Consider the following 55,994-nt stretch of genomic DNA (forward strand, 5'->3'; position numbering starts at 1 on the left):
AACCAAGCGACAGGGCCGCCTTCTTCCATGGCTTTGACAAAGCCAAACTGGTTTTCCGGAGCTGCTTCAGCGGCGCCAGCAAGAAGTTGAATAATCATTGCGAAAAGTCCTCTTTAAAAGTCCCCGAACCATGTCGATGCGTCGATCATGGCCGAATTATAAATCTTAGTTCAAACGGTAGGTAATCCGTGTCGAATAGCGGCCCGAAGTCGGATTGCCAGCAGCATCAAGTGCCGGATTGAAGCGCGCATAGCGCTCCATTCCGCGGCAGGCAGCCTGATCAAGCACGCTCGATCCGCTGGAAGCCGTTACAGAGCATCCGGTCGCCCGGCCCTTATCCGTAACAGTAACGCTCACACCAACAGTTCCCTCAACTTCCTCACGCAAAGCACGTGAAGGGTAGTTCTCCTGGATCCGCCGTGCCCAGCGTCCTTCGTTCCGGGTTGTAGCTCCGCGCGCCTGTGAGGGCGGCGGTGGCGGCGCTGGAGGCGCAACCGGTGCTGGCGGCGGAATTACACGCGCAGGCGGTGCTGGCGGCGGAATAGTCTGCTGCGTTTGAACGTCCGGCGGCGATGTTGCCACACTGATTGGTGGTGGCGGTGCTACCGGTGGAGGAGGCGCAACATCCTGAGGCTCAGGGGGTGGCGGCTCGTCTTCTGGTTCTGGGGGTGGTGGTTCCTCAATGTCGATTGTGGTCACACGCTCGACTACGTTCTTGACCGCCGAAATGGCCAAGCCCGTTACCAGCATGTAGCCGACAGCCACATGAATTATCGCCACGATGATCAGAGCAATAATCCTGTTATTGCTCATCTGTTGGTCAGCGTAGGCCATCCAGTTGCTTTCTCTCCGTCATTTCAACCGGCAAAAACCGGTCCGCTCCTCATGCGCAGTCTGCACTGCGAATGAAACTCGTTATCTCATGTCATCCCAAATTGGGAACAGGTTTTTTCACCTGACTGGCTGTCAATGTGAATTCTCCCGCACATTACAGTCATGACCAAAAGCGACTATGTCCCCATCCTCGCTTCGGGTAATCGCAGGCTTTAACGGTCATGCGTTGGGCAATCAAACCCTTTATCCATTCAGGGCCGATTCAGTGTCTCAAGGGTGGAACAGTTGAGCGCAAGTGGCTCGCGATTTAACGCGTTTTAGGTATACGGATTGAGCAAATGTTTAACCAATTTTTAACAAACAAAATCAGTGCTCTGGCGCTTTCCTTGGGTCTTTTAATAAACCCCCTTCCGGCGTTGGCGCAAGAAGCTGTCGCACCGCAAAGCGAAATTGCAACTTTTGCTGACCTAACCACGCTTGCAGACCGGTCTGACCTGGTCATTCGCGCAAAGATTCGCCGTCAAATCACTGTTGATAAGGAGCGCGCGCCTGATCTCGAGTCTGGATTCGCGCGCCTTTATATCGAGGCGGATACAATGGCTTTGCTGTCTGGCCGCACTTCGATCGGCGAATCGCTTAATTATCTGGTGGATGTACCGCTCACCGCGAAAGGTAAGCCGCCAAAACTAAAAAAGCGCGAGATGCTGCTGTTTGCTCGCGGAGTGCCCGGGCGGCCCGGCACGGTGCAATTGGTGGGTGAGGGTGCGCAGCTCGATTACACTCCTGCATTGGAGGCGCGCCTGCGCCCCATCCTCACGCAATTGGTGGCGGCCGATGCACCCGCAACCGTCACCGGCGTGCGCGATGCTTTGGCGGTGGCTGGCAATCTTGTGGGCGAATCGGAAACGCAGATATTCCTGGAGACCACTGATCGCTCGCCGGTCTCACTCACCGTTCTGCGCCGTCCGGGCCAGACTCCGGTCTGGGGTGTGTCCTGGGGTGAGATTATCGATTCGTCGGCGCGCGCGCCTCAGCCAAACACACTTCGCTGGTACCGGCTCGCCTGCGCTTTGCCGCGTGAACTGCCAAGCTCGGCCAATCTGTCGCGCGATCCCACCGCCCGGCGGCTGGCAGCGGCGGATTATGGTTTCGTCCTATCACAGCTCGGGCCGTGCAACCGGGAAATCACGACCAGCTAAAGTCTAGGCTGACACTGCCCAAGACAAACTGCTTTCAGCTTGCGTTTCGCGGCCGCTACGGCAATGCGCGACGCAAATGCTCACACGAAGGGTTCGGTGAGCGCGCGAATTTTGAAGGGAAGCGTTGAGCATGGCGCAGACACAGCAGCCATTACGCATTGCAATTGCCGGTTTGGGCACAGTGGGCGCGGGCGTGATTCGCTTGCTTGAAACCAATCGCGATCTGATCGCAGCGCGAGCGGGACGCGGTATTGAAGTGGCCAGCGTGAGCGCGAGGGACCGGCACAAGGACCGCGGCATTGATATGTCGCCCTACAGCTGGACCGATGACATGATGGCGATGAGCAGTGCCTCTGACGTCGACGTGGTGGTCGAATTGATCGGCGGTTCGGATGGTCCAGCCTTGGCGCTCGCCAAATCCGCTCTCGAAGGCGGCAAGCATTTTGTCACTGCGAACAAGGCTATGATCGCGCATCACGGCATGGCACTCGCCAATTTGGCCGATGGCAATGCGGCTGCGCTCAAGTTTGAAGCAGCGGTCGCGGGCGGCATCCCAGTGGTGAAGGGCCTGCGCGAAGGCGCGGCGGCCAATGCCATCACCCGGATTTACGGCATTCTTAACGGCACCTGCAATTACATCCTGTCGGAGATGGAGCAGACCGGCGCCGATTTTGGCGAGACCTTGGCCGAGGCGCAAAAGCTTGGTTATGCTGAGGCCGACCCGACCTTTGACATTGAAGGTGTCGACGCGGCGCACAAGCTTGCGATCCTGGCGGGCATTGGCTTTGGCGCAGAGGTTGATTTTGGCGCTGTGCGGACCACCGGCATCACTCAGGTGCGCAGCGCCGACATCGCTCAGGCCGATGCGCTTGGTTATGTCATCCGTTTGATCGCGCAGGCCGATGTGGATGGCGGCGAGGTGGATGCGCCGCATTTGCTCCAGCGGGTACGACCCTGTCTGGTGCCGAAGGATCACCCGCTCGCACCGGTCGATGGGCCGACCAATGCCGTGGTCGCGGAGGGTAATTTTTCGGGCCGGCTGCTGTTCCAGGGCGCAGGTGCGGGCGACGGCCCAACCGCGAGTGCGGTGGTGGCCGACCTTATCGATATTGCGCGCGGGGACACTGGCGCGCCGTTCTCTGTTCCTGCCGGTCAGCTCAAAAAGCTGGCGCCTGCGGAGCCGGGCCACCGGATGGAGCGGACCTATTTGCGCTTCAGCGTGGCCGACCGCCCCGGCGTGCTGGCAGAGATCACGGCGGCGATGCGCGACGGCGCTGTTTCAATTGAGAGCCTCATTCAAAAGGGACGTCCTTCACAGGGCGACGATGTGCTGGTCGCGATGGTCACGCATGAGGGGCAGGAGCGCTGCGTTCACAAAGCGCTCGATCTGCTCGAAGGGTCAGACAGCCTTACGGCCCCGCCATTGGTGATGCCGATCCTGAAGAGTTGATTTTGAGGTTTTGGGTTCCGCGCACCATCCGGTGCGCGATGTCCTCGCTCACGCGATCAGGATCGCATCGCTGCGGGCGGCCATGCGGCCTTGCGGTTGGCTAACGCCACCCGAGCTCTGCGGCTAATCCGCTGGCTGGGATTGGTTCGACGCCGGAGGCGTCGCAAGTGCGAATGCGCGCCCGAGCTTATGCGAGGAAAGCCAAGGCGGACGGATGTCCGCCGCCCGGCGTTTGAGGGTCAAAACAAAAACCCCTATTCAGGCTCATCCAGGCTGGAGCTGGGAACGCCCAGCGCCGCACGCCGGGCCTTCTCTTCTTCCTCGGTCAGTTCGCGGTCGCCCAGCGGTGGTAGGCCGCGCGCAATCCGGTCTGCATCCGATCCTTCGGGAGCCTCAGGCAGGGCCTCAACATCGATGAGTAGCGCGGCCTCTGGCGGGCATGGCGGGATCAGGCATAGTCCGCCGACCGTCGCTGGTCCGCGAAATATTCCCGCCCCCGCAACATCAGGCGGCGGCAGGGTGCCTGCGTTCTGCGTCTCTTGCGCATAGCGTCGCTGCGCATCCTCGCGGCTGCCGCTGTAATAGTTGGAATTGTCCTCGCCGATCTGGCGGCAGACGATGATATCGCCAGAAATGCTGGCAGCATCGGCCTCTTCCTCGCAGGCGCGCACATTGCTCTGATTCACTTCGCCGCGCGGCACGGTAACGGTGAGGTCGATCCGAAACGGCTCATCCTCGCCTTGCGGCTCCTCATCTGCCTGTTCGGTTTGAGAAACCTCCGGATCGGACACGGAGCTGTCATCTTGGGCATGCACGGGAGAACTGAAGAAAAACACAGCAGCAGCAGCAGGAGAAATTGCCAAGAGAGGCGGGCAATTGCGCACAACCTTTGCCGGTTCGCTCGACCTGCTGCTCGACAAGGCTTGCTCCTATTGTCTAAGCGCTTGACCCAAGGCCAAAGCGCTCCACCTGCTTGGCGGTCACACACCCTGTAAGGAATGAATTCGTCATGAACACCCCCGTTGAAACAGATATGCTCGTCAGCAAAGATGAGGGTCAGGAAAACGCACTCGACCGGGTGTTGGTGCTGGAAATGGTGCGCGTGACAGAGGCGGCGGCTGTGGCCGCTGCGCAATTGGTTGGCCGTGGCGATGAGAAAGCCGCCGATGCCGCCGCGGTGGAGGCCATGCGGCGCGCGTTCGACACGCTTTACATGGACGGCACCGTCGTGATCGGTGAGGGCGAGCGTGACGAAGCCCCGATGCTCTATATTGGCGAGAAGGTGGGCGGCGCGCCGGGTAAGGGGCCGAAGATCGACATCGCGCTCGATCCGCTGGAAGGCACCACCATCACCGCCAAGGCTGGTCCCAATGCGCTGGCTGTTTTGGCAGCTGCAGAAGAAGGCTGCCTGCTCAATGCGCCTGACACCTATATGGACAAGATCGCGGTTGGTCCGGGCTATCCCGAAGGCGTGATTGATCTGGCCAAATCACCGACCGAGAATGTGAAAGCGGTCGCGGCGGCCAAAGGGGTGGCTCCGGGCGACATCATTATCTGTGTGCTCGACCGGCCGCGCCATGCGGATATGATTGCAGAGCTGCGCGCGCTCGGATGCGGTGTCGTGCTGATCGGCGATGGCGACGTTGCTGGCGTGATCGCGGTGACGGATGAGGAAACCAATATCGACATGTATATGGGCCAAGGCGGCGCGCCAGAGGGCGTGCTTGCTGCTGCCGCATTGCGCTGTGTCGGCGGCCAATTCAACGGCCGTCTGGTGTTCCGCAATGAGGATGAAAGGGCCCGCGCCCGCAAATGGGGCATTACCGAGTTTGACCGCATTTATAAGCTGGAAGAATTAGCGAGCGGCGATTGTATCTTTGCCGCAACCGGCGTCACGCAAGGCTCGCTGCTCGACGGAGTAAAGCGCCGCCGCAAGCCAACCGGTGAGACGATTATGACCACTGACAGCGTCGTGATGCGCGCCTCATCAGGCACTGTGCGCTGGATCCGGGGCGAGCATAAGGTTTGATGGGGGGCTGAGAGATCAAGATGAGGGCACTCAAACTCTCTTTAGTCTTGAGTGTTTCAATTTGCCTCCTGATGGCGCTCTGGTCGAATGCGAACCCGATCGAGATCTATGTTGTCTCGCTGATCAAGCTTTTCGATGATCCGAGGATCGAGCTCTTATTGTTCAATCTCCTGCTGTGGTCGCCCTTGCTTTGTCTGATCGTGATGCTGCTTGTGAAACTTCGAGCAGACAGCGTCCCCAAGTGAGGTTGCCCTTATTCAAAACAAAAAAGGGCGCCCGATATGGACGCCCTTTCTGATTCGTGCAGCGTTGGCGATCACATCAGCTGAGGCCATGCCACCAGCGGGTTGATGTGCTGTCCATCGCGGATGGTCTCGATATGAACGTGCGGTCCTGTGCTCTTTCCGGTGTTGCCAACCGTCGCAATCTTCTCGCCTTTTACCACGGTCTGGCCGGGCGTGACCGTGAACCCGTCCAAATGTGCAAACAGGGTCAGCAGGCCATCCTGCGAGCGGTGCAGCACAACGATGCCATATGCCGGTTTGTCGTCATATAGATCTGTCGCCACGACGATTGTCCCGCTGGCAGGTGCATGGATCGGAGTGCCAATCGGCGCCCCGATATCAATGCCCTTGTGCTGGCGGGTCTGACCCTTGTTGAAGGGATCCGGTGCCGGACCAAACTTTGAAGTGATTTTCCCGGTAACTATGCTCGTCGAACTGGCCACGGACGCCGCCTGGCTGACCGCGACAGGGCTTGCGGCGCTGGTGCCTTCATCGGCCTCAGCGGTTGCCGCGACAGAGGCCCCTCCTATGCCGACAATGCCGATGGCCGCCGCGGATAGGAGCGCCCGTGGGAGCCCGTGCTTGAAACTTGCCGGGGTTCCGGCCATTATTTGGGTAATTCTCATCTTTTCGTTCCTTAGACGCTGGGTTGAGAAGGTGGGGGCCGGGTATTGCCGTACCCGGCCCGCCATTATGTGAAGCGCCTTGAGCAGCATGGCTGCATAGGCGCTCCGCATGTGTGGAGATCGTCCCGCCACCGCCGCCTGATCGCATTGAATCTCTGTGCAGAGACTCCACCGCGCGAACAGGAAATGCGAAAACGGACTGATCCAAGTCAGTGCAACAATCACGCGGAGCGCGAGGCCCAGCTGATCGTCATGGCGATTGAGGTGCTCTCGCTCGTGGCGGATCACCATTTCGAGGGCTTCATCAGATAGTGCCGCAAGGAAGCCTGCGGGGATCACAATCCGGCCTGGCCCAGCTCTGCCGATTGATGCCAGCGCGAATGGCGCGGCCGCCTCGTCTGATATCCAATATAGCGCGCCGGAAGGGCTGGTCCGCCGAACGGCCCGCCGCACTATGGATACCGCTCTGCAGCGTCCGACTGCCAGCCGCAGCAACAGCAATCCCGCTCCGCCAACATAAAGCGCCAGCCCGATCGCAGCGAATGGAAGCGCAGTCTCGCCGCCAATGCTTGGTAGAGTGACGGCCGAGGTCTCGGCGAGCAATGGGGCTGTGCCAGAGTACACCTGAAGCAGCTCCGGCGCGGCGGCGAGCGGGGCGAAATTATTGGACAGATCAGGCAGAAGCCAACCCAGCACTGGGACGGCAAGGCTCGTGGCCAGACAGGTCGCCCACAGGGAGGGCCAGTGCCGCAATCGCGAATCGCAAAGCCCCAAGATCAGCGCGAGCCCAGCCATCAGGCCGCCCGTCACCAGAAATGATGCCAGATAGACACCAGCACCGGTCATGCTCCGGCTCCATCATCGCCAGCGTTCTTGGTGCGATCCGCCTGCGTCTCGCCAAGCAATTGTTCGAGCTCGGCCAATTCACTGTCGTCGAGAATTGTGCTGTTCACCAGGCTGGAAACCGGCAAGGGACCATCGAGGCCCAAAACATCCGCTGCAAATGAGCGGATCATCGATGCCAAGGTCGGCACCTTCTTAGCCTTGGCCTTGTAGACATTAATGCCGTGCTGCTCGCTCATGGAAAGCAGGCCTTTGTCGACCATGCGCTCCACGGTTTTGCGCGTTGAAGACCGAGACCAATCGAGCTCGCCCGCCACCGCGCGGTGGATTTCGCCAACGCTTTGTGTGCCGAGCGACCACACATGCTTCAGGATCAAGAGTTCACTGGGGGAAGGTTTCATGTCGCCATATGGTGACAAATGTCACCGCCCGTCAATCATGATAAACTCGGCCTCTCTCCCGTCCGCCTCAACTCGGCTGATTTATTGGCGGATTGCCCAGACAACCCGCCCCTTGCAGCGATCAGCCCCCCAGGTCGGGCAGCTTTGCAAAGTCTGGAGCCTCCACGACAATCCGCGCCGACTTGGCCGCTTCGCCGCGCATGAAGGCGTGCATTGCCTCGCCAACTTGCGGTGAGGTCATGAACAGATTGTGGCCCGCGTTCTCGACCATGATCTGTTCGACATCGCTTAGGCCTGCGGTCGCCTCGGCGTGCCCTTCGGGATAGGTTCTGCCGTCCAAAGTTCCGGTCAGCATAAGCACCGGCGTATCGCCAAACGGGCCATCTCGGAAATTGGGACCCGCGTCGATCTCTGGCAGCTCGCCCAGGATCTGCGGCATGGGAAAGTTGAGATAGGCTCCGACGGGAGAGGCCGCGGCCTGCTGCTCAAATGCCTTTAGCCGGGCGGGCGTGATGCCTGATGCGCGGTCCATCGCCATCGACATGGCCGACAATGTAATCGGCTCATCCGGTGTCCAGAAACGTTGCAGCACAAAGGTGATCAGAGTCGGATCGCCCGCGTCGATCTGCCGATACATCATCAGCATCACAGCCGCGAATTGCGGATCAGAAATCAGGCCGCTCATAAATTGCTGCAAATGCCGCCTTTGCAGGAGCAGATCATAGGTCGTGCCATCACGCTTCGGCACGGTGACCGTCATCGGTTCGGCGTCGAGCTTGGCGTGAACGCGGCTGATCAGGCCCAATATATCGGGATAGAGCTGCGCTGCTTCAGGTTGCTGATCGACGGCGGCTTGCAAGCGCTCAAAATAGCCAAGCGTGCGTGCGGGCAGCTTCACCGTTTGATCAAGCCCTTCGGTTGCCGCCATGATCACGCGGTCCAGTTCGTCTGGAATTGCGGCAAGTGCCGCCAGCGCCAGATGGCTTCCATAGGAAATCGACCACAGCGAAATTTGATCCGCGCCAAGATGTTTGCGGAGGTCGGAAAGATCCTGCGCGCTCTCGGCGGTGCTGAAACCGCGTAGGTCAACGCTGGCTTCGCCCCAGCGCGCCGCGCATTCGCGCACCGCCAGCCGGTAACGCATGGCATGCTCCGCATCGCTGATCCGCTCCATTTCGCCGATCGTGACGCTTGAGGTGCAGCGCTCTGGCTGCTGAGATTGGCCGGTGCCGCGCTGGTCAAATGCAATCACATCGCCGTGCTGGCGCATCGCCATAAACAGCGGGAAACGCGGCCCTGTCGCGGTGCCAATTCCAGAGCCGCCGGGGCCACCGGACAGATAGACGATCGGGCTGCCGGGCGTGTCTGTTGTTGCTGGAAAGCGGACATAGGCGAGCTCTGTTGTGCCGCTGGCCAGATCGCTGCGGTTCATCGGCACGGTCAGCGTGCCTTGAAAGGCCTCCACGCTCTCGCCGTTGCGCGCCTCAAAAGTGATTGCTTCTTCATTGGGCGCGGCGAGCGCGGCGCTAGGTGCGAAAGTGAGGGCGGGGGCAGCCAGCACGAGGGCAAGGGCGCTGATTAGGTGCGGTTTTTTCATTGCGGCTCTTTCCGATTGTTGATCGTGGATTGAGCATGAAACTGATGGAAATTGGGGCTTTGAATAGGGGCTGATCTGTTAGCGGGGGTTCTGATCGGTGAACGGGGGGACTTCCCGCTCATCGGAAGCTATAGGAATTGCGGTGCTACGCTTTGCTGTCCTTTTGCTGTCATTTCTGACGTTTTCTGCCCCCGTGCAGGCACAGGTGCAGGCGCAGGATTATCAGAGCTTTATCGATCATCCCGCGCGCGTCTGTGATGCGGATCTGGCCTCTGATGCGGCTCCGGACTTTGCGGGTACGAATTGCCGATCCGTCCTGTTTTATCAGGCCGACCCGCAGGATCGGATGCTGTGGGCTGAGATCGTGTTTGAGGCAGAACCAGCCTTGCTCGAAGGTGGCAAACCGCTTGGCCTGTTCGTGAGCGCAAAGGCCTCTAGCGAGGCAAGCCTCAACGGAGTGCCGATTGGCACGAACGGCAGGCCGGGCGCATCGCAAAGCAGCGAGGAACCCGGCGATATGGATGCGGTTTTCTTCGTGCCGGAAGGAACGCTGAAGCCCGGCAAGAACCGCCTTGTGATGCGGCTGTCCTCTATGAACGGCGGCATCACGCTGAATTCGCCGATCCACAATATTGCCCTCGCGCCCTACCGTGATCCGCGCCAGCCTGGGCCTGCGACATGGTTTGCGCTGATCACCCTGGGGCTGTTTGTCGCAGGCTTTGTGTTTTTTGGCGTGCGATCCCTGCGCGGCGATGACCGTGAGGGGTCCGCGCTGATCGCGGCGTCCTCGCTGGCCGCTGCCTTGCAGCTCGCGGCTGAGGCGGCGCGCGATGTCATGCCTTACCCCTATCCCCTGCATGATTTGCGGTTGTCGCTGATCCTGACCTTTGCGATTGGTCTGGGTCTGAGCTTTGCTGCCTATGTGCTGCTGCGGCTGTTCAGAGCGTATCCCCGGCGGCGTCTGCTGGCCTTGGCTGCTGTGCTTGCCGTAATGCTGGCGATCAGCGCGCTTCAGCCCGGCTTTGACCTAAAAACCAGCTTTGTCCTGATCACCGCGTCGCTCGCGGCGGCATTGGCCGGAGGAATCGCATATTTTGGACAGGGCAACGCCCACGGCGCGTGGCTCGCACTGGCCAGCGCGGCATTGGCGGCGGCGATCTATTGGCTTGGCGGGTTCTTTCTCGACACTGTGCTTTATCTGGTGGTCGCGGCGGGCCTGCTGTGGCTGTTCTTCAAGCAAGCGCGCGGCGGCGATTTGGCCCATACCCCAGTGGCTGAGGACAGCGCGCCAAAACGGATAGAGCTGACCAGTAATGGCAAGGTCGAATTTGTCGATGCCAGCGACATCGTGCGCTTCAGCGGGGCGGGCGATTATGTCGAGGTGTTCCTACGCAGCGGACGCAGCGCTCTGTATAATGCGAGCCTGGCCGCACTGGAGCGAGAGCTGTCAGACGGCTTTATCCGTGTGCACCGCTCGCACATAGTCAACGCATCCTGCGTCAAATCGCTGACCCGCGAGAGCGCGGGCACAGGAAATCTGGAAATGTCCGACGGCAGCACGGTGCCCGTCAGCCGCCGCAATATGGCCAGCGTGCGGGACGCATTGACGCTGGCGTAAACAGAGAGCTCCAGGGCCCTGGCCCGTAACTTGGCCCGTAACTTGGCCTGTAACTTGGCAGGCACGAGACGCTCAGAATCTCCGCCTACCAAACCCAATTGCGGACAAATGGGCGGCGGCCTCTGTTGCGTCCCTATGAGTCTGGGCTAGGTGAACCGCCATCAACTGCACTCGGGGATTCGCATCCATGAAAATCATGTCCGGCAATTCAAACCTGCCGCTCGCCCGGGCGATCGCCGCCTATCTCGAAATCCCTTTGACCGATGCCAGCGTGCGCCGGTTTGCCGATGAAGAAATCTTCGTCGAGATCCACGAGAACGTGCGCGGCGAGGATGTGTTCGTTGTCCAGTCGACCGGCTTTCCAGCGAATGACAATCTGATGGAGCTGCTGATCTGTATCGACGCGCTGAAACGCGCCTCGGCCAAACGGATTACCGCAGTTGTGCCTTACTTCGGCTATGCCCGGCAGGACCGTAAACCCGGCCCGCGCACGCCGATCTCGGCCAAGCTGGTTGCGAACCTTATCACCGAGGCGGGCGCTGACCGCGTGCTGGCGGTGGATTTGCACGCCGGGCAGATTCAGGGCTTCTTCGATATCCCGACCGACAACCTGTATGCTGCCCCGGTCATGGCGGCCGATATTCAGGCGCGCTACGGCGATCAGGATTTGATGGTTGTTTCCCCCGATGTTGGCGGTGTGGTCCGCGCCCGCGCGCTGGCCAAGCGGCTCGACAATGCGCCACTGGCGATCGTCGATAAGCGCCGCGATCGTCCCGGAGAATCGGAAGTCATGAACATCATCGGTGATGTTCAGGGGCGCCATTGCATCATGATCGATGACATCGTCGATTCCGGCGGCACGCTGTGCAACGCGGCGGAGGCCTTGCTGGCGGGCGGGGCAAAGAGCGTCGCGGCCTATATCACTCACGGTGTTCTGTCGGGCGGCGCAGTGGCGCGGATTGACGGGTCGAAGCTGAAAGAGCTGGTGATCACTGATTCGATCCTGCCAACGGAGGCCTGCGCGGCCTCTGACCGGATCCGGGTGCTGACCATGGCCCCGCTGGTCGGCGAAGCGATCCGCCGGATTGCAGACGAGAGCAGCGTGAGCAGTTTGTTTGATTAGTGGATTTATCGGTTGCGAAGCGACCGCAAGGCCAAGCGGCGGCCCGCCTCACTCACCGCGCCAGGGTGGCTCCGCCCCCGGCTTCAACCGGTCGAGTTCGGCCAGGCGCCGGGCTTGGCGCGTTTCCACATTGATCCGCAAAAACAATCGAGGTTGAGAGCGGAATGCGGCCGGAGTTGTCCCGAAAAACGCCTTAAAATCGCGGATCAAATGCGACTGGTCGAAATAGCGCAGCAACAGCTCGCTTTCTTCCTCTTCATCCGCCACCCCGCACAGCTGCGCCGCTAGATCGAGCGCTTTCGCCCGCCGCAAAACCGTGCTCGCCGTCATCCCGAAATCGCGCCGCACCAGCCGCTCCAGCTTGCGCGAGGACATGCCGTGCTCCGCCGCAAAATCGCCCGGTGTAATCGTCGGATCGGCAAAGCTGGCATGCTCAAAGGCTGCGGCCAGCGGATCGGGCTTTTCCGGCTGGGTTCGGGCGATAAAGGCGCGCATCGCCTCCTCAACCGTTTGCAACCATTCCTCTGGTTCGGCATCAACTGGATAATCCTGCGCCGCGCCATTGGTGATCAGGCCAAAGGGGTCGTCCCTTTCAATCCGGTTGACCAGCGATGCGAGCTCACGCCCTAATAAACACGGGATCGCGCCTGGGCGAAAGCCAATTCCAATCGCGATCACATTGCCGCTGCACCCCACCGGCATATGGCGCGATTGCGGGCCAAACAGGATGGCCTCATCGCGGAATTCCATCGGCCCATCGGCCGTCTGCGCGTCCCACGTGCCGCCTATGACAATGCGAGCGAAGGCCAGATCATTGCAAATACCGCATGCGATATGAGAGTTGCCTTCCACCTCCAGCGTCGAGGCGACCAACCGGCCAATCCAAGGGTCCAAGTCTTTGGCAGGCGCGCGGCTGGCGGCGAGTGGCATGCCGCTGCGATTGACCCCAGAGCGGGATGCAAAATGTACCGGCGCATTCGCGCTTGCCTGTTCGCCCATATCCGACCCGTTCAAAAAGACTTGCGACTGTCAAAATGGGCCGCGGTTTGAACCTATTCAACCCGCACCGCTCCCACGGCATGTAACCCACCCTCTTGGCTATGCCTTTGCAGGACAGCCGTTTAACCTTAACCATAAGGCACCGCTCGAAGCTTGTGTCAATTGCAACATACTGGGTCAGCGGTTAGCTGCGCTGGCCAACACCCCCCTTGCATTGGCGCGCCTGTGATGAGACTGCGCGCGGATTATGACGAACAAAGACGCAGCAATCGCTCAGCGGCTGGCCGATGCGGCTGGCAATGCCATCCGCCCCCTGTTTCGCGGGGACTGGTCGCAGGAGCGCAAGGCGGATGCCTCGCCCGTGACAGAGGCCGACCGCGCGGCAGAGGCCGCGATGCGCGCGATTATCGAGGCCGAGTGTCCCGATGACGGCATCATTGGCGAGGAATATGGCACCCATAATGAGGGCGCGGGCCAGCAATGGGTGCTCGATCCGATTGATGGCACGATCAGCTTTATGGCGGGCCGCCCGATCTTTGGCACGCTGATCGCTTTGCTGCAGGATGGCTGGCCGGTGCTGGGTGTGATTGATCAGCCGATCGCGGCAGAACGCTGGGTCGGGCGAATTGGCGAGGGTACGACCTTCAACGGCCTGCCGGTGCGCACGCGGTCTTGCAAGGAACTGTCAGAGGCGACCATCGCCTCGTCCGGCCCGCAATATTTCACCGAGACCCAAGGCGGGGCGTTCATGTCGCTGGCCGCGCAAACATCGCAAATCGTGGTGTGGGGCGGGGATTGCTACAATTACGGCCTGCTGGCGAACGGCCATTTGGACGTCGTGTGCGAGGCCGGGCTGAAACTCTATGACTACGCCGCGCTGGTCCCAATTGTCGAAGGCGCCGGCGGAATGATGAGCGATTGGCAAGGCAACCCGCTGGACGTGAATTCCGATGGCACGGTGCTGGCGCTGGGCGAACCCGCACGGCTGGAAGAAGCGCTGGAGGCAATGGGGTAGGGGAAAGCGTTGGGCAGTTAGATCAAAAATCGAGGTCGAATTCGAACAACTCTGCATTCGTCGCTGCACCTAAAAACAAGGCTCCGAATAGGAAATCATATACGACTCTTCGAAACTCTGGCTCTTTGTCGAACAACAAATGCAGGGTTGTCACATCACCGTTCGGATCAGGATGAACGAACGAGTTTCTGACACCTAAGAATGCCGCGATTTCTTCAGCTGAGAGAATGTCTGTCGTCTCGCAGCCAAAAGACCTCATTCCCGCAATAAGAAGACTGGCTTGAATTTCGGTCTTCTTTGCCTCGTTCTTTTTCCTCGCTAAGGCGACCCTTCTTTGAAACTTCTCAAAGAAGGGATCTAGGATGGATCTCAGAAATATCAGGCGAGCAAATATGTCTCGATTCGAGATTTCTGCTCTGATCAGCAATCGATAGAAGACATTGGGCTCAAGGCCCCGCATGATTGTTTTGATTTTCGTTGAGGCTTCCGAGCTGACTTGGCCTAGTTCGTATTGCCGAATTTCTGATGACCATGAGGCACCGGCGTTAGGGAAGCTATCGGAGGAAAACGACCCGACTTCTTTATACGGTTTTTCGGCGAAATGCTGCAGCAGATGAAGTAAGATGCTGTGATTGGTATAGATGTCGTCGAGCTTATCAAACCACTGATGGTGGTTTTGGCGTTCCGAAATGCGTTCCGCCATCACTTTGCTAGTCACAAGCATTCGGTATCCAGGCGGGAACTTCTCTGCGATACGGACAAGTGGTCCCGATAGTCCCTTACTGAAGCTCTCTGGAAAGCTGGAATTCCGAAAAGGAGACAAAGAATGCGATCGTGCCAGCCTATCGAAACTAATATCATCTAACTGCGTAGCTGAAAAACGATCAAAGCTTAGATGGGTGAATTCCGTTGCGACGGGGTAGAGCGAATAATGATAGACTGAAATTTGATCAGATTCGCTATTCAAGAATGCCAAGAATTCTTTTAACTCGATCTCACTATCCAGTCCGAGCTGGAGTGGTAGAGATTTAGTACGGTCTCGAAAATTGGCAAAGTATGCTGCGCCATTGCTCTTGCAAATTGTGACATCAGGTCGATCATCTAGCCTTATCAAGAGCTCATGTTCAGGTATTGTAGGCATGTGAGCCCAACCTGAAATATCAGAATAGTCTTCGATCAATTTGATTATTTGTGCGTACGTTAGTTTCATAGACTGTTCCGCAGTAGCTGTTATTTGCCGAGACACTTGGTTGAATGACTGGTCACTTTCCCTTGCGCAGGGCATGCATGACCCATGCTACTCTATTTTCCTACTTAGCCTCCGCTCGCTATGAGTCAGCCATGCTTTTGTTCCCCGTTCTCCAACTTCTCATTGATCGACTAACTCGATCAATCGGTGCGTTTGTGATCGATTGGTTTTTGGGCCCTGTACTGTGTTCCAGCCGTTCCAAGCGTGCTCTAGCAGCGATGAGTGGAGCGGGGAGGGGAGAGGAGTTGTTTGTGGTTCCGCACGCTATCCAGCGTGCGATGTCCTCGCTCATGCGGCTTACAGCCGCATCGCTGCGGGCGGGCGTGCGCCCTTGCGAGGCCTGCGCCCTCGGACCATTCCAAGCCAACGATCTAGCACCAAGCGCCTTGGAGCTTTGCATCTGGCTTGGTCGCGGAGCACGGTCGGCGACTAGCCGACTGCAAGGCCCTTGCGGCCGCCCGCAGGCCCGGCAGGGCCGAGGACATCGCGCTCGCGGATGCGAGTGCGCAAGACAAGAACGCACATCGGATGGTGTGCGGAACACAAAGCCTCCCTCACATCCCGCAAAAACGCTTGCCTACACGCCCCTTGGCCCTTATGTGGCGCGACTTCAACGACACGAATCAAGCGATTGGCCTGGCTCATCAGGGCTGCCAGGGCCGATTAGAACGTGTCTCTGATCAAGGAGAACGAAATGCCCAAGCTGAAGACCAAAAGCGGTGTGAAGAAACGCTTCAAAATCACCGCAACTGGCAAGGTCAAGCACGGCGTCGCTGGTAAGCGTCACCGTCTGATGAGCCACAATGCGAAGTATATCCGCCAAAACCGTGGCACCTCGGTCGCTTCAGACCCGGATGCGCGGACGATCAAGAAATGGGCGCCTTACGGGCTCGATTGATTTGATGGGCTAGACCGCCCACTCCCTCCACCCTTCCGCCCGGAACCTACCGGGTGATCATCCGGGTGGAAGGGTGGAGGGAGCGGGCTGGCGCAGAACTCTACAAAGGATACTACATATGCCTCGCATTAAACGCGGCGTCACCACACGCCAAAAGCACAAGCGTCTACTCGAACAAGCCAAGGGCTATCGCGGTCGCCGCAAGAACACCATTCGCGTTGCGCGCCAGGCGGTCGAGAAGGCCGGTCAATACGCTTACCGCGACCGTAAGGCGAAGAAGCGCAGCTTCCGCGCGATCTGGATCCAGCGCATCAACGCGGCTGTCCGCGCTGAAGGCCTGACCTACTCTCAGTTCATGCACGGCGTGAAGCTGGCGGGTATTGAGCTTGACCGCAAAGTCATGGCGGACCTCGCCATGAACGAAGAAGCGGCATTCAAGTCGATCATCACTCAGGCGAAGGCGGCATTGCCAGCTTAAGCCTGCGCTATCAGCATGGCATGCGCAACCGCGCGGCACCATGTAGGAAACGCAAAACGGATAGGGCGCTCGCCGAAGAGGCTGGCGCCCTTTCGCTTGTAAAAACGCGACACATCGGCCAAACCGAGCGAATGGGTGGGCAGAGGACGAAACGCGTAGGCAATAAGGATGCGGACTTCACCGTTCGCAGCCAATTCTACTCGCCTTCGCCAGAGTTCGATGGCTGCTTCACGACCTTCTACCAATTGGTGTTGGAGGTTGAAGACGGCAAAACTGTCAAAGACCACTTGCAGCCGGAATGGGCCAATATCCGCTTCTTCAGCGGCAGCCGTCCGAATGCCAGCATTGGCACATCGCAGCTTTCTGGCTCTCGCTTCACGGCGACCGGGCCAAGCTCCTTGCCCTGCGAATTTGAGCTGGGCGAATCGCGGATGTGGGGCATTGGCCTCTTGCCGCTCGGATGGGCACGGTTCATCGATGTCGATGCACGGGAGCTTGCCAATGTCGGCTGTGATGGTGCGGCGCATCCCGCATTTGCGAAGTTTGCAGGGCTTGCTGACGCTTTGTGTGATGAAGGCGTGAGCGACGATCAGCAATTGGCTGCGATTGAAGACACCATGCGTGCACTGATGCGGCCCAACCGCGATGAGCCCAAGATTGCCCGCGTTCACAAGGCGCTGGTCGAACCGGCGCTCAACACGGTTGATGATCTGGCGCAGGCTAGCGGGATTAGTGTGCGGACACTTGAGCGCGTGTCGCCGGCGGTATTTCGGCTTTGCTCCAAAGCTCCTGATCCGGCGCCAGCGTTTCATGCGCAGCCTGTCGGACTGGATGCTGCATGACAAGCGGCTGTGGACCGAGGCGATGGACGATCACTATCACGACCAAGCCCAGTTCACCCGCGAATTCCGCGAGTTTATGACGATGAACCCGAGCGATTATGCGGCTCTTGAGCATCCCATTCTGGCCTCTTTCATGGAGGCCCGAGCACGGGTTTGGGGCAGCGCCGCGCAGACGCTGGACAAGCCTTTGCGATAGGTGCCCAGCCAGTAGCGCGCTGATCTTCGCGTCAAGGCGCAATTCGCGCTTTGCCAAGGCGGCGAAATCCCGCTAGCGGACCGGCTCAAACCTTTGGGCTAGACCATGACTGAACTGACATCACAAAAAAACGCCGCGCTGGCGGCAATCTCTGGAGCTGATACGCTCGATGCGCTGGAGGAACAGCGCGTGGGCGCGCTTGGGAAAAAGGGCTGGGTGAGCCTGGCGCTGAAGACGCTGGGTCAGATGAGCCTGGAAGAGCGCAGTGAAGCAGCGCCTGCGATCCAGGCGATCCGCGCCGAGGTGGCCGATGCGATTGCGGCGAAAAGGCAAGCGCTGGAGGCCGCCGAGCTCGAAGCGCAGTTGGCCAGCGAAACGCTTGACCTCACTCTGCCTGCGCCGGACATGCTGAGCGGTTCGGTTCACCCGGTGAGCCAGGTGATGGACGAACTGGCGGAGATATTTGCCGATCTCGGCTTCGCGGTCGCAACCGGCCCAGAGATCGAAGACGATTGGCACAACTTCACCGCGCTCAACATGGATGAGAGCCATCCTGCGCGCGCGATGCACGATACGTTCTACTTCCCTGATAAGGCGGCGGATGGTGGCCAATCGGCCTCAAGTAGCGAAGCGGTAGGCCAGAAAAGAATGCTGCTTAGGACGCACACCTCGCCGGTGCAGATCCGCAGCATGAAAGAGCAAGGCGCGCCGATCCGCCTGATCGCGCCGGGCCGTGTCTATCGCAGCGATAGTGATGCGACCCATACGCCTATGTTCCATCAGGTCGAAGGCCTGGTAATCGACAAGGACATTCACCTCGGCCATCTCAAATGGACGCTGGAAACCTTCTTCAAGGCGTTCTTTGAGCGTGAGGACATCACCTTGCGCCTGCGCCCATCCTATTTCCCCTTCACCGAGCCCAGCGTCGAGGTCGATGTTGGCTACTCAAACGAAGGCGACCGCCGCGTGGTCGGTGGGCACGGCGACGAGCCGGGCTATGACTGGATGGAGCTTGGCGGTAGCGGGATGGTGAACCGCCGCGTGCTCGAGTTTGCCGGGATCGATCCAGACGAATATCAAGGCTTTGCCTTTGGCCTCGGGATCGACCGTATCGCCATGCTCAAATACGGCATGAACGATCTGCGCGCCTTCTTCGATGGCGATCCGCGCTGGCTTGCGCATTATGGCTTCTCTCCTTTTGATCAACCGACCCTGTCCGCCGGTGTGGGAGCGCGCGCATGAAGTTCTCCGTCACATGGCTCAAAGACCATCTCGAAACCGATGCAACGCTTGGTGAGATCACCGACGCGCTGAACGCGATCGGGCTTGAGGTTGAAGGCGTTGAAGACCCGGCTGAAAGGCTTGCTGGCTTCAAGGTTGCCAAAGTTCTGACCGCTGAGAAGCACTCCGATGCAGACAAGCTGCAAGTGCTGAGCGTTGACACGGGCGAGGGCGATCCACTGCAGGTTGTCTGCGGTGCGCCCAATGCGCGTGCGGGAATGAAGGGCGTGCTGGGCCTGCCCGGTGCGGTGGTGCCAGCCAATGGCATGCAGCTCCGCAAGAGCGCGATCCGCGGCGTGGAGAGCAACGGCATGATGTGCTCCGTGCGCGAGCTGGAGCTGGGCGATGAGCACGACGGCATTATCGAATTGCCGGATGATGCGAGCGTGGGCCACGCCTTTGCCGACTATCAGGGGTCTTCACCCATCATTGATGTCGCGATCACCCCCAACCGCCCCGATTGCATGGGCGTTTACGGGATTGCGCGCGATCTCGCCGCGGCGGGTCTTGGCACGCTGAAGCCAATTGCCTTTCCGAAATTTGAGACCTCCGGCGCTTGTCCGGCGGAAATCCGCACGGATGATCCAGAAGGGTGCCCCGCATTCTATGGCCGGGTGATCAAAGGCGTGAAAAACGGCCCGTCGCCAGACTGGTTGCAACAGCGGCTGATCAGTGCGGGCCAGCGCCCGATCTCGCTGCTGGTTGATCTCACCAATTATCTGATGCTGGCCTTTGGCCGCCCGGCGCACGCCTATGATCTGGCGAAGCTCTCTGGCGCGGTTGTGGCGCGCCGCGCGAAGGCGGGTGAGCAAGTGTTGGCGCTCAACGAGAAAACCTACACGCTTGATGGAAGCATGGTCGTGATCGCCGATGACGCGCAGGTTCATGACATTGCCGGAATTATGGGCGGTGAGCATTCCGGCGTTTCGGATGGCACCACTGACTTGCTGCTCGAAATTGCCTATTTCGATCCGGCTAAGCATTGGTGTGACCGGACGCAAGCTGGGTCTGGCATCGGATGCGCGCACCCGCTTTGAGCGCGGCGTTGATCCGGAGTTTCTGGACGATGGTCTAGATTTGCTTACCGGCTTGATTGTTGAGCTGGCGGGCGGCGAAGCAAGCGAGAGCGTGCGTGCAGGTGCGGCGCCCAGCAAACCTCTGGTCGTTGCATTCGATACGGGTCTCACCTCCCGGCTTGGCGGCGTCGACGTGCCTGATGATGAGCAGCGCCGTATCCTCGAAAGCCTTGGGTTCGTTGTGGCAGAAGACTGGCAAGTTACCTGTCCCTTGCGCCGCAATGATATCGAAGGCGCAGCCGATCTTGTGGAAGAAGTCGTGCGTATCCACGGCCTCGACAAGGTGGAAAGTGTGGCCTTGCCGCGCATGGATGGTGTGGCAAGGCCAACTGCCACACCGGCGCAGCAGCTCGAGCGCAAATTGCGCCGTGCAGCAGCTGGTAACGGGTTTAATGAAGCGATCACATGGTCGTTTATCTCTGAGGCCGAGGCCAATCTGGTTGGCGGCGGGCATTGGTCGCTCGACAATCCGATCAGCGAAGACTTGAAAGTGATGCGCCCCTCGCTTTTGCCCGGCCTCTTGTCGGCGGTGCGACGCAGTTTTGATCGCGGGTCTGCCAGCGTGCGCTTGTTCGAGATCGGCCGGCGTTACCTCGCAGATGGGGAGTATCCGGCGCTTGTCGCTGTTATGGCGGGCGATGCGACGCCACGTTCATGGCAACATGGCAAGGCGAGGAGTTTCGATGTCTATGATGCCAAGGCTCAGTGCTTGGCCTTGCTCAAAGCAGCCGGTGCACCGGTCGACAGATTGCAAGTCATGGGCGAAGCGGGCGATATCTATCACCCTGGCCAATCTGCGACTTTGCGTCTGGGACCAAAGAACCGCATCGCGAGTTTTGGAATGGTCCACCCCACCGTTCTTAAGGCTTTCGAGATTGGCGTTCCTGTTGCCGCCTTGGGCATTCATCTCGATGCGATCCCGGCAAAGAAGGCAGGCAAAGGCCCGGTCAGTTTTGCACGACCAAGCTTTACCCCGCCTGCTTTGCAATCGGTGACGCGCGATTTTGCGTTTCTAGTGCCAGAGACGCTTGCGGCGGGCGATCTGCTGCGCGTGGTTCAGGGCGCGGATAAGGCGAACATCGTGGGCGCGAGAGTGTTTGACCTGTTCACCGGCGGCAATGTTCCAGAGGGCCAAAAGTCACTTGCGATCGAGGTGACTTTGCAACCGGGCGAGAAGAGCTTCAAGGACGCAGAGCTGACCGAGATTTCAGACAAAATTGTTGCAGCCGCGGCCAAGCAAGGAGCGGAGCTGCGCGGCTAAGCCCCGCGCGCTCCAAACTGGGCGGCTGAGCAATAGTGGCGGCGTCTAATTACCCCAGCCGTCATCTGCAGCTGAGCCGCTTGCGCCCCAGTCTTCGCCGTATTCCTTCTCGAACTTCTCACGCTTTTCCTGTGCGGCCATCTCGCGTTCCATCTCACTGAACGCGACCATGGTCTCATTGGCGGCGTTGATCCGTTCTTGAACTTTTCCGCCCTGCGCGCTGAGTACGGCTTTGGCGGCAGGGGAGGTGGCGAACATCATATCGAATGCGCGCCCCTCGATGGTCGAGGCGATCTGTTCGTCGGCCGCTTTCTGGGCCATCGATGTATCTTGGCTTCCTAAAGTTTTGTGGAGCTGCTCAAACTTCGAAGTAACGCGCGTGCCATTGCCATCAGGCGCAATAGTCGCGACGATCCGAAAGATATCGCCGCCCAGTTCGTCGTTTGCAGTGATCACAAATGTATTGGGGCTAGGGTTCGTGACAGTCTCACCAACAACATTGCGTCCTAGGATAGCTATTGGCAGCTTCGCGCCTTTCAAAGCCTTTGCCACTTCTTCGGGAGATTTCTCAAAGTATTGACCCGATGCGCCGCATGCAGACAGCATGACGGCAAAGAATCCGGAAAGAAAAATTCTGTAAATCGACATTGACGCCCCCTATTCGTGGCCCTGATTTCGCAGATCGATCTTACCAGTCGGTAAATTGGAGGCATAGCGCTGTGCACGCTGCGGGGGATGTAGACGGGTTCAGCGCTTGCGGCTAAGGCGCGCGCTCCATGTCCAACGGTGCTTTAAGCTAGACCTATGTCCAATCGCCGCACATTCGCGATCATCTCTCACCCCGATGCGGGTAAGACCACGCTGACGGAGAAGCTGCTGCTGCAAGGCGGTGCGATCCATTTGGCGGGCGAGGTGAAGGCGCGCGGGCAAGCGCGGCGGGCGCGCTCTGACTGGATGAAGATTGAGCAGCAGCGCGGCATCTCGGTCACCTCGTCTGTGATGACTTTTGAAAAAGAGTATGAGGGCGAGAAAATCACCTTCAACTTGCTTGATACGCCGGGGCACGAGGACTTCTCTGAGGACACCTATCGGACGCTGACTGCTGTCGATAGCGCGGTGATGGTGATCGATGCGGCCAAGGGTATTGAGCCACAGACCCGCAAATTGTTCGAGGTTTGCCGGTTGCGCAGTGTGCCGATCATCACCTTCATCAACAAGGTCGACCGCGAAGGACGCCCGGGCTTTGAATTGATGGATGAGGTCGCAGAGATGTTGGCGCTGGATGTCAGCCCGCAAGGCTGGCCGATTGGCATGGGCGGACAATTTGAAGGCGTGCTTGATTTTGAAAGTGGCGCTGTCAGCCGCCCGGAAGGCCCATCGAAGGAATTTCTCGGCACCCGCGACATCGATCCAGACATTCCCGCTGAATGGGCCGAAGAGGCTGAATTGGCGCAAGTGGGCTATCCGGAATTTGACCTCGACGCCTATCGCAATGGCGATTTGACCCCGGTCTATTTCGGATCGGCACTCAAGAATTTCGGCGTCACCGAACTGATCGACGCAATTGCCAAGCACGCGCCGCCGCCGCGTCCGCAGCCAGCGGGCGATGATCAGATCACGCCCGAGCATGACGAGGTCACCGGCTTCATCTTTAAGGTGCAGGCCAATATGGACCCCAATCACCGGGACCGGATCGCCTTTATGCGCCAGGTTTCCGGCACCTTTAAGCGCGGGATGAAGCTGACGCCTTCTGGGCTGGGCAAGCCAATTGCGATCCATGCCCCGATCCTCTTTTTTGCTCAGGACCGCGAGATTGCCGACACTGCCGAGGCGGGCGATATTATTGGCATTCCAAACCACGGCACTTTGCGCGTGGGCGACACGCTGAGCGAGCAGAACAAGGTTCGCTTCACCGGCCTGCCCAATTTCGCTCCAGAAATTCTGCGCCGGGTCCAACTCAAAGATCCGACCAAGACCAAGCAGCTGCGCAAAGCGCTCGACGATCTGAGTGAAGAGGGTGTGATCCAGGTGTTCTACCCTGAGCTTGGCGCGCAGCATATTGTCGGCGTGGTCGGTCAGCTCCAGCTGGAGGTGCTGATCTCGCGGCTGTCTGCGGAATATAAGGTTGAGGCCGGACTTGAGGCTGCGCCCTTTGTCACCGCCCGCTGGGTTAAAGGTGAAGGCCAGGCTCTCGCTGATTTTGAAAGCTTCAACCGAGCTAACCTAGCGAGAGACCGCGACGGCGATCTGGTGTTCATGGCCAAGAGTCCGTGGGACGTGAATTACCAGGAAGAAAAGAACCCAGAGCTGAAATTCTCGGCCACCAAAGAGCGCTAAGCGCTCACGCGAGTGTTGCGGCGCGGCAATGTTCGCGGCATGGGACACTGCATGACCGTATCAGGCCCAACCTCTCAGACGTTTTTCTCTCAGCGCATCAAGCTCAATTATTTCGATTGGGCGCAAAGTGATGCGGACCGCGCAAAGCCCAAGCTGGTTCTGGTGCATGGCGGGCGCGATCACGCGCGCAGTTGGGACTGGACAGCGGAGCAGCTATGCGCCGACTACCACGTGGTTGCGATGGATCACCGCGGGCACGGCGACAGCGACTGGGTGTCTGATGGCAATTACCAGTCGGGCGATATGGTCTATGATCTGGCGCAGCTGATCCACCAATTGGGCAGCGGCCCTGTTACCATTGTTAGCCATTCCATGGGCGGCAATGTTGCACTGCGCTATGCTGGCACCTTTCCCGACATGGTAACGAAGCTGGTTGCGATTGAGGGCCTTGGCCCAAGCCCTACGCGCCGCGAAGAAATGCGCGCCACGCCCTATCCAGAGCGCATGGCCGAATGGATCGTGAAGAAGCGCAAGGCGGCTGGCCGGAGCCCGCGCAAATATGAAAGTATTGAGGCGGCGTTCGCGCGCATGATCGAGGAAAACTCTTACCTCACCGAAGAGCAGGCTCGGCACCTAACCATCCACGGGGTCAACCGGAATGAGGACGGCACCTACAGCTGGAAATTTGACCCCCACCTCAATGTCTGGGGCGTGGAAGACGTGGCGGATGAGTTCATCAAGCAAACCTGGGGCGCGATCACATGCCCGACTTTGCTGCTCTATGGTGCAGATAGCTGGGCCTCAAATCCCGAGAAGGATGGGAGGCTTAAGCATTTCAATACAGCCGAAGTGATCGAATTTGAGCAGGCCGGGCATTGGCTACACCATGACCAATTCGACAAGTTTATGAGTGTGCTCAGAGACTTTCTTTGAAGGGCACAAGGCCAATAGAGCGTCATTTAGGCAGTTGCCATTGCGGCGCTGTGCAGTTCGCGATCAAAACGGATTTTCCCGAACTCACCACATGCGATTGTTCAATTTGCATCCGCAAGAACGCCCTAATGGTGAAGGTGCACGAAAGCGATTTTGAACTGCTCACAGGCACACAGGCGCTTAACGAATATCAATTCCACACGCATACAGCGCGGCACTTCTTTTGCGGAACCTGCGGCATCTACCCGTTCCATAGAAAACGGGTGACACCCGACTTTATTGGGATCAATGTCTATTGTCTGGATGATTTTGATCCGGCGGGCATTCCGGTGCGCGCGACCATAGGCAAGGATATGGATTGATGGCTGAGTTTTTTGATGCACTGATTGATAAGCATGTTGCGATGATCGAAGCGCAGCCGGTTTTCTTCGTGGCGACCTCAGCTCCAATCGGGCGGATTAACCTCAGTCCAAAAGGCTATGATGCTTTCCGAATTCTCAGCCCTAAACGTGTCGCCTATCTCGACCTTGGCGGGTCAGGCAATGAGACGCACGCGCATCTCGGTGCTGACGGCCGGATCACCTTGATGTTTTGCAATTTTCAGCAACCCGCCAATATCCTGCGCATTTATGGCCGCGGTGTTCCTGTGCTGCCTCGGGATGATGGCTGGGACAAACTGGCGAGCCATTTCACGATGTTGCCGGGCACGCGCCAAATTTTTGCGATTGATATTGAAAGTGTGCAGACGAGCTGCGGTTGGGGTGTTCCGTTGATGACGCTGGAGGCGGAACGTGAGACGCTGAAGAAGGCGCATCGGCAATCTGATCCGGCGGAATGGGAAGCAAAGATGGCGACCCGCATCAGCAGCATTGATGGCCTGCCAGCGCGTCCGACCGACCGTTATATTGCAGGCGAATAACTTGCACTGCATTACAGCGACTGCCTAAAAAATGGCAATTGTATACTTGACAAAGCAAAGGTGTCTGCTATCCATCAGGTATGGAAAACGCAGTCGATATTTTTGCCCCTCGCTTCCAAAACGAAGATGCAGCACGCGCGCACCTAGAATCCATCCATTGGGTGGATGGCCCTGTGTGCCCACACTGCGGGTCAGTCGATGCAAAGCGGCTTCCGCCACAAAAGCGCAAACCAACTAAAGCCCACCCCGGCGGCACGACCCGTAAGGGTGTGATCCAGTGCAATGATTGCCGCAAGCAGTACACTGTCACTGTCGGCACCGTGTTCGAGCGCTCTAAGGTTCCTCTCAATAAGTGGCTGCTCGCCACACATATGCTCTGCGCCTCAAAGAAAGGCATTAGCGGCCACCAGATGGCCCGTATGCTTGGTGTCACCTACAAGACCGCTTGGTTCATGATGCACCGCATTCGCGAAGCCATGGTTGATACCGATGGCGGATCAATCGGCGGCTACGGTAAGACCGTGGAAGCTGATGAAACCTACGTTGGCGGCAAAGTCACCAACCGCCATGCAAGCAAGCGTTTTGGCGACAAGAAAAGCAGCCCCTTCCGTGACAAACAACCTGTGGTTTCACTGGTTGAGCGCGACGGTAAGGTTCGCTCATTCCATGTTGCCAAGGTCAATGCCAACACTCTGCGCGAGGTTCTCGTTACCAACGTGGATCGCGGGAGCTGGCTGATGACCGATGAACTCCAAGCCTACAAAACAGTCGGCAAGGAATATGTCGGGCACGGTGTGGTTTCTCACTCTCGCGGCGAATATGGCCGCGATGGCGTATTCCACTCCAACACCGTTGAAAATTTCTTCTCCATTCTCAAGCGCGGTATCACTGGCGTTTACCACCATGTCAGCGAGCAACACCTCAAGCGTTACGTCACTGAATTCGACTTCCGCTACAATACTCGCAAGCTAAACGACTTTGAGCGCTCCAATGAAGCACTAAAAGGCATCGCTGGTAAGCGCCTTACTTATCGGCGGACTAGCACAGTCCCAGCCTGATCCGTTCAAACCTCGCCGTTTTATTGGCGAGAAACGGAAGCGTTGGACGCGTTAACACGGTTCGACTCGCATTTTGCACGGTTTATCCCCGTATGAATCAGCTGTCCACCCTCGACTCTTCGGAACCACTTCCTCAAAATGTTCAATGGTTGTTCCAAATAGCAAAGCCCCCAGTGTCCTACCACCGGGGGCCTCTTGCCGGGACAACTCCTGCATAACCCTAGACCGGCAGCAGGAGCGGGATAATCCCCGACTATAGGATGCATCCAATATTCGGGGAGTCGCGTCAAGCCCGGTCGTAGATGCGGAAGGATAAACCGTGATTATCAAACGACCCAACCGCCCGGAAAGGGCTCCATACTCTCCTAAAGTGTTCTGCGAAGTGAAGCAGAGGCTCGCCAATGGTGAGTTTCAGCATGACATCGCAGCTGATCTTGGTTGGAACCAAGGGCGTGTGTCCGAAGTGAAAACCGGGAAACGCGGTGCTGAAAGCAATCAGCCTGAACTCTTTTGACCTTTTGCGGGGCGGGCTTTCAGGTCCGCCCCGTTTTTCTTCTCATGCGGCTTTGGCGGCGTTCGCAGCATCCGCTTCAGCACTTCGTCTTCTTTTTGATTGGTTTCTGTCATGCCTACTCAGCTCATTCCTGGCGAAGATGATGTTGCAGCCGTCATGGCCACCATAGGCCACGTTTGTTTGCAGTGGTCGCTCTTGGAGCAGACTCTAATGATGATCCTCTGCAATTGCCAAGATATCCCATTGGATGAAGCCGCCATCATCTTCGGTGGGCTTGATATGAAACCCCGCCTAAACACAGCCATTCTGCTAGCGGCGCACCATAATTGGCCGCAACCGATGCAACGCAAGCTTCGTGATCTAAGGAAGCAAATCGACAGCAAAAAACTGGTCGATAAGCGCAACCTCATTGTTCACGGCGTTCAGTTTGCCGCACCACATGCTCAATCCTTCGGCCTGTACACTCCACGCCGCAAAGGGCGGGCGCAAAAAGAAATTTGGACCATCAACGAAGCACATAAACTCGGATTAGACATCCAAGCGATCCATCAAGAGGCTTACAACATCTTTCTCGACTACGGGCGCTGGAAGTTTGGCGATGACTTCAAGGAAGACCCTCAAAGCGAGTTCGTGGCAACTAAGCCCGGAATCCTCACCCGCATCCAACAATACTTCAGCACCCGCTTCAATCGCAGATAAAAGCACACCTTCACTTAGCACCGGCCTGTCACGCCCGGATTCTATATCATCGATTCGTTGCTTTGTCATGTATACAATTGCCTAAAAAATAAACAATGGGTTAAAAATTAGGCAAGCCTCTCTAGGTGGTTAACCTTAGAAGCCGCACTTCTGCGCGATTCCACTCTCTTGTCAAAACTGGCACGCCTTTTGCTGCTCTATGCGAGCCGGGGCTGACCGGCGGAAATTGAGGGGGCACGGATGAAGTTCATCATCGCCATCATAAAACCATTCAAACTCGATGAAGTCCGCGAAGCGCTGGGCGGCATCGGTGTCGCCGGTATGACCGTTTCTGAGGTCAAGGGATTTGGCCGCCAAAAGGGCCAGACCGAGATTTACCGCGGCGCGGAATATTCGACCAACATGCTGCCAAAGGTGAAGCTCGAGATTGCAGCCAGCGATGAAATCGCTGCGCAAGTTGTCGAGACCATCCAGCAAACCGCCAACACCGACGCGATCGGTGACGGCAAGATTTTCGTGCTCGATCTCGCATCGGCAACCCGGATTCGCACAGGCGAAGCCGGTGAAACAGCGCTCTGACGGGGGACAAGGACAATGAAAAACACCCTTTTGAAATGTGCCGTGCTCGGTGGCGCTAAGCTTGCTTGCCACACAGCCTGCACTCGCAGCGCCAAGCAGCAGAGGCCGCCGCCGCTGTACCTAAGGCTGGTAACAACGCCTGGATGATGACCTCAACGGTGCTTGTGCTGCTTATGATCCTTCCGGGCCTTGCGCTGTTTTATGGCGGTTTGACTCGGTCAAAAAATATGCTCTCGACCATGACTCAGATCGGCGCCACCGCCGCTCTGGCGATGTTGGTGTGGGTAATGTGGGGCTTCTCACTCGCCTTTGGCTCAACCCCAATCGAAGGGTTCTTGGGCCAGTTCATCAGCGGGGGTAGCTACTTCCTCGCCGGTATGAGTGCAGAAACGACGGCAGCAACATTCACGGACGAAGTGATAAGTGAATATGTGTTCGTCAGTTTCCAAATGACCTTCGCGGCGATTACGGCTGCGCTGATCCTCGGTGCGACTGCTGAACGGATGAAGTTCAACGCCGTCATGATGTTTGTGCCGATCTGGCTGACCATCGTGTACTTCCCAATTGCACACATGGTTTGGGCCGGTGACGGACTGCTGTTTGAAGCTGGCGCGTTGGATTTTGCCGAGCGGCACCGTTGTTCACATCAATGCCGGTGTGTCTGGCCTCGTCCTGGCATACCTGTTGGGCAAACGCCGCGGCTATCCGCAAGAGCCTATGCCTCCGCACTCACTGGTAATGACCATGATCGGGACAGGCCTGCTCTGGGTTGGCTGGTTCGGTTTCAACGCTGGTTCTGCATTGGAAGCTGACGGATTCGCTGGTCTTGCAATGATCAACACCTTCGTTGCCACCGCCGCTGGTGCGCTGACCTGGATGGTGATTGAGCGCATGGCTGGGCATAAGGGTTCGGCGCTGGGCTTTTGCTCAGGTGTTATCGCTGGCCTTGTTGCTGTTACCCCGGCAGCGGGTAACAGTGGGCCATTCGGCGCTATCCTACTCGGCATTGTCTCATCTGTTGTCTGCTACTTCTTTGTAGCGAAGGTGAAGACCAAATTCGGCTATGACGACTCGCTCGATGCATTCGGCATTCACGGCGTGGGCGGCATCGTTGGTGCGATCGGTACCGGCATTGTCTATCAGCCATTCCTTGGTGGTCCTGGCGACGGTTCGACCGGTCTGGGCGCTCAGCTCTGGATCCAAACTGAAGGCGTACTCGTAACCATCGCTTGGGCCGGTATCGGCACTCTGATCGCCGCTTACATTGTTAAGATGATCATCGGCCTTCGCGTTGACGAAGAAACCGAAGTCGACGGGCTCGATATCTCTGAACACGGAGAGCGTGCCTACAATTAATCACCCAGTTTAGCGGGGGAAGTACTCTCCTCTCCCACTTCCTCCGCTAACCTTTGTTCCTCCTGCGAACATACAACTCTTAATAGGCCGGGGCGTTCAAAGCGCTCCGGCCTCTTTTTTGCAATTTCTATGTGTGTCTAGTGTGTTACAGTTTTTCAGTAACTTACTCAGATCAAATGTGAGTGCCTTGCAATTGATGTATCTGAGGAGTTGTCTTTGTCTCTTCTGGTATCAAACCCAGCAAATAGGAGAGAGATGATGCGTCCCCCCAAGCTTCTTTCGCTTCCCAAATGTCGCGCCGCGTTGTTAGTCGGCTGCGCGCTTACATTTGGCACGGCCCCTGCGTTCGCCCAAGACACTGACCAAGATGAAAATGCCGACAGTCCCGCCAGCGGCAATGTGATTGTGGTGACCGCGACCAAACGCGACACGACAATCCAGGATGTCCCCTTTTCGATCAACGCCCAGACACAGGAAGATATTCAAAGGTCAGGAGCGGTAACGCTCGAAGATTTGTCGCGTAATGTTGCTGGCTTGTCGGTCCAAAATTTGGGCCCGGGTCAAAGCCAAGTTTCCGTTCGCGGCGTTTCCGCCGGTCAGGTCGTCCGCGACCAACCTGGTGTGAAAGAGCAAGTCGGGGTGTATCTCGACGAATCCGTGATCTCACTGTCGCTGTTCACACCGGACCTTGATCTGTTTGACCTCAACCGTGTCGAAACGCTGCGCGGCCCGCAAGGCACTTTGTTCGGGTCAGGCTCGGTCGGCGGCACCATCCGCTATATCACCAATCAGCCAAATACCGATGCGGTCGAAGGCCTGATCGAGGGCAATGTCAATCTGGTTGATGGCGATGATCTGGGCTGGCACCTAAAGGGCGCGGTCAACCTACCGTTGAGTGAAAATACGGCCGTCAGGGCAGTCGGATACTATACCCAATATGCCGGATTCATCGACGCTCAGGGGCCAGCCGGCGGCGAGGATGTGAACGGCGGCGAGCGTTATGGCGGCCGCATTGCGCTGCGTGTCGATACCGGCGAAGGTTTCAGCATTACCCCGCGCCTTGTCTATCAAAAGGTCACGGCAGACGGCTTTAACAGGCAGGAAATATTCAGCCTCTTCGCCAATCCCTTCACGACCACGCGTCCCCCGACGCAGCTGGGCGAACGCGAGCAGTTCTTGCTGCTGCGTGAGGCATTTGAGGACGAAACACTGATTGCAGATCTTGTGGTGGAGGCCGATCTGGGCCCGATCACAATGACCTCGGTCAGCTCGTTTACTAGCCGTGATATCTTGGTCAGCCGCGATGCCAGCGCCCTCTCCGGATCGGTGTCGGTCGATCTTGGGTTTCCGGACGCCGGGGTACTGCTCCCATCTAATCTACGTGACACGACTGATGTCGAATCCCTAACGCAGGAACTGCGTTTTGCATCGGATTATGACGGACCGATCCAGTGGGTGATTGGCGGATTCTATTCAGAGACTGATCGGTTCTATCGCCAGCGCTTGCCCACACCGGGCTATGCTGCTTTTACCGATGCGACGCTGGGTGCAGGCACGTCGGCGGCGGTTGCCAATGGGTTTGAAAATCTCGATTCGCCGTTCAATTCCGATCTGCCGTACAACATCGAGCAATTGGCGATCTTTGGTGAGGCGACCTGGGAAATCACCGATGCGCTGACCTTCACGGCTGGCGGTCGCTATTACGACTTTGAGGAAACCCGCACGATCACCACCGGCGGCTTGTTCGCCAATGGCGACGCGGGTGTGGTCGATGAAACGGCGTCTGACGGTTTCACCCCGCGCTTTCTACTCAGTTATGAACTCAACCCCAATGTGACGATCAATGCACAAGCCTCTCAAGGATTCCGCTTGGGCGGGGTCAATGATCCGCTCAATGTGCCGCTCTGCAATGCTAATGATCTCGCATTGTTCGGTGGATTTCAGGACTATGATGACGAAACGCTGTGGAACTATGAGTTGGGTGTAAAGGCGCAGGGCAATGGTTTCACGTTCAACGCCGCCGGCTTTTATAATGACATCAGCGACCTGCAGGTTACGCTGGATGCTGGCAGTTGTTCTTCACGCATTGTCTTCAATGTGCCTGATGCGCATTCGGCGGGGATTGAGGCGGAACTGGGCTACAGTCCATTTGCTGGTCTGAATCTGAACCTGTCGGGAAGCTGGATTGAGGCAGAGTTCGATACGACGCTGCCTGGCCCTCTGGCTGAGGCCACTGGTATCCGTGAAGGCAATCGATTGCCTTCGGTGCCAGAGCTGCAATTCTCGGCCGGTGGTAGTTATGAATGGCCGATCTCTAACAGTGCAGAGGCGTATTTATCAGCGTCTGTAACCCATGTGGGTTCGCGTTTCACTCAGCCTGCGGATCAGGAAAACAATCCGCGTACTTTTGTCCATGGCCTACCCTTCGGCGGCGCACCTGCTGATGCGGCAACCACCGTTGACCTCCTGCTTGACGACTATCAATTGGTGAATCTCAGCGCCGGGGTCGATTTCGACAGCGGGCTCAGCCTGGTGGTCTATGCCAACAATGTGTTTGACGAGAACGCGTTACTCTCTTTTGACCGCGAACGCGGCGGTAGAGCGCGGCTAGGATTCCGGGTTGGCAATCCGCGTACATTTGGGGTGACAGCGCGCCAATCATTCTGATCTCGCCGATCTGAGAAATCAGGAAAGCCGAGGCGTTTGGGGCGCTCCGGCCCCGATTCCCTGGAGACAAGACTATCTTGTCGCAGCCTTCACAAAGTCAGCGCAGCGTTCGCCGATCATAATGCTCGGTGCATTGGTGTTGCCGCTGACGATTTTGGGCATCACGCTGGCATCGGCGATCCATAGTCCGTCGAGCCCGCGCACTTTCAGCGTTGGGTCGACCACACTGTCCTTGTCACCGCCCATGCGGCAGGTGCCAACCGGGTGATAGACAGTGTCCGCGCGTTCTCTGATGAGATTGTCGAGCTCGTCATCATTGTCGAGGTCGATCGGATGCCGATCAGTCGGGCCATATTCCTGCAAAGCAGGTGCTTCCGCAATCCGGTGAGAGAGGCGCACGCCTGCTCTGAGAACCGCAAGATCGCGCTCATCATCCAGGAAATTCGGGTCGATCACTGGCGCATCAGTTGCCCGGCGCGATCCGAGCCGCACCGTGCCGCGACTTTCCGGGCGCAGGACGCAGGCATGCAAAGAGAAGCCGTGCTCTTTGATCTTCTCACGACCGTGATCCTCCAGAACGGCGGGCACGAAATGCCACTGTACGTCAGGCGCGGGCGCGTCCGGCATAACCTTCCAGAACCCGCCCGCCTCGGCATAGCATGTGGTCATCGCGCCAGTGCGGCTGCCGCGATGCTCCAATATGGCGGCGGCCATTCGCAATGTACCTTTCAACGTCCCGCCAATCGGCACATCGCTCTCGGTTTCCCATCCGGATACATAGTCCAGATGATCTTGCAGGTTGCCGCCAACCTCGGGCCGATCTAGCGCCACTGGGATGCCGCGCTCTTGCAAATGCGCACCGGGGCCAACGCCTGACAGCATCAGGATTTGCGGGCTGTTAAAGGCGCCCGCGGACAGGATCACACCGCGTTTTGCATAAAGCATTTCGCTGCGCCGACCGCGCTTGACTCGAACGCCCGTGACCCGGCCTTGCTCGATCACTAGTTTTTCAACGACTGTGTCGGTGCGGATCGCAAAATTGCCCTGCTCGCGAATGGGCTCGACATAGGCGCGGGCAGCGGACCAGCGCTCGCCATCACGCTGGGTCACTTGGTAGAACCCAAAGCCGTCCTGGGTGTCGTCGTTGAAATCATCATTGCGGCGCAGCTGCATCTCGCTAGCGGCCTCGATAAAAGAATGGCTGGCTGGATTGGGAGATATCAGGTCAGAGACAAACAGCGGCCCGCCGGTTCCATGATAATCATCCGCGCCGCGCTGGTTCGCTTCTGCTTTTTTGAAATATGGCAGCACGTCATCATAGGCCCAGCCGGTGCAGCCCATCGCCGCCCAATTGTCATAATCCCATGCGTTACCACGAATATAGACCATGGCGTTGATCGCTGAAGATCCGCCCAGTCCCTTGCCGCGCGGTTGGTAACCGATCCGGCCATTCAGCCCCTCTTGCGGGACCGTGTCGAACTTGTAATTCGACGAATTGCGGATGAAGGGCATGAAACCGGGCGTCTTGATCAGGACGTTGTCATTGCGCCCGCCTGCCTCGATCAAGCACACACGCTTGGTCCCATCGACGGCGAGCCGTCCCGCCGCTGCGCTGCCGCCGCTACCGCCGCCGATGACGATGTAATCGAAGCTTTCCATGATCTCTCCTCTTGGAAGTGACAGGCTTAAGCAGCTTCGTGCGGGCTTTCAATCGAGTTTCGATCCGCCACCGGATTTTGTACAGATTGGCCAATGCGCTTGCGCCAACGCGCACGGATCATATCGGAGGTCTCGCGGCTGCCATCATGGGTCCAACCAGGCTCGCGCAGCAGGTAAGACAGCTTATGCCGCCACGGCGCGCGGGCAATATCGCTGAGCATGCCGATCCATTCATGGAACACCGCCCACAGCAGGTTGAAGCTGCCAAGCTGTTTGATGATGCCATAGCGGATTGGCTCATCGTCTTGCTCGGCCTCAAATGTGCCGAACATCCTGTCCCAGATAATGAAAACGCCTGCGTAGTTGCGATCAAGATAGCGCGGGTTGGTGGCGTGATGAACCCGGTGGTGGCTGGGGGTGTTCATCACGGCCTCGAACCAGCGCGGCATTTTGCCGATCGCCTCGGTGTGGATCCAGAATTGGTAGACCAGATTGATGCCGCCGCACACGGCGATCATGCCAGGGTGAAACCCGATCAGCACCAATGGCAAAGCGAACACAAAGCCGAGCGTGAAGGATCCCGTCCAGCTTTGCCGTAGTGCGGTTGAGAGGTTGTAGTGCTGGCTAGAGTGGTGGTTGACATGCGCGGCCCAAAACCAGCGGATGCGGTGTCCCGCGCGGTGGACCCAATAATACTTTAAATCATCGAGTACGAACACCACTGGCCATGCCCAAATCGGGGCCCACCAATTGTCACTGATATCGAACAAGCGGTAATCATAGGCAGCGATGAAGATCGCGAGGAAGAAGCCGCCGAACAGCGCGCCTGCAACCGTGGAGCCGAGTCCAAAGCCAAGGCTGACGAGCGTGTCCTTTGGTTCATAGGCGCTTTGCCTGCGCAGCCTTGCCCAGGTCATTTCGGCGAGAATAGCCGCGATAAACAGCGGTACGGCCAGCTCAGTGACAGAAAAATCGGGCAGGTCGATCATGCTAACGCCTGCCTAGCTGATTGATGGCAGCGACCCAAATTTCTGCATCATTAAGCGCTAGCTGAACCGAGCCGAATCGTGCTTCACCCGTGTCGATAATAACCATGTCGCGCCGAGTGGTGGCGTTGGCCTCTTCGCTGAGAATACGTCCGGCAAAATGTGCACCGTGCGGCTTGAGTAGCATGATCTGCCCTGCTGCGTCCCTCAGGAGTGCCCCGGCCCCATCGCGCGCTATCGCGCTTTCAATGGGCGCAAAGCCGTCTGCCACCTCACCAGCCGCGTGTGCGGCCTCGTTATGGCTCGCCAATTTGGGTCTGCCGCCCAGCTTCAATGCAAAGGCGAGCCAAGCCAGCAGCATTATAGCCACTAGCGAGCCGCCAAATTGCAAAAGGAGCGGATGAATTTCCATCTGCAAAGGATTGGCACGGCCTCGGCTTTGCGGCAAGCAGGGCGCAAGGGAGATTGCTAATGAAGTTTGTTGCTCGCACTGTTTTGGCTGGATTGCTGCTTGGCGCAGCGCCGCTCAGCGCTCAGACTCAAGATCCTGCCGCTAATGTGGACGCGCAGCAAGAGCGCACCGTTAGAGTGGCGCAGCAATTGTGGGATCTGGCCGAGGTTGGTTATCTTGAAACGCAATCGAGTGGGCTTTTGCAATCCGAGCTTGCGGGCGAAGGGTTTGAGATAAAGGCGGGCATCGCCGAAATTCCAACTGCGTTCGTTGCCGAATGGGGTGAGGGTGGTCCGATCATCGCGATCCTTGCCGAGATGGACGCTCTGCCCGGTATCAACCAGTCTGCACTGGCCACCCGCGATATAGTCGAAGGCAAACATGCAGGGCACGCTTGCGGGCACAATCTGTTTGGCGCCGCCTCACTCACGGCTGCTATTGCGGTCAAGCAATGGCTTGAGGCCACCGGCACACCGGGCCGCATCCGTTTCTATGGCACGCCGGCTGAAGAAGGCGGCTCTGGCAAGGTCTATATGACGCGAGCTGGATTGTTCGATGATGTCGACATTGCGATCCACTGGCATGCCGATGACGAAAACAGCGCAGCGGCCCAGACCAGTCTTGCCAATCGTTCAGCCAAGTTTCGTTTCACGGGAATTTCTGCGCACGCGGCTGGCGCGCCAGAGCGGGGCCGCTCTGCCCTGGATGGGGCAGAGGCGATGAACATGATGGCGAATATGATGCATGAGCATATGCCGCAAGACGCGCGTATGCATTATGTCATCACCAGCGGCGGCAATGCGCCCAATGTGGTGCCTGACTTTGCTGAGGTGTTTTACTATGTCCGTCACCCTGATCCCGATGGCGTGGATGCCATTTGGCAACGGTTGGAGAACGCGGCTAAGGGTGCTGCGCTCGGCACTGGAACCACCTTGGAATGGGAAGTCATTCATGGGAACAATCCGCTGTTGGTCAATGAGACGCTGGCCAAGATGATGGACGCGAAATTGCGGATGGTTGGCGGTGTTGAATACACCGCAGAAGAGCGTGCATGGGCGGAAGAGATCCAGAATTCACTCGGCGATGCGGCCAAACCGCTCAGCAGCGCTGGTGAAATCGGCGAATACAACAAGAGCCTTGGTTATGGGTCGACCGATGTTGGCGATGTCTCGTGGGCGACGCCTACCGTTGGCGTGCGCACGGCCACTTGGGTGCCCGGCACTAGCGCGCATACTTGGCAAGCGGTTGCGGCCAGCGGCCATTCGATCGGTCACAAGGGCGCTCAGGTCGCGGCCAAAGCTATGGCCTTAATGGCGGCGGAGCTTTACACAAATCCGGGATTGCGCAGCGCGGCGAAGGCTGAATTCGATGCCGCACGCGGGCCGGACTACACGTACAAATCGCTGCTGGGCGACCGCGAACCGCCGCTCGATTACCGTAAGTAAATCAGCGCGCGGACTTACTCGCCTGATTGGCCAGAGAGCATATCGAGCATGGGGCGCACTGGGCTGACATCATAGCCAGCCTTGGCCGCCGCATGCACAATGCCAGCAGGGCTACGGCCTGACTTTGCCTGGGCGAGCGCCCACAGGAAGGTTGAGCGCGTGCCAGAGCGGCAATAGGCGAGCACCTTGCCTTCAGCTTTGGCCATCGCGCCAACCATCTCGTCAATCTGCGGCTGGCTAAAACCGGAATGCCCGATGGGTATGGCGCAATAATCCAGCCCTGCGGCCTTGGCCGCCGCTTCGATTGCATCACCTTGCGGTGCATCAGGCTCCTCACCATCTGGCCGATTGTTGATGATCAAGGTGACGCCCGCACCCTTGGCCGCATTGATATCATCCAATGCGATTTGCGGGCTTGCAAAAATGGCGGGTGAGAGTTCACGAAAATCGCTCATGGTTCTAATCGCCTTTGTGGTGCGCATTCCCGCATTTCATGGCCAACAGTTTGACGCGAAGCAAGTATTAGGATTGTTTGAAAGTGTCACAATTCTCAGGGATAACAGCCGGGATCGGTTAAATCATTCGCAAAGCATAAGTTTGTGCGCTATGCACCGATTCTACGAGGTGGGACTCCGGATGATGTCGGTGTTCTGCCTGTATCAGTGGCGGCTTGCTGTCCCCGCTCTGATGCATAGGAGGATGGGCAGTCTTGTAAGGTACGTTTTGAGTTATGGGTTACGATAGAGGACGTCGGCGCGGCCGGGACAAGCGCGACGGATTCGGCGAGGACAGCTACGATCCTTTTGGCGGCGGCGGCGACGGATTCCCGCCTCCGGGCAATTACGGAAATGACCGAAGCGGCGGTGGCGGTGATCGCTACGGCGGCGGTGGACGTGGTGACCCAGGTGGCGGCGGCGATCGTTACGGCGGCGGAGGCGGCGGTGACCGTTTCGGTGGCGGTGATCGCAGCGGCGGCGGTGGCGGTCGTGGTGGCCCTGGCGGCGGTGGAGGCGGCGGTTTCAACCGCATGCCCGCTCAAGTCGTAGGCACCGGCAAGGGTACTGTGAAATTCTTCAACAGCCAGAAGGGCTTCGGCTTTGTCGCGCAAGAAGGCGGCGGCGAAGACGTGTTCATTCACATCAGCGCAGTTGAGCGTGCTGGACTAGAAGGTCTGGCTGAGGGTCAAGAGCTTGAGTTCAACCTGGTTGATCGCGGCGGCAAGATTTCCGCTCAGGATCTCCAAGTGGTTGGCGATGTGATCGCGGTTGAGAAGCAAGAGGCGGCGCCTCAGCGCGAGCTGACCGGCGAAAAAGCAACCGGAACTGTGAAGTTCTTCAACTCGATGAAGGGCTTTGGCTTCCTGGTGCGCGACGATGGCCAACCAGATGCATTCGTGCACATCAGCGCGGTTGAGCGTTCTGGACTGCAAGGCATCAATGAAGGCGAACGCTACGAGTTTGACATTGAAGTCGACCGACGAGGCAAGCATTCTGCTGTCAACTTGGTGCCTGCGCAGGGATAAATCTCCCCAGCACATATCTGGGCCGTTTGACCGGAAACATGAGCGGCCTTATCAATTCGGGAAATGGCGGCTCTGTTTAGGGTCGCCTTTTCCATTCCTGAATTCAATTTTCGACTTCACTCAGTTTTTAAGGATCAAACCATGTCGATCACACCGCTTATGCCTGTCTACCCTCGCTGCGGTGTCCGTCCGGTCCGAGGCGAGCACTGCCACCTGATCGACGAGGATGGCACGCGCTACCTTGATTTTGCCAGCGGCATTGCGGTGAACTTACTGGGTCATTCACACGACGGGCTTATCAAGGCGATCCAGGATCAAGCTGCAACCTTGATGCACGTCTCCAACCTTTATGGCAGCCCGCAGGGTGAGAAACTGGCACAAATGCTGGTCGACAACACTTTTGCAGACACCGTGTTCTTCACCAATTCAGGCGCAGAAGCGGTTGAGACCGCAATAAAAACCGCGCGTGCTTATTATCAGAACGCGGGCGATGCGGGCGATTCCAGCAAGCATGAGCTGATCACATTTTCCAACGCATTTCACGGCCGCACGATGGCCACTATCAGCGCATCGAACCAGACCAAGATGCACCACGGCTTCTCGCCGATGCTCGATGGTTTCAAGTATGCCGAGTTTGATGATCTGGAATCCGCCAAAGCTCTGATGGGACCGAACACAGCGGGCTTCCTGGTCGAACCGATTCAAGGAGAAGGCGGCATTCGCCCCGCTTCACAGGAATTCATGCAAGGCTTGAGGGCTTTGGCTGATGAGCATGACCTGATGCTGGTTCTGGACGAGGTGCAATGCGGGGTTGCGCGCACCGGCACGCTTTACGCCTATGAGCAATATGGCATCACGCCAGATATTGTCGCAACCGCAAAAGGCATTGGCGGCGGCTTTCCTTTCGGCGCCTGCCTAGCAACCGAAAAAGCTGCACGAGGCATGACCTTCGGCACACATGGTTCGACCTATGGCGGCAACCCGCTGGCAATGGCGGCAGGCTGTGCGGTCATGGAGGCTGTGGCCAATGAGGAATTTTTGAGCTCAGTTCGCGAGAAGGGCGAGCGCATTCGCACGCGGCTTGAGCAGTTCATCGGCAATTACCCAGAACTGTTTGAGCTGGTGCGCGGGATGGGTCTGATGTTGGGCATCAAGATGAAGGTCGAAAGCCGTCCGTTCTTCGTGCACCTGCGTGAGAATCACGATCTGCTGACCGTTGCCGCGGGTGATAACACTTTGCGTGTGCTCCCGCCATTGGTGATTGGCGATGCTGAGATTGACGAGTTTTTCGACAAGCTTTCTGCCGGTGCGGCGAGCTATAAAATTCCAGAGCCAGCCTGATGACGCACCAACATTTTCTTGATCTCAGCGATGCTGGGGCCGATGCAATCGCCGCTATGATTGGTGATTCGATTGATCGCAAAGCTGAGCGCAAAGGCAGGGGCAAGGGGCAGCCTGATGCCGACGCTCCGCTGGCGGGCAAGGTTCTGGCTTTGGTGTTTGAGAAAAACTCCACGCGAACCCGCGTGAGCTTTGACATTGCGATGCGGCAGCTGGGTGGTTCTGTGCTGATCCTGGATAACGCCTCTAGCCAATTGGGGCGCGGCGAGACCATTGCGGATACCGCCCGCGTTCTCAGCCGAATGGTCGATGCAATCATGCTGCGGACCGATGATCATGCGAAGATCGAGGAGGTGGCGCGCCACGCGGCGGTGCCTGTGATCAACGGTCTAACCGATCGCTCGCATCCGTGTCAGATCATGGCCGACCTGCTCACAGTGATTGAACATGGCAAGCCTCTTCCGGGCTTGGAGATCGCCTGGTTTGGGGATGGCAACAATGTGCTGCATTCTATCCTAGAGGCAGCCGGCCTGATGAAGTTCAACGTTCGGGTGGCAACGCCAGCTGGCTATGAGCCGGACAGTGAATTTGTCGAAATGGCTCGTGCAGGCGGCGCTGAGGTTACTTTGACACAAGACGCCGCTGTCGCCGCGCGCGAAGCGGACGTACTGGTTACGGACACTTGGATTTCGATGGGGCAAGCGGATGCCGATGAGAAACGCCGCGCGATGGAGCCTTTTCAGGTCAACGCTTCGCTCATGGCGGAAGCCAAACCTGATGCATTGTTCCTTCATTGCCTGCCTGCGCACGTGGGTGAAGAGGTAAGCGAAGACGTGTTTGAAGGATCGCAGTCGGTCGTCTTTGACGAGGCGGAAAACCGCATCCATGCGCAGAAATCCGTACTGCTGTGGAGCTTCGGCCTGCTTGCGTGAGATTTGGCCCACGATTGGGGCTTACCTCCCGCGTTGGAGCCACCATATAGCTCGCTATGACACAAGCTCGATCTCCCACGGCGCAAGAGCCAGAGACATTCGCTGATAAGCTGCTTGGCTTCACTCTGCCTTCGCGCAGTGCCCGTGGCCGCGCGGTTCGCTTGGATGTCGTGCTGAACGATGTGCTGGCAGTGCATGATTATCCTGCCCCAATTCAGCATCTGCTTGGCGAAGCGCTAGTGCTGGGCGCTCTGATGGGCGGATTGCTAAAGGGCGAAGACGGCCAGCTGACTATGCAGGCACAGACGAAGGCTGGCCCGGTGCAATTGCTCGTGTGTGATTATCGCGGCGGCACAATGCGGGGATATGCTGAGTTTGATGGCGTTCGGGTTGAGGACTTGGGTGCAAATCCGGCGCTCGCTGCACTGTTTGGGGAGGGATATCTCGCGATCACCTTCGAGACGGGCGGGGGTAAGCGCTATCAAGGCATCGTCCCGCTGGAAGGGGACAATCTGTCTGAGGCATGTGAGAACTATTTTGTTCAGTCGGAGCAAGTGCCCACACTGATCAGAGTGGCCAGCCGATCGGGCGTCAACGGCCATCACGCTGCCGGTATGCTGATCCAGCATCTTGCCGATGGCGAAGAGGGGCGCGAACGCTTGCACGTTCGCCTCGACCATCCGGATTGGGAACACATTGTCGCATTGGCTAAGCACGATAAGTCATGAAGAATTGCTCGATCCTGACCTCTCGATGGAAAGCATTGTGTGGCGCTTGTTCCACGAAGAGGATCAGATTCGGGTCCAGCCGGGCAAGAGGCTTGAACGCGGTTGCCGCTGCAGTGCTGACTATTATCATAGCGTCATCGCCCGTTTTCCAGCCGATGAGCAGGATGCAATGCGCGATAATAAAGGGCGGATTGTGGTCGACTGCCAGTTTTGCGCTCAGCACTACACCTTGGCAATTTAACAGTTCGTCGCTATTCAGGAACGGGTCATCGTGGGTTGTCCAATACGTACAACTCAGTGCAGCAAATATATGGCGAGGTATGCTCATGAAAAAACGTAGCGCACCGATTGGTAAACGAAAGCTGATGGCCTTGGGGCTGTTTGCTGTCGTTGGAGCCGTGCCTCTTGCTGCACAGTCCGATGGACTTGCCATGCTATCTGGGTTGGCAAAAGGCGAATGGACTGTGAAGCCGCGAGATGGCTCACCGTCGCGCAGGATTTGCGTGCGCAGTGGACGTGAACTCATCCAGCTGCGCCATACTCAAAACGATTGTAGCCGGTTTGTGGTAGAGGATGGGGCATCTGAAGTGTCGGTTCAGTATACCTGCCCTGGCGATGGCTATGGGCGGACAAACATTCGCCGCGAGACGGCATCTTTGGTGCAGGTTGAAAGCCAGGGGATCGTTGGCGGCCTGCCATTCCAAGTGACTGCGGAGGCCCGGCGCACTGGCACGTGCTGATTGTTTGGGAATTGGTACGGGTGGATTGCTTAATATCGTAAGCGCGCTAAGCCGGTAGCGATGAGTTTCGAACCAGAGCAAAAGCGGCCTACCGCCGTGGTCCTGTTGTCAGGCGGTCTCGACTCAATGGTATCGGCTGGAATTGCGAAGGAGCGCGGCTTTTCGGTTCAGGCGCTTACCATTGACTATGGCCAACGCCATCGCCGTGAATTGCAATCGGCCGAGAGTATCTCCCGGAAATTGGATCTAGAGCGTCAGGTGCAGATATCACTCGATCTGCGCTCATTCGGTGGCTCTGCGCTTACCGCCGACATTGACGTGCCCAAAACGGGGGTCGCAGATGATATTCCGGTTACCTATGTGCCAGCCCGCAATTTGGTGTTTCTCGCACTCACGATCGCATTTGCGGAAGCGGCAGGTGCCAGGGATGTCTTCATTGGGGTGAATGCGCTGGATTATTCTGGCTATCCGGATTGCCGCCCGGAATTCATCGCCAGCTTTGCTGAAACCGCTCGTCTGGGGACAAAGGCCGGGGTGGAGGGGTTTCCGTTTGAGATCCATGCACCTCTCCAACATATGACGAAAGCCGATATTGCCAACGAATGCGCTCGCTTGGGTCTAGACCCTGCCTGGAGCTGGTCTTGCTATGACCCCGCGCCCGATGGAACTGCATGCGGTCAGTGTGATTCATGCAGACTCAGGCGCAAGGGCTTTGCTGAGGCCGATCTAACCGACAACACGCGATACGCAGCATAACAATTGCTGCTCTAACTGGGGAACTGATTTGAGCGATACCGAAAGCCAACCAGTGGTCGATACTGACCAGCCGGTATCCGCCTATTCCTGGTACGCATTGAGCGTTTTGGTGGTGGTTTATGTGCTCAATTTTATTGACCGGCAAATTCTCTCGATATTGGCCAATGACATCAAAGCTGATCTGGGCGTTGATGATGCCTATCTTGGCTTCTTGTATGGCACAGCATTCGCGATTTTTTACGCGCTCTTCGGTATCCCGCTTGGGAAATTAGCCGACAGTTGGAAACGCGTTCGGCTTATGACACTCGGCCTAACCCTCTGGTCAGCGATGACCGCTGTTTCAGGGTTCGCACGGGATGCCGCGACATTAACGGTCGCAAGAATCGGCGTTGGCGTCGGTGAGGCGACGGCTAGTCCTTCAGCCTATTCGCTAATTTCGGATTGGTTTCCGGCGAGGCTGAGGGCAACCGCACTCGCGATCTACAGCTCGGGAATTTATATTGGTGGTGGAATTTCGCTAGCAATTGGCGGGCTGGTCGTAGACCGCTGGAACGCTGCGTTCCCGCAAGGGGATCCCTTATTGGGCTTAGCGGGTTGGCAGGCCGCCTTCATTGCGGTCGGGGTGCCTGGATTGCTATTGGCAATTTGGGTGATGACGCTTCGCGAGCCAATACGCGGCGCAATTGATGGTCTGGCGACCCGAGAGGATCCGCATCCCTTTAAGGGCTTCGTGCGAGAGCTCTACACGGTCATCCCGGGTTTCACCTTTTTCGGTGCCGCCACTCGGGGTGGAAGAGCGCTAGCAATCAACATCGCGGTATTTATCGGTGCTCTTGCGATCGCTTATGGTTTGACGAATATCCTGGACTCCGGCCCTGGGTTCATCTTTCCGCCAATCACCGATCAATGGTTGCTTTTATCGATCGGCTATTATTCGGTCTTCTGCTGGGCGAGTGCGCTTCGACAACGTGATTATCCCACATTCGCGTTGACTTGGGGATCGCCGGCCTTCCTTTGCACGATCCTCGGATACGGGACCGTGGCATTTATGGCCTATGCTGCCTCTTATTGGGGGGCGCCGTACGCCGAAAGGACATTTGACGTTTCTAAGGCTGAGCTTGGCTTTTGGCTTGGTGGCGGTGGTGCGGCTAAGCGGATTCTTGGGGGTAATTCTCGGTGGAAGAATGGCTGATGCGCTGTTTACGCGTTTCTCATCTGGCCGGATTTGGGTAATTTTGTTTGGGCTTGTCAGTCCAATTCCCTTTGCCCTCGTCCAGTATACGACGGATAGCTTCACGCTGTTTCTCATTCTGAATGTGATGACTAGCGCATTGGCTGCATCAGCACTCGGCGCTGCAGCGGCCAGCAGTCAAGCGCTGGTCTTGCCTCGGATGCGGGGAACCGCGACAGCGACTTTCTTCTTGGCGACAACTCTTGTTGGTTTGGCACTTGGTCCATACACCGCTGGCTATGTTTCAGCACAAGACGATGCGGGCTTAAGCGTTGGAGTGCTTTCAACGTTATGGATTACTCCAATAGGTCTGCTTTTGTTGATCGCCGCTATTCGTCTTGTTCCGCAGGCGAATGCAACGGTACTTGAGCGAGCGCAGGCTGCAGGGGAGCCAAAGCCGGGCAGCTAGACAGCCCTATTTCTTGATTAGGACGCCACACGCGACGCGCGGCCCAGCGGCGCCTGCAGGATCGCTCATATAGTCGTCCGGTCCAGCATGCAGCATAACTGCGGTGCCATCCGCGTCAAAAATGAGCGGGAGTAGTTCTTCGGCGGAACCTGGCAGCTGAAACGATGTTGCGAACGACGATTGCTCTTCGATGACTAGATTGGGCAGGTCGCCAAGATGCGCTCCATCGACGCTTTGTGAGCCATGGGTTCTCTTAAACGGATTAAGGTGCCCGCCTGCCGTCTTAAAGTCGGAGCCTTCGCATACGCCAGTTGTGTGGAGATGAAAGGCGCGTTCGCTAGGCTCAAGCCCTTCGATTGTTACTGTAATAGAGAGGGCATCGGATTCTTCAGTGAGCCGAATTGTACCGATCTCGCCATCGCTCGCATCGAGAAGCTTCGCCGCAGCAACCGGAATTGCTCGGCCGTCTTGAGCGGCAGCTATAGTTCCAGCATTTTCAGAGCCAGAGTTGCAAGCGTTCAGCGCAAGACCTGAGCAAAGCAAGGCTGTTGAGAGTAGGCGTGGCATAACGGTTTCCAACCAGAAATTTTGGCAAAAAAAGGGGCCGGACTTTGCCGACCCCTCTTCTTAATGTTCGACGCTAAGTGCTCTTAGATACCCGAACCCGGGCCATAGGTCACTTCAACGCGGCGGTTTTGAAGTTCGCGAACACCATCTGCGGTAGGTACGCGAGGTTGCGATTCACCGAAAGCTTCACCAGTGATGCGGCCTTCAGGAATGCCGCGACCGGCAAGGTAACCGCGAACCGAAGCGTTACGACGTTCAGCCAAAGCCATGTTGTAAGTCACACTGCCCGAACGGTCAGTATGGCCCGCAAGCATAACATTCGCTGAACCACAATCTGCATAGGCGGTAACCGCACTATCCAAGATGGTCGCCGCCTCTGGTGTAATCACTGATTCATCCCAATCGAAGAACACGATATATGGACCAGTATTACATGGTGCCGCAGCTGGTGCAGGTGGTGCAGGCGGCGGCGGTGGTGGAGGTGCCGGCGGAGCTGGCGGTGGAGGCGGCGGTGGAGGTGGTGCAACGTCGCCGCCAAAGTTGTATGTAATCGAGCCGAGGATTGAGTGTGTCGTTACGTCTGTCTCGTACTGCGAGCCAAGTGTATCGACGATGTTGACGTCTACAGCATTAAAGTAGCGATACTTTAGGCCGACGTCCCAGCTATCATTCAAAGGCGCACGAATACCAGCGATAATCTGCCAAGCAAGGCCAGTATCGGAGTCGTCAAATGCTCCTGGACCGGTCGACGTGATCGTTCCATCCAAGTCGACGCGAGCAACACCCACACCTCCTCCGGCGAAGCCCTGCACGCCATCGTCGTTACCGAAGTCAAACAGACCGTTTAGCATGAAACTCAGCGCATTAACCTCGCCAGATGCAGGGAACGTTCCGCCAGTACGAACGCTTGTCGAACTTGCCGAAGCTATTCCGACTGTACCCACCGTAAGGTTTTCAAGGTCCGCAGCGCGGTAACTTGCCTCGGCTTCCAACCGGAAGGCGCCGAAATCATAACCAACGGCTGCACCGAAGTCATAACCGGAATCGTAATCACCTTGGACATCATTCGAAGTCCCATTCACGTCGAAATCAATATCTTCGACAAGCATGGCTCCACCATCGCCTTGGATGTACCACTGCCCATCGCGAGCTGTAGCAGGCGCTGCGAGCGCCGTTGAAGCCATCGCCAATCCTATGACGAGTTTGCGCATTCCAATAATCCCCTTTTAGCGTTATTTGGAGCAGCGCACTCTCTAACTTTTCCCTTTGCGCGTGGCAAGCAATCAATCGACCAAACTGTTGCATTAAAGTCGCTATCGAGGGGGCTGGTCCCAAAAAAGGCAGACTTCGTCATGAGTTGTGGTGGTTGCGTGCTGTGCAAGAGTGGAATTTGTGCCTTACGCAAAAATGCCAACAACTCTTAGTGCTTCCACGATCTCAGTGAGCATGATTCGAGCCTCTGCATCAACGACACTCCCGCTTTGGGGAAGGGGCGGTTCAGTTGCGCTCGACCAAACTGATGAGAAGAACATGAGTTGATTGGTATCTTGGTTGAAAGCCATCATACCGGGTGTGGAGGGTGCAAATTGCCAAGAATTGTTAATGAAGATTGAGAGGCTATCATCTTGGCCGCTCCATTCACCAGAACCAACTCCAACAATATATGTGTCGCCATCGTTCGGCGCCAAAGGAGGTGTATCTTGGATGCTCAAGACTGTTCTCGCCATTAGGCTATCGATCAATGAAAATGCCTCATTGACAAAAAATTCCTTCTGCGATTGACCCGTAAACAGCAAAGGTAATGAGTAATTCGTTGTCGTTGTCGGGAAAGAAGCGGCTGTCGACATCGTAGGACTCCGTAAATTTTAGAAAAGTCCCGCCAGCCTAATTGCCGACGAGCTCGAAAACGTTCCGACCTGCTTGACCCAGAATTCTTGCGGACCGAAGTTGGCGAGCAGATCACGGCGTTCGACTTCGGAAAAGCTCACTTCAGGTTCAATGGTGTTCCAAGATAGGAATGGGTTATCAGCCGGACCATACCCAATGAGGTAGGCTTCGCTTTCCTCGACAAGGGGGGTGTCGACTATGTCTTCCCAAAGCCACTGGCCTCGGGCTCGCCTTGTCCAGCAAAAGTGCCAAGACCCATCATGCAATTTGGAAAGGCGAGGGTGGACAGGCGTCAAAGGGCGCCTTGAAAGCCCCGAATTGGTGAGGTTTGCAAAAGTCGGCTCATCGTCTCCCAGACCGATCGCAGCGATCCTAGTGTTGGCATCCGATGAGACTTCAGACGGATTTAGGGCAGTTAGGTTATCGTCAAGCAAAGTCGCTTGAGTGCCCGGCTCATGTCCATTTTGCGCGCTGGCTTCTGTACCGCCTCTGCCTCGCAGTAGTCCCGACAGCTTCCATCTTCCGGCGCTCACTACCTCGGCAGACAGAAATTGTACGACTTCGTCACCAATCAGAACTCGGTTTTCGCCCAGTGCTAAGCCCGCAATTGTGGTTTCAGAGAAAGAGAGTTTATCATCAGGAAGATCAATGAGAACCGATGAACCAGGTTCAAAATGGGTTGCATTGGACGGCCCAAGGCTACCGGCAATGATCCCTGATACTGCACGCGGTGCGCTTGTTGAGCCGATTGGGATAAGACCTCCTGCGCGCTCTACATACAAGGCTGCCCCCTTCCAGCTCGATGTTGCTGATGAAGCTGCTGTGAATATTATCGGTTCAGCAGCGGAGCTCGTACCATCGGCAGGCACTTCAAACACGCTCAGCAGGGTTGGGCCAATCAGTTCATCATTGGGATGGTTAGCTGCGCCTGAGTCCGACGAAACGTCGCCAGCCAGTCCAGGGGCGAGCCTTTCCAAATTGAGTTCAACGCCGCGGTCAAACCATTCCCAACCTTTGACTAGCCATCTTCCAGGCATATCGGGAATTTTAACAATTGATCCAGGTTCCACAGTAGGATTGAGATCTGCAGTGGTCCAAGTGATTTGCTCGTGTTGCCACCTTGCCCGGTTAGCGCTGGAGTTAGCGAGTTTGCGCGCGCCGTCCGCTTGCATGGTGGCTGGAATATCAATCATGGCCTCCCGGCCATTTGGCCTTGAGCCGATCGCACGTTGAACACCGGGCTGATAATCGCGGTTTTCGTCGTAATAACGCAGCGCAACAGGCTCCTGTGCGAACCGCTCGGCCCTTCGTCTATTTCGCTGCCCTTCCTCAGCATTGCTCACTTCTGGAGGGAGAGTGGCTAGCACAGCGCCGGAATTATCGATTGGGCCGAGTGTAAATCCACTGTCTTTTGTAACGCAGGAAAGGGGAAAGACGCGATTGAGCGCAGCTAAAGATGATGTAAGCGGCCCTCCCCCATCGGCAAACCCGCGTAGATGAGGCAGGGTTTGAGATGAGTCGCCTGAGATTGCCAGAGGGACGATGTCGTTAAGTGCAACGGACGAAGGACTCTCCGCCATGATCTCAAATGTGAGTGTCGGAATACGATTGCCAAAATCAGCTAATTGCAGATCTTCAAAGACTACATAGGCGCAGTCTCGAAAAGCGGGTGCGGAACCTCCCTTGTCGGCGGCAATTAATGGATCGACAGGATCATCGCCATGACCGTGATAGAACCGGAGCACTCCTTCGGTCTTTAAGTCTCCGGCTGCACCTCTTAGCAATTCTCCATCTGCCCAAATCCGACCGAGGGAGGACACAGGCAAGCTGCTCAAGGCCACTGCGAATGAGCTGGAATAGCTGTATGTTTTCGTTGATGGTCGGCCTTTGCCTCCACCACTCTTTGCTGAGCTTTCGATCAAGTCGGTGGACCAAATCACCGTTCCAGGCACCCGCATGCGCCCAAAGACCCGAGCAATGGGCTGACCATAGCTTGAGGTGGTCACGGAGAGTTCTTTGAGTCGAGGCCCCTCGATTGTCCCAGAACCAAATATCGCTTGATCGGCTTGCTGACCGATTAGAGCGCCAATAGCGCCTCCAACCGGGCCACCAATAGCCGTTCCCACTGCTGTAAGTAGAAGCGTTGCCATCAGGTTTTTCCTCGGGTTTCTGGTTCAAACTGCCAATGCTTGACGAGCGAAATACTGGTTGGCGCTGGCTCTCGGATTACGCGTCGGAGGCCGATATGAGCGTGAATGAAGGTCACCGAATTCTCAGCGATCATAATGTGAAATTGACCGGGAGAAGGTGTTACGAGAAGGACGTCGCCGGCACTAATGGCACCGGAAGTTTCGCTAAGGCCGGATAATGATGCACAGTAGAGCCAGGGTTCGATGCTCTGATTGCGTAGTTTGTACCCGACGGGGAGCTCGTGCTTTATGCCAACTTTGCGCAAACTGCAGCCCAGTAGACCAACACAGTCGATGCCGCTTTTGGGGTCGCGACCGTGGAGCCGAAAGGGCGTGCCAACGAAAGATGCAGCAGCTTCTGCAAGCCGGGATGGATGGGTCATCCGGTTGATCTGCCATAACGCGACAAAAGGTCATTGCCCGGCAGAAAGGGCTCGCCTCGGAAATTTGCCGCATTATTAAAACGATCAGTACATGTCGCCATAGTGTGATCGCACCCTTCGAGTAATTCTGCGCGCGTCCCCAACTCAGTGCTCTCGGACAGGGCCCGATCGAGAACGAGGCCTTGAGGGTCTGCGCTCACAATTCCGAAGGTTAGCCCGGTTTGAGGACCAGCCAGGAACCGCAGCTTGCCATCGATGTACAGATCGTACGAAACGTCATCGAAGGATACGCTATTGGCGTCAAAGTCGATTTGTGTGACGATATGAACGCTGGTTAGTCCGAATGCGGACAAGGTACATCCCGGCCCGCAGAATTCTGCGCGGCATGCATGGGTATGCTGAGGTCCTCTGAGCAATTCAGGTTCAGCGGCAGAGAACAGCTGCGCTTGCGCTCCATTGGGGAAGCGCAGTCGCCTAAGCGAAGGTTCAAAAACAGGCCTGCGTTCCGGTGGACAGCAGGCGATAATCCCGCTTTCCCCTTCAACCATAACAGCGCGTGCTTCGGCCAACGAAGACGAGACCAATGCGATCCGCGCTTGAGAATTCCCTTCGGCGATTGATCGTACCCATTCCGATCCAGCACGAGTTTTGCCAAAACCGCGTCCAGCCAGGATTAGCCAGATGCGCCACTCACCTTCGGGTGGCAATTGTGCAAGCCGCGCAAAGAAGCCCCAGTGATACGCAAATTCCGCGCGTTCCCGAGAGTTGAGCGCGCGGCTCAGTTCTTCGCGAGCAATGGCTGGAGCGTCCGCCAGCCAATCATGTTGCTCAATCACGTCTTTTTCGCTTCTCGGGCCCGTTCCTGCTGTATTCTGAGCCGGATCTCCTCGACCTTGCGGTCAATCGATCCGCGAATTTCAGCCGCACTGACATTGCGCTGTTCCGCTTGCGCTCTGACAGCGTTGTCGCGGTGTGCATTTAGCAGCCTGATGGCATTGGCGAAGTCATACTTTGATGCATCACCTGCTTGCTGGTCTCCTTCGCGCAATCGGCGCAAGACTTCCATTTCCAAGTGTTCATATCCTTCCCACAGGGCGGCGAGCCAGCGGCAGGCAAATTCAGGCTCGTTGGTCCGGGTACGGTAAACATGGCTGTTTGATACTCCGGCAAACTCAGCCGAGCGGCTGACGTTCGAGGATTGTGCGAGATGCTCAATAAATCGGTCTCGCCAGTGCGGATTTATTCGCGGGCGTTTTTTCTGGCCACGCCGATCTGGCCGTAAATTGTCAGGCATCTTTGGTCTCCACTCGGCCCGGCTGAAGCTGAAATGCTAGAGGGGACCGACATAGAAAAGTCGCAGGAGTTGATCTGAAGTTTGTTTCAACCCCTTGTCTCGACTCACACTATCGCGATGTTGATTTCTTATAACCAAAGATCGTGACAATGTCAATGTAAAAGTACCAAATAGGTTATTTAATCTCAGTTGCGTCCTCTCTACAGCGCGGCTAAGCGCCAATAATCACTCGGGTGCGAACTGGCGAAAGATACTCAAGCTCATGATGAAACTGCTGCGCGGTCTCTACAATTGGACCATGGACAAGGCCGCTCACCCTAAGGCTGTGTGGTGGCTGGCGTTTTTCTGCTTCATCGAGTCGAGCTTCTTTCCGATTCCGCCGCATCCACTGCTCGGGCTGATGTGCCTTGCTGAACCAAAAAAGGCGATCCGGTTTGCCGTTGTCGCTACGGTCTCATCGGTGCTTGGCGGACTGTTTGGCTATGCGATCGGATACTTCTTATACGACGCCGTGGGCTCTTGGGTGATTGGCTTGCTTGGCCTCACAGAGAGCTTCCCGGTTGCGGCATGCTACATTCGCGAGCAGGGCGGCTTGGCCGTCTTCTTTGCCGCTCGGCACACCGGTCCCGTTCAAATTGATGACAATCACAGCGGGCTTTATCGAGATGAATCTGGTGACGTTCACGCTCGCCGCCGTTGCTGGGCGTGCGCTCATTTTCATGATCGTTGGTGTGCTTTTCCAGCTATTTGGAGCGCCCATCAAGGCTGTCATCGACAAGTACCTTGGCTGGGTCACAACGGCCTTCGTCATTCTGGTGGTCGGCGGCTTCGTTGTGTTCACGCAGCTTGCAGGCAGCGAAAACGAAGGCGAGGTGAACGCCTGCGACAACGCAACCGAAGTGCGCGCTTAGCGCTTAGATAATGCCCATCGCCTTGCCTAGCGCGTTCGAACATGCCGAGGATGGTTTCGACTTCCTCCGCCGAATGTTCAGCGCATAGCGAGCAGCGCAGCAAGGTCATATTCGCCGGTGTTGCTGGCGGGCGCGCCAGATTGACGTAGAGTCCCTCTTTCAACAGCGCTTCCCACATGGCCGCACCGCGCTCAAGATCGGGCATGATGACGGCCACGATCGCGCTTTGCGGTTCACTGGTGCCAAGCTGAAAGCCAAGGTCAGTCAGACCGCCGTGGAGCCGTTTGGAATTTTCCCAAAGATGCGCGCGTTTATTCGCGCCATGCATCAGCTTGCGAATGGAGGTCGCTGCGGTTGCCACTACGCTGGGCGGCAGGCTGGCGGTGAAGACATAGGGGCGGCAAACAAGCCGCATGATGTCAAACTTTGGGTGATTGGACACACAAAAACCGCCGACCGTCCCGACGCTTTTCGAAAATGTGCCGATGATGAAATCAACGTCGTCGATCACGCCTTGCTCTTCGCAAACGCCGCGACCGTTTTCGCCAATAAAGCCCATTGAGTGCGCTTCGTCGACCAGCACCATCGCACCATATTTCTTCGCGATCGCAACCATTTCCTTTAGCGGCGCAACGTCGCCCAGCATCGAATAAACGCCTTCGAGGATGACGAGCTTACCAGCGCCTTCAGGAATCCGGCGTAGGCGCTTCTCCATCGCTTCGACGTTATTATGCTTGAACGGAACAACTTCGGCATTGCCCATCGCGCAGCCATCCCAAATCGAGGCATGACTGTCGATATCAAGGACAATGTAATCGCCCTTTCCAGCCAGAGTGGCGATGATCCCGAGATTGGCCTGGTAACCGGTCGAGAAAACCATGGCGTGATCCATCGCGTAAAATTCACGCAATGCATCTTCGCATTCTCGGTGACCTTGATAAGTGCCGTTGAGGACGCGGCTACCCGTTGTGCCTGAGCCGTAATCAGCCAAGGCCTGCTTGCCCGCATCGATCACATCAGGATCGAATGTCATGCCCATATAATTGTAGGTGCCGAGCAAGATTGTCTCGCGCCCGTTGCAGATCGCGGTGGTCGGCGAGAGGACCTTTTCCATGATGAGATTGAAGGGGTCTTCAATACCGCTCGCGAGCAGCGTTTCACGCGTCTGGATAAGGTCGTCGAACTTGGACAGCAGATCGCCTGATGGCGCGACATCGGTAAGGGTCTCAGTCATGGGCAAAGCCTATATCAGCTATCCTGCATTTTGTGCACAGCAGCGACCAACTGACCGTAATTTTCGATTTCGGCCTGTTGGTTCATGCTTATGATGATGTCGAATTCGTCCTCAATCTCCGCGACGAAATCCATCACGGTTAGGCTATCGAACTCAAGATCACCGGCAAACGTGGTTGCGTCTTCAATAGTGACGCCCTTCTTGTTGAAGGGCTCGATCAAGGCGCGGATACGCTCATCAACTGCGGCAGAATCCATGGTGTTGGCGCTCACTTTCTGGGTGCAATTTCAGCTTCAGAGAAAGGTCTAGAGGTATTTGGAATCGCAGACCAGCCCATATGAAGCCATTTCTCGGGGGCAAACGGCTCAAATCGTTGCCGCTTCACCGCCATTTGGCCTTCAATTTCGAGAATTCAAGCTGAGCGGTTAGGCGGTGCAAGTGCTTCGTCCTGGCGTCAAACCAAGGCTTTGACTGCATTCATAAACGGCATGATCGAAACGGGCTTTGCCAGATAACCGGCGGCACCTGCCGAGCGGATCCGCTCTTCGTCACCCTTTCCGGCAAAGGCCGTAACAGCCAGGACCGGTATCTCGCACAGCGAGGTATCGCGCTTGGCCGCCTCGATCAGGTCTACACCGGAAATTCCGGGCAGCTGAATATCCATAATGATCAGATCGGGAGCGGTTCCGCGCGCCATTTCAAGCACCTGATCGCCATCTGCGACAGGCTCGACTTCAAAGCCGTTTGCCTTCAACACGTCGCAGAACAGTTTTCGATTGAGGTCATTATCCTCGACAACCAAGATTCTGCTTTGCCACTGACCGATGCTCCCCCGAAGTGGGCTGATTAACCCGACAAAGAGGCTACGACAATTCAAAATCCATCTATTCATGACGGCGCAGTACAAGAACTCAGCCCGCAGACCCTTGCCTTGGCGGTGCTGGGCTGGGTGCTGGAGGACAACGAACGCGCGGAACGCTACCTCGATTTGACCGGGCTTGATGCTGATACTTTGCGCGGCGGATTGAATGATCCCACCGTCCTAGCCTCGGTTTTTGACTTTCTCGCAAACCACGAACCTGACCTGATCCGGGCGGCAGAGGCGCTCGCCGTAACGCCTGAGGAATTGATTGCTGCCCGCCAGGAGCTCGCATCATGAGCCAGCCTCTTATCATAAGCGATTGCGACGAAGTGATCCTCCACATGGTCGCGCCGTTCAAAGAATGGCTGGAAAGCAGCCAGGGCGTGGATTTCGAGCTGGAAGGCAACAGCTTCGCCACCGCTTTGCGCTGGCAGGACAGCGGTGATGTGCTTGATCAAAAGGAGATCTGGCGGTTTCTGGGCGGCTTCTTCGACACCGAAATGGACAGCCAAATGCCAATTGCGGGAGCGGTCGAGGGCCTCAATCGTTTGTTAGAACAGGCTGATGTGGTGATCCTGACCAATCTGGTCGATGAGCGACGCGATCACCGCGCTCAACAATTGGCGGCGCATGGTCTCAATGCCCGCGTGTTCACCAATCAGGGTCCGAAAGGCCCCGCACTGCAATCTATTTTGGCGGAATATTCGCCTAGCCGGGCGATTTTCATTGATGATTTGGCGCAGCATCATGCGTCCGCATCCGAAGTGGTGCCGGACACAGTGCGGCTGCATTTGTGCGGAGAGCCTATGATCGCGCCGCATATTGATTGCGCACACAAGGCTGGTCACGCCAATGCGAGGATCGATGAGTGGTCGCGGGCGTTACCGTGGTTGTTAGAGCGTTTGAAAGAGGAAGCATAATGAGCATCGAAGCCCGTCTGAAGGAGCTTGGCATCACATTGCCTGAGGCCGCTGCACCCGTTGCGAGCTATGTTCCGGTCGTATTGCAGGACGGGTTTGCACATGTCTCCGGCCAATTGCCTTTTGTTGCAGGAGAGCTTGTGACCGGCCGGTTGGGCGATGATGTTTCGCTTGAAGATGGTCAGGCGGCGGCGCGAGCGTGCGGCCTGATGATTTTGGCGCAGCTCAAAGCGGCCGGGATCGATCTGGACCGCGTGTCGCGGGTCGTAAAGCTCGGCGCGTTCGTCAATTGCACGCCGGATTACACAGACCAACCGAAGGTCGCCAATGGCGCTTCTGATCTGATGCAGGGGGTGTTTGGCGACATTGGCCGCCATGCCCGTGCAGCCGTCGGTGTTCCGGCCCTGCCACTGGGCGCGGCGGTCGAGGTGGATGCGATTATCGCCATTGCCAGTGAGTGAGCGCAGCGCTCCGCGTTGGCTAACTGAGTGGGCCTACGCCCACCGCGGACTGCATGGGCCAGGAGTGCCCGAAAATTCAGTTGCTGCGGCGAAGGCGGCCATCGCGGCAGGTATGGGCATCGAATGCGATATCCAGCGCAGCCGCGATAACGCACCCATGGTTTTCCATGATTGGGAGCTCGCTCGTTTGACGGGCCAAGAGGGTGATACAGGCGCGCTCAATATGGGCGAGTTTACCCAGCTGCGCCTGTTAGGAACGCATGAGCGCCCCGTCCCGCTAGCTCAGTTTCTGGCAATCATTGGCGGCCAGGTTCCACTGCTGATCGAGATCAAATCCAAACCTGATTATGACGTTGATCTAACATGTGCATGCGTAAGTGCAGCATTAGCAGATTATGCAGGCCATCATGCCGTCATGAGCTTCGATCCGCGCGTCGGCCAATGGTTTGCCGAACATGATCCTGAAAGAATCCGGGGCCTGGTCTGCACAGACACGCTGGACCTGGGGTTTCTGGGTGTGTGGCGGCAACCTGGCGCGCTCGAGCAGGCTCAGCCAGATTTTCTCGCGATGGATATTCGCGACCTGCCAAATGCGCTGTGCGAGACTTGGCGAGCGGCACGGCGTCCACTGCTTAGCTGGACCATTCGCAGCAAGGAATTGCGCGAACAATCGCAGGGCCTGATCGATGCACCGATCGCTGAGGGTGAGGGGATCGCGTGAGCGA

At 57.3% G+C, this 55,994-nt stretch carries 53 protein-coding genes and 6 pseudogenes (2 of these 59 only partly in view); 36 read left to right on the forward strand and 23 right to left on the reverse strand.

The features are described from left to right. A protein-coding gene (locus tag AC0V6Z_RS05375) for a MotA/TolQ/ExbB proton channel family protein (RefSeq protein WP_472640338.1) crosses the window boundary here: on the reverse strand, positions 1-98 show its start. Its footprint begins 673 nt before the window's first position; 98 of the gene's 771 nt are visible here — the first part of the coding sequence; its start codon is at positions 96-98; the stop codon falls past the left edge of the window. A 67-nt stretch (positions 99-165) separates the two neighbouring features. Further along, positions 166-834, reverse strand: a complete 669-nt coding sequence (locus tag AC0V6Z_RS05380) for an energy transducer TonB (RefSeq protein ID WP_472640339.1) — start codon at positions 832-834, stop codon at positions 166-168. Between the two features lie 386 nt (positions 835-1,220). Here AC0V6Z_RS05380 and AC0V6Z_RS05385 point away from each other — a divergent pair, with 386 nt between their 5' ends. Then, positions 1,221-2,033 carry a hypothetical protein gene (locus AC0V6Z_RS05385; protein ID WP_472640340.1) on the forward strand — a complete coding sequence of 271 codons (813 nt, stop codon included), beginning with the start codon at positions 1,221-1,223 and terminating at the stop codon, positions 2,031-2,033. 130 nt (positions 2,034-2,163) lie between these two features. Continuing rightward, on the forward strand, positions 2,164-3,483 hold the full coding sequence (locus tag AC0V6Z_RS05390; RefSeq protein WP_472640341.1) for a homoserine dehydrogenase: 1,320 nt from the start codon (positions 2,164-2,166) through the stop codon (positions 3,481-3,483). 254 nt (positions 3,484-3,737) lie between these two features. Here AC0V6Z_RS05390 and AC0V6Z_RS05395 read toward each other — a convergent pair whose 3' ends face one another. Continuing rightward, the gene (locus tag AC0V6Z_RS05395) at positions 3,738-4,403 is read right to left on the reverse strand and encodes a hypothetical protein (RefSeq protein WP_472640342.1); all 666 of its coding nucleotides are present in this window, start codon (positions 4,401-4,403) and stop codon (positions 3,738-3,740) included. An 89-nt stretch (positions 4,404-4,492) separates the two neighbouring features. On the opposite strand from AC0V6Z_RS05395, the gene glpX reads away from it, so the two are divergent. Further along, positions 4,493-5,512: a class II fructose-bisphosphatase gene (gene glpX / locus AC0V6Z_RS05400; protein WP_472640343.1), complete on the forward strand. Its 1,020-nt coding sequence runs from the start codon at positions 4,493-4,495 to the stop codon at positions 5,510-5,512. A gap of 316 nt (positions 5,513-5,828) precedes the next feature. Here the strand turns inward: glpX and AC0V6Z_RS05405 are convergent, their stop codons facing one another. The 3 genes from AC0V6Z_RS05405 to AC0V6Z_RS05415 form a co-directional block, all read right to left on the reverse strand. Next, positions 5,829-7,268, reverse strand: coding sequence for a peptidoglycan DD-metalloendopeptidase family protein (locus AC0V6Z_RS05405; protein ID WP_472640344.1), 1,440 nt, complete (start codon positions 7,266-7,268; stop codon positions 5,829-5,831). After that, complete coding sequence (locus tag AC0V6Z_RS05410; RefSeq protein ID WP_472640345.1) at positions 7,265-7,666, reverse strand: BlaI/MecI/CopY family transcriptional regulator; 402 nt, start codon at positions 7,664-7,666, stop codon at positions 7,265-7,267. The genes AC0V6Z_RS05405 and AC0V6Z_RS05410 overlap by 4 nt, the downstream gene beginning before the upstream one ends. A gap of 121 nt (positions 7,667-7,787) precedes the next feature. Next, positions 7,788-9,263, reverse strand: coding sequence for an alpha/beta fold hydrolase (locus tag AC0V6Z_RS05415; protein WP_472640346.1), 1,476 nt, complete (start codon positions 9,261-9,263; stop codon positions 7,788-7,790). A 142-nt stretch (positions 9,264-9,405) separates the two neighbouring features. On the opposite strand from AC0V6Z_RS05415, the gene AC0V6Z_RS05420 reads away from it, so the two are divergent. Next, entirely contained in the window at positions 9,406-10,881 is a 1,476-nt protein-coding gene (locus AC0V6Z_RS05420; protein ID WP_472640347.1) for a LytR/AlgR family response regulator transcription factor, read from the forward strand. Positions 10,882-11,068: 187 nt separating this feature from the next. Next, positions 11,069-12,004: a ribose-phosphate pyrophosphokinase gene (locus AC0V6Z_RS05425; RefSeq protein WP_472640348.1), complete on the forward strand. Its 936-nt coding sequence runs from the start codon at positions 11,069-11,071 to the stop codon at positions 12,002-12,004. Positions 12,005-12,052: 48 nt separating this feature from the next. Here the strand turns inward: AC0V6Z_RS05425 and AC0V6Z_RS05430 are convergent, their stop codons facing one another. Continuing rightward, on the reverse strand, positions 12,053-13,003 hold the full coding sequence (locus tag AC0V6Z_RS05430; protein ID WP_472640349.1) for a helix-turn-helix domain-containing protein: 951 nt from the start codon (positions 13,001-13,003) through the stop codon (positions 12,053-12,055). 247 nt (positions 13,004-13,250) lie between these two features. On the opposite strand from AC0V6Z_RS05430, the gene hisN reads away from it, so the two are divergent. Continuing rightward, positions 13,251-14,018, forward strand: a complete 768-nt coding sequence (hisN, locus tag AC0V6Z_RS05435; RefSeq protein ID WP_472640350.1) for a histidinol-phosphatase — start codon at positions 13,251-13,253, stop codon at positions 14,016-14,018. Positions 14,019-14,040: 22 nt separating this feature from the next. On the opposite strand, the gene AC0V6Z_RS05440 is transcribed toward hisN, so the two are convergent. Further along, on the reverse strand, positions 14,041-15,198 hold the full coding sequence (locus AC0V6Z_RS05440; protein WP_472640351.1) for a hypothetical protein: 1,158 nt from the start codon (positions 15,196-15,198) through the stop codon (positions 14,041-14,043). Positions 15,199-15,961: 763 nt separating this feature from the next. Between AC0V6Z_RS05440 and rpmI the strand changes: the two genes are divergently transcribed. From rpmI to pheT, 6 genes and pseudogenes are all read left to right on the forward strand, one after another. After that, positions 15,962-16,165, forward strand: coding sequence for a 50S ribosomal protein L35 (gene rpmI, locus AC0V6Z_RS05445; RefSeq protein WP_472640352.1), 204 nt, complete (start codon positions 15,962-15,964; stop codon positions 16,163-16,165). Positions 16,166-16,283: 118 nt separating this feature from the next. Next, positions 16,284-16,643: a 50S ribosomal protein L20 gene (rplT, locus tag AC0V6Z_RS05450; RefSeq protein WP_472640353.1), complete on the forward strand. Its 360-nt coding sequence runs from the start codon at positions 16,284-16,286 to the stop codon at positions 16,641-16,643. A 131-nt stretch (positions 16,644-16,774) separates the two neighbouring features. Further along, positions 16,775-17,485, forward strand: a complete 711-nt coding sequence (locus AC0V6Z_RS05455) for a FliH/SctL family protein (RefSeq protein ID WP_472640354.1) — start codon at positions 16,775-16,777, stop codon at positions 17,483-17,485. Beyond that, positions 17,454-17,681 carry a hypothetical protein gene (locus AC0V6Z_RS05460; protein WP_472640355.1) on the forward strand — a complete coding sequence of 76 codons (228 nt, stop codon included), beginning with the start codon at positions 17,454-17,456 and terminating at the stop codon, positions 17,679-17,681. The genes AC0V6Z_RS05455 and AC0V6Z_RS05460 overlap by 32 nt, the downstream gene beginning before the upstream one ends. 105 nt (positions 17,682-17,786) lie before the next feature. Next, positions 17,787-18,923, forward strand: coding sequence for a phenylalanine--tRNA ligase subunit alpha (gene pheS / locus AC0V6Z_RS05465; protein WP_472640356.1), 1,137 nt, complete (start codon positions 17,787-17,789; stop codon positions 18,921-18,923). Continuing rightward, positions 18,920-21,299, forward strand: a pseudogene (pheT, locus tag AC0V6Z_RS05470) (phenylalanine--tRNA ligase subunit beta). The gene pheS and the pseudogene pheT overlap by 4 nt, the downstream one beginning before the upstream one ends. Positions 21,300-21,344: 45 nt before the next feature. On the opposite strand, the gene AC0V6Z_RS05475 reads toward pheT, so the two are convergent. Further along, positions 21,345-21,947 carry a hypothetical protein gene (locus AC0V6Z_RS05475; protein WP_472640357.1) on the reverse strand — a complete coding sequence of 201 codons (603 nt, stop codon included), beginning with the start codon at positions 21,945-21,947 and terminating at the stop codon, positions 21,345-21,347. A 156-nt stretch (positions 21,948-22,103) separates the two neighbouring features. Here AC0V6Z_RS05475 and AC0V6Z_RS05480 point away from each other — a divergent pair, with 156 nt between their 5' ends. The 6 genes from AC0V6Z_RS05480 to AC0V6Z_RS05505 all read left to right on the forward strand — a co-directional run bounded on the left by AC0V6Z_RS05480 (position 22,104) and on the right by AC0V6Z_RS05505 (position 27,060). Then, the gene (locus AC0V6Z_RS05480) at positions 22,104-23,636 is read left to right on the forward strand and encodes a peptide chain release factor 3 (RefSeq protein WP_472640358.1); all 1,533 of its coding nucleotides are present in this window, start codon (positions 22,104-22,106) and stop codon (positions 23,634-23,636) included. A 51-nt stretch (positions 23,637-23,687) separates the two neighbouring features. Then, complete coding sequence (locus tag AC0V6Z_RS05485; protein ID WP_472640359.1) at positions 23,688-24,569, forward strand: alpha/beta fold hydrolase; 882 nt, start codon at positions 23,688-23,690, stop codon at positions 24,567-24,569. Continuing rightward, the gene (locus AC0V6Z_RS05490; RefSeq protein WP_472640360.1) at positions 24,566-24,931 is read left to right on the forward strand and encodes a GFA family protein; all 366 of its coding nucleotides are present in this window, start codon (positions 24,566-24,568) and stop codon (positions 24,929-24,931) included. Before AC0V6Z_RS05485 ends, AC0V6Z_RS05490 begins: the two co-directional genes overlap by 4 nt. After that, positions 24,931-25,488, forward strand: a complete 558-nt coding sequence (locus AC0V6Z_RS05495; RefSeq protein WP_472640361.1) for a pyridoxamine 5'-phosphate oxidase family protein — start codon at positions 24,931-24,933, stop codon at positions 25,486-25,488. The genes AC0V6Z_RS05490 and AC0V6Z_RS05495 overlap by 1 nt, the downstream gene beginning before the upstream one ends. Positions 25,489-25,568: 80 nt before the next feature. Then, a complete protein-coding gene (locus AC0V6Z_RS05500; protein WP_472640362.1) occupies positions 25,569-26,546 on the forward strand; it encodes an IS1595 family transposase in 978 nt (325 codons plus the stop codon). Positions 26,547-26,865: 319 nt separating this feature from the next. Next, positions 26,866-27,060 carry a hypothetical protein gene (locus AC0V6Z_RS05505; protein ID WP_472640363.1) on the forward strand — a complete coding sequence of 65 codons (195 nt, stop codon included), beginning with the start codon at positions 26,866-26,868 and terminating at the stop codon, positions 27,058-27,060. Here the strand turns inward: AC0V6Z_RS05505 and AC0V6Z_RS05510 are convergent. Continuing rightward, a complete protein-coding gene (locus AC0V6Z_RS05510) occupies positions 27,042-27,173 on the reverse strand; it encodes a hypothetical protein (protein ID WP_472640364.1) in 132 nt (43 codons plus the stop codon). The two genes, AC0V6Z_RS05505 and AC0V6Z_RS05510, sit on opposite strands and share 19 nt — an antisense overlap. Between AC0V6Z_RS05510 and AC0V6Z_RS05515 the strand changes: the two genes are divergently transcribed. The 4 genes and pseudogenes from AC0V6Z_RS05515 to AC0V6Z_RS05530 all read left to right on the forward strand — a co-directional run bounded on the left by AC0V6Z_RS05515 (position 27,172) and on the right by AC0V6Z_RS05530 (position 32,361). Continuing rightward, positions 27,172-27,759: a hypothetical protein gene (locus AC0V6Z_RS05515; RefSeq protein WP_472640365.1), complete on the forward strand. Its 588-nt coding sequence runs from the start codon at positions 27,172-27,174 to the stop codon at positions 27,757-27,759. The two genes, AC0V6Z_RS05510 and AC0V6Z_RS05515, sit on opposite strands and share 2 nt — an antisense overlap. 240 nt (positions 27,760-27,999) lie before the next feature. After that, complete coding sequence (locus AC0V6Z_RS05520) at positions 28,000-28,338, forward strand: P-II family nitrogen regulator (RefSeq protein WP_472640366.1); 339 nt, start codon at positions 28,000-28,002, stop codon at positions 28,336-28,338. A 37-nt stretch (positions 28,339-28,375) separates the two neighbouring features. Continuing rightward, positions 28,376-29,694 (forward strand): annotated as a pseudogene (locus AC0V6Z_RS05525) (ammonium transporter). A gap of 255 nt (positions 29,695-29,949) precedes the next feature. Beyond that, on the forward strand, positions 29,950-32,361 hold the full coding sequence (locus tag AC0V6Z_RS05530; protein WP_472640367.1) for a TonB-dependent receptor: 2,412 nt from the start codon (positions 29,950-29,952) through the stop codon (positions 32,359-32,361). Between the two features lie 72 nt (positions 32,362-32,433). Here AC0V6Z_RS05530 and AC0V6Z_RS05535 read toward each other — a convergent pair whose 3' ends face one another. The 3 genes from AC0V6Z_RS05535 to AC0V6Z_RS05545 are packed head-to-tail and all read right to left on the reverse strand — an operon-like array spanning position 32,434 to position 35,367. After that, positions 32,434-34,020, reverse strand: a complete 1,587-nt coding sequence (locus AC0V6Z_RS05535; RefSeq protein ID WP_472640368.1) for a GMC family oxidoreductase — start codon at positions 34,018-34,020, stop codon at positions 32,434-32,436. Between the two features lie 26 nt (positions 34,021-34,046). Then, positions 34,047-35,000 carry a sterol desaturase family protein gene (locus AC0V6Z_RS05540; RefSeq protein WP_472640854.1) on the reverse strand — a complete coding sequence of 318 codons (954 nt, stop codon included), beginning with the start codon at positions 34,998-35,000 and terminating at the stop codon, positions 34,047-34,049. A 10-nt stretch (positions 35,001-35,010) separates the two neighbouring features. Then, entirely contained in the window at positions 35,011-35,367 is a 357-nt protein-coding gene (locus tag AC0V6Z_RS05545; RefSeq protein ID WP_472640855.1) for a hypothetical protein, read from the reverse strand. Between the two features lie 110 nt (positions 35,368-35,477). Between AC0V6Z_RS05545 and AC0V6Z_RS05550 the strand changes: the two genes are divergently transcribed. Continuing rightward, positions 35,478-36,902, forward strand: a complete 1,425-nt coding sequence (locus AC0V6Z_RS05550) for an amidohydrolase (protein ID WP_472640369.1) — start codon at positions 35,478-35,480, stop codon at positions 36,900-36,902. A gap of 14 nt (positions 36,903-36,916) precedes the next feature. Here the strand turns inward: AC0V6Z_RS05550 and AC0V6Z_RS05555 are convergent, their stop codons facing one another. Then, positions 36,917-37,357 carry a protein tyrosine phosphatase family protein gene (locus AC0V6Z_RS05555; protein ID WP_472640370.1) on the reverse strand — a complete coding sequence of 147 codons (441 nt, stop codon included), beginning with the start codon at positions 37,355-37,357 and terminating at the stop codon, positions 36,917-36,919. Positions 37,358-37,632: 275 nt separating this feature from the next. Here AC0V6Z_RS05555 and AC0V6Z_RS05560 point away from each other — a divergent pair, with 275 nt between their 5' ends. From AC0V6Z_RS05560 to AC0V6Z_RS05590, 7 genes and pseudogenes are all read left to right on the forward strand, one after another. Then, positions 37,633-38,424 (forward strand): cold-shock protein, encoded by a 792-nt coding sequence (locus AC0V6Z_RS05560; RefSeq protein ID WP_472640371.1) that lies wholly within the window; start codon positions 37,633-37,635, stop codon positions 38,422-38,424. A gap of 141 nt (positions 38,425-38,565) precedes the next feature. After that, positions 38,566-39,765, forward strand: a complete 1,200-nt coding sequence (locus AC0V6Z_RS05565; protein ID WP_472640372.1) for an aspartate aminotransferase family protein — start codon at positions 38,566-38,568, stop codon at positions 39,763-39,765. Continuing rightward, positions 39,765-40,697 (forward strand): ornithine carbamoyltransferase, encoded by a 933-nt coding sequence (gene argF / locus AC0V6Z_RS05570; RefSeq protein ID WP_472640373.1) that lies wholly within the window; start codon positions 39,765-39,767, stop codon positions 40,695-40,697. Before AC0V6Z_RS05565 ends, argF begins: the two co-directional genes overlap by 1 nt. Positions 40,698-40,753: 56 nt before the next feature. After that, positions 40,754-41,666, forward strand: a pseudogene (hslO, locus tag AC0V6Z_RS05575) (Hsp33 family molecular chaperone HslO). 85 nt (positions 41,667-41,751) lie between these two features. Then, the gene (locus AC0V6Z_RS05580; protein WP_472640374.1) at positions 41,752-42,165 is read left to right on the forward strand and encodes a hypothetical protein; all 414 of its coding nucleotides are present in this window, start codon (positions 41,752-41,754) and stop codon (positions 42,163-42,165) included. A gap of 60 nt (positions 42,166-42,225) precedes the next feature. Beyond that, a complete protein-coding gene (gene queC / locus AC0V6Z_RS05585) occupies positions 42,226-42,921 on the forward strand; it encodes a 7-cyano-7-deazaguanine synthase QueC (RefSeq protein ID WP_472640375.1) in 696 nt (231 codons plus the stop codon). A gap of 28 nt (positions 42,922-42,949) precedes the next feature. Further along, positions 42,950-44,561 (forward strand): annotated as a pseudogene (locus AC0V6Z_RS05590) (MFS transporter). A 6-nt stretch (positions 44,562-44,567) separates the two neighbouring features. Here AC0V6Z_RS05590 and AC0V6Z_RS05595 read toward each other — a convergent pair. The 6 genes from AC0V6Z_RS05595 to AC0V6Z_RS05620 form a co-directional block, all read right to left on the reverse strand. Further along, on the reverse strand, positions 44,568-45,128 hold the full coding sequence (locus AC0V6Z_RS05595) for a superoxide dismutase family protein (RefSeq protein WP_472640376.1): 561 nt from the start codon (positions 45,126-45,128) through the stop codon (positions 44,568-44,570). An 83-nt stretch (positions 45,129-45,211) separates the two neighbouring features. Beyond that, positions 45,212-46,339, reverse strand: a complete 1,128-nt coding sequence (locus tag AC0V6Z_RS05600) for an OmpA family protein (RefSeq protein ID WP_472640377.1) — start codon at positions 46,337-46,339, stop codon at positions 45,212-45,214. A 186-nt stretch (positions 46,340-46,525) separates the two neighbouring features. Next, positions 46,526-46,975, reverse strand: coding sequence for a DUF2793 domain-containing protein (locus AC0V6Z_RS05605; RefSeq protein WP_472640378.1), 450 nt, complete (start codon positions 46,973-46,975; stop codon positions 46,526-46,528). 18 nt (positions 46,976-46,993) lie between these two features. Next, positions 46,994-49,165 carry a phage tail protein gene (locus AC0V6Z_RS05610; protein WP_472640379.1) on the reverse strand — a complete coding sequence of 724 codons (2,172 nt, stop codon included), beginning with the start codon at positions 49,163-49,165 and terminating at the stop codon, positions 46,994-46,996. 418 nt (positions 49,166-49,583) lie between these two features. Then, positions 49,584-50,423 (reverse strand): phage BR0599 family protein, encoded by an 840-nt coding sequence (locus AC0V6Z_RS05615; RefSeq protein ID WP_472640380.1) that lies wholly within the window; start codon positions 50,421-50,423, stop codon positions 49,584-49,586. Further along, positions 50,420-50,881, reverse strand: a complete 462-nt coding sequence (locus AC0V6Z_RS05620) for a hypothetical protein (RefSeq protein WP_472640381.1) — start codon at positions 50,879-50,881, stop codon at positions 50,420-50,422. The genes AC0V6Z_RS05615 and AC0V6Z_RS05620 overlap by 4 nt, the downstream gene beginning before the upstream one ends. Positions 50,882-51,146: 265 nt before the next feature. Between AC0V6Z_RS05620 and AC0V6Z_RS05625 the strand changes: the two are divergent. Further along, positions 51,147-51,792 (forward strand): annotated as a pseudogene (locus AC0V6Z_RS05625) (YqaA family protein). 3 nt (positions 51,793-51,795) lie between these two features. Here the strand turns inward: AC0V6Z_RS05625 and spt are convergent. From spt to AC0V6Z_RS05640, 3 genes and pseudogenes are all read right to left on the reverse strand, one after another. Further along, positions 51,796-53,026 (reverse strand): annotated as a pseudogene (spt, locus tag AC0V6Z_RS05630) (serine palmitoyltransferase). A 14-nt stretch (positions 53,027-53,040) separates the two neighbouring features. Next, positions 53,041-53,283 (reverse strand): acyl carrier protein, encoded by a 243-nt coding sequence (locus AC0V6Z_RS05635; protein WP_472640382.1) that lies wholly within the window; start codon positions 53,281-53,283, stop codon positions 53,041-53,043. Between the two features lie 197 nt (positions 53,284-53,480). After that, a complete protein-coding gene (locus AC0V6Z_RS05640) occupies positions 53,481-53,828 on the reverse strand; it encodes a response regulator (protein ID WP_472640383.1) in 348 nt (115 codons plus the stop codon). Positions 53,829-53,963: 135 nt separating this feature from the next. Between AC0V6Z_RS05640 and AC0V6Z_RS05645 the strand changes: the two genes are divergently transcribed. The 5 genes in view from AC0V6Z_RS05645 to AC0V6Z_RS05665 are tightly spaced (each overlapping or abutting the next) and all read left to right on the forward strand, a layout consistent with a single transcriptional unit that may run on beyond the window. After that, positions 53,964-54,185, forward strand: a complete 222-nt coding sequence (locus tag AC0V6Z_RS05645) for a DUF3572 family protein (protein ID WP_472640856.1) — start codon at positions 53,964-53,966, stop codon at positions 54,183-54,185. Beyond that, on the forward strand, positions 54,182-54,808 hold the full coding sequence (locus AC0V6Z_RS05650; RefSeq protein ID WP_472640384.1) for an HAD family hydrolase: 627 nt from the start codon (positions 54,182-54,184) through the stop codon (positions 54,806-54,808). Before AC0V6Z_RS05645 ends, AC0V6Z_RS05650 begins: the two co-directional genes overlap by 4 nt. Next, a complete protein-coding gene (locus tag AC0V6Z_RS05655) occupies positions 54,808-55,269 on the forward strand; it encodes a RidA family protein (protein WP_472640385.1) in 462 nt (153 codons plus the stop codon). The genes AC0V6Z_RS05650 and AC0V6Z_RS05655 overlap by 1 nt, the downstream gene beginning before the upstream one ends. Continuing rightward, positions 55,241-55,990: a glycerophosphodiester phosphodiesterase family protein gene (locus AC0V6Z_RS05660; RefSeq protein ID WP_472640386.1), complete on the forward strand. Its 750-nt coding sequence runs from the start codon at positions 55,241-55,243 to the stop codon at positions 55,988-55,990. Before AC0V6Z_RS05655 ends, AC0V6Z_RS05660 begins: the two co-directional genes overlap by 29 nt. Beyond that, a protein-coding gene (locus AC0V6Z_RS05665) for a GNAT family N-acetyltransferase (RefSeq protein WP_472640387.1) crosses the window boundary here: on the forward strand, positions 55,987-55,994 show its 5' end (the start). The gene runs 1,129 nt beyond the window's last position; 8 of the gene's 1,137 nt are visible here — the first part of the coding sequence; the start codon lies at positions 55,987-55,989; its stop codon lies off the right edge, out of view. Before AC0V6Z_RS05660 ends, AC0V6Z_RS05665 begins: the two co-directional genes overlap by 4 nt.

Source organism: Erythrobacter sp. SN6-5 (assembly GCF_057364945.1).

What these genes read in the sequence shown, in the direction of transcription:
- AC0V6Z_RS05460 (WP_472640355.1), top strand. Translation starts at nt 17,454, where the DNA reads ATGCGCAGCCTGTCGGACTGGATGCTGCATGACAAGCGGCTGTGGACC.
- AC0V6Z_RS05610 (WP_472640379.1), bottom strand. Translation starts at nt 49,165, where the DNA reads ATGGCAACGCTTCTACTTACAGCAGTGGGAACGGCTATTGGTGGCCCG.
- AC0V6Z_RS05550 (WP_472640369.1), top strand. Translation starts at nt 35,478, where the DNA reads ATGAAGTTTGTTGCTCGCACTGTTTTGGCTGGATTGCTGCTTGGCGCA.
- AC0V6Z_RS05600 (WP_472640377.1), bottom strand. Translation starts at nt 46,339, where the DNA reads ATGCGCAAACTCGTCATAGGATTGGCGATGGCTTCAACGGCGCTCGCA.
- AC0V6Z_RS05415 (WP_472640346.1), bottom strand. Translation starts at nt 9,263, where the DNA reads ATGAAAAAACCGCACCTAATCAGCGCCCTTGCCCTCGTGCTGGCTGCC.
- rplT (WP_472640353.1), top strand. Translation starts at nt 16,284, where the DNA reads ATGCCTCGCATTAAACGCGGCGTCACCACACGCCAAAAGCACAAGCGT.
- AC0V6Z_RS05555 (WP_472640370.1), bottom strand. Translation starts at nt 37,357, where the DNA reads ATGAGCGATTTTCGTGAACTCTCACCCGCCATTTTTGCAAGCCCGCAA.
- AC0V6Z_RS05620 (WP_472640381.1), bottom strand. Translation starts at nt 50,881, where the DNA reads ATGCCTGACAATTTACGGCCAGATCGGCGTGGCCAGAAAAAACGCCCG.
- hisN (WP_472640350.1), top strand. Translation starts at nt 13,251, where the DNA reads ATGACGAACAAAGACGCAGCAATCGCTCAGCGGCTGGCCGATGCGGCT.
- AC0V6Z_RS05515 (WP_472640365.1), top strand. Translation starts at nt 27,172, where the DNA reads ATGCCTACTCAGCTCATTCCTGGCGAAGATGATGTTGCAGCCGTCATG.
- AC0V6Z_RS05650 (WP_472640384.1), top strand. Translation starts at nt 54,182, where the DNA reads ATGAGCCAGCCTCTTATCATAAGCGATTGCGACGAAGTGATCCTCCAC.
- AC0V6Z_RS05605 (WP_472640378.1), bottom strand. Translation starts at nt 46,975, where the DNA reads ATGTCGACAGCCGCTTCTTTCCCGACAACGACAACGAATTACTCATTA.
- AC0V6Z_RS05635 (WP_472640382.1), bottom strand. Translation starts at nt 53,283, where the DNA reads ATGGATTCTGCCGCAGTTGATGAGCGTATCCGCGCCTTGATCGAGCCC.
- AC0V6Z_RS05535 (WP_472640368.1), bottom strand. Translation starts at nt 34,020, where the DNA reads ATGGAAAGCTTCGATTACATCGTCATCGGCGGCGGTAGCGGCGGCAGC.
- argF (WP_472640373.1), top strand. Translation starts at nt 39,765, where the DNA reads ATGACGCACCAACATTTTCTTGATCTCAGCGATGCTGGGGCCGATGCA.
- AC0V6Z_RS05425 (WP_472640348.1), top strand. Translation starts at nt 11,069, where the DNA reads ATGAAAATCATGTCCGGCAATTCAAACCTGCCGCTCGCCCGGGCGATC.
- AC0V6Z_RS05455 (WP_472640354.1), top strand. Translation starts at nt 16,775, where the DNA reads ATGGGTGGGCAGAGGACGAAACGCGTAGGCAATAAGGATGCGGACTTC.
- AC0V6Z_RS05485 (WP_472640359.1), top strand. Translation starts at nt 23,688, where the DNA reads ATGACCGTATCAGGCCCAACCTCTCAGACGTTTTTCTCTCAGCGCATC.
- pheS (WP_472640356.1), top strand. Translation starts at nt 17,787, where the DNA reads ATGACTGAACTGACATCACAAAAAAACGCCGCGCTGGCGGCAATCTCT.
- AC0V6Z_RS05410 (WP_472640345.1), bottom strand. Translation starts at nt 7,666, where the DNA reads ATGAAACCTTCCCCCAGTGAACTCTTGATCCTGAAGCATGTGTGGTCG.
- AC0V6Z_RS05580 (WP_472640374.1), top strand. Translation starts at nt 41,752, where the DNA reads ATGAAAAAACGTAGCGCACCGATTGGTAAACGAAAGCTGATGGCCTTG.
- AC0V6Z_RS05520 (WP_472640366.1), top strand. Translation starts at nt 28,000, where the DNA reads ATGAAGTTCATCATCGCCATCATAAAACCATTCAAACTCGATGAAGTC.
- AC0V6Z_RS05660 (WP_472640386.1), top strand. Translation starts at nt 55,241, where the DNA reads ATGCGATTATCGCCATTGCCAGTGAGTGAGCGCAGCGCTCCGCGTTGG.
- AC0V6Z_RS05475 (WP_472640357.1), bottom strand. Translation starts at nt 21,947, where the DNA reads ATGTCGATTTACAGAATTTTTCTTTCCGGATTCTTTGCCGTCATGCTG.
- rpmI (WP_472640352.1), top strand. Translation starts at nt 15,962, where the DNA reads ATGCCCAAGCTGAAGACCAAAAGCGGTGTGAAGAAACGCTTCAAAATC.
- AC0V6Z_RS05530 (WP_472640367.1), top strand. Translation starts at nt 29,950, where the DNA reads ATGATGCGTCCCCCCAAGCTTCTTTCGCTTCCCAAATGTCGCGCCGCG.
- AC0V6Z_RS05405 (WP_472640344.1), bottom strand. Translation starts at nt 7,268, where the DNA reads ATGACCGGTGCTGGTGTCTATCTGGCATCATTTCTGGTGACGGGCGGC.
- AC0V6Z_RS05545 (WP_472640855.1), bottom strand. Translation starts at nt 35,367, where the DNA reads ATGCTGCTGGCTTGGCTCGCCTTTGCATTGAAGCTGGGCGGCAGACCC.
- AC0V6Z_RS05500 (WP_472640362.1), top strand. Translation starts at nt 25,569, where the DNA reads ATGGAAAACGCAGTCGATATTTTTGCCCCTCGCTTCCAAAACGAAGAT.
- AC0V6Z_RS05390 (WP_472640341.1), top strand. Translation starts at nt 2,164, where the DNA reads ATGGCGCAGACACAGCAGCCATTACGCATTGCAATTGCCGGTTTGGGC.
- AC0V6Z_RS05595 (WP_472640376.1), bottom strand. Translation starts at nt 45,128, where the DNA reads ATGCCACGCCTACTCTCAACAGCCTTGCTTTGCTCAGGTCTTGCGCTG.
- AC0V6Z_RS05560 (WP_472640371.1), top strand. Translation starts at nt 37,633, where the DNA reads ATGGGTTACGATAGAGGACGTCGGCGCGGCCGGGACAAGCGCGACGGA.
- AC0V6Z_RS05495 (WP_472640361.1), top strand. Translation starts at nt 24,931, where the DNA reads ATGGCTGAGTTTTTTGATGCACTGATTGATAAGCATGTTGCGATGATC.
- glpX (WP_472640343.1), top strand. Translation starts at nt 4,493, where the DNA reads ATGAACACCCCCGTTGAAACAGATATGCTCGTCAGCAAAGATGAGGGT.
- AC0V6Z_RS05480 (WP_472640358.1), top strand. Translation starts at nt 22,104, where the DNA reads ATGTCCAATCGCCGCACATTCGCGATCATCTCTCACCCCGATGCGGGT.
- queC (WP_472640375.1), top strand. Translation starts at nt 42,226, where the DNA reads ATGAGTTTCGAACCAGAGCAAAAGCGGCCTACCGCCGTGGTCCTGTTG.
- AC0V6Z_RS05380 (WP_472640339.1), bottom strand. Translation starts at nt 834, where the DNA reads ATGGCCTACGCTGACCAACAGATGAGCAATAACAGGATTATTGCTCTG.
- AC0V6Z_RS05565 (WP_472640372.1), top strand. Translation starts at nt 38,566, where the DNA reads ATGTCGATCACACCGCTTATGCCTGTCTACCCTCGCTGCGGTGTCCGT.
- AC0V6Z_RS05510 (WP_472640364.1), bottom strand. Translation starts at nt 27,173, where the DNA reads ATGACAGAAACCAATCAAAAAGAAGACGAAGTGCTGAAGCGGATGCTG.
- AC0V6Z_RS05430 (WP_472640349.1), bottom strand. Translation starts at nt 13,003, where the DNA reads ATGGGCGAACAGGCAAGCGCGAATGCGCCGGTACATTTTGCATCCCGC.
- AC0V6Z_RS05655 (WP_472640385.1), top strand. Translation starts at nt 54,808, where the DNA reads ATGAGCATCGAAGCCCGTCTGAAGGAGCTTGGCATCACATTGCCTGAG.